General features: G+C 45.9%; 31 protein-coding genes. 12 read left to right on the top strand and 19 right to left on the bottom strand.

The window, feature by feature from the left end:
• Window positions 1-239 precede the first annotated feature (239 nt).
• From QUA56_RS28835 to QUA56_RS28820, 4 genes are all read left to right on the top strand, one after another.
• Entirely contained in the window at window positions 240-497 is a 258-nt protein-coding gene (locus tag QUA56_RS28835) for a hypothetical protein (RefSeq protein ID WP_333365122.1), read from the top strand.
• The gene (locus tag QUA56_RS28830; protein WP_333365119.1) at window positions 490-1,713 is read left to right on the top strand and encodes a murein transglycosylase A; all 1,224 of its coding nucleotides are present in this window, start codon (window positions 490-492) and stop codon (window positions 1,711-1,713) included. Before QUA56_RS28835 ends, QUA56_RS28830 begins: the two co-directional genes overlap by 8 nt.
• Window positions 1,714-1,863: 150 nt before the next feature.
• Window positions 1,864-2,571, top strand: coding sequence for a tetratricopeptide repeat protein (locus tag QUA56_RS28825; protein WP_333365116.1), 708 nt, complete (start codon window positions 1,864-1,866; stop codon window positions 2,569-2,571).
• 224 nt (window positions 2,572-2,795) lie between these two features.
• The gene (locus QUA56_RS28820; protein WP_333365113.1) at window positions 2,796-3,683 is read left to right on the top strand and encodes an ROK family protein; all 888 of its coding nucleotides are present in this window, start codon (window positions 2,796-2,798) and stop codon (window positions 3,681-3,683) included.
• Between the two features lie 252 nt (window positions 3,684-3,935).
• Here QUA56_RS28820 and QUA56_RS28815 read toward each other — a convergent pair whose 3' ends face one another.
• The 3 genes from QUA56_RS28815 to QUA56_RS28805 all read right to left on the bottom strand — a co-directional run bounded on the left by QUA56_RS28815 (window position 3,936) and on the right by QUA56_RS28805 (window position 7,532).
• Window positions 3,936-4,361 carry a hypothetical protein gene (locus tag QUA56_RS28815; protein WP_333365111.1) on the bottom strand — a complete coding sequence of 142 codons (426 nt, stop codon included), beginning with the start codon at window positions 4,359-4,361 and terminating at the stop codon, window positions 3,936-3,938.
• 462 nt (window positions 4,362-4,823) lie between these two features.
• Entirely contained in the window at window positions 4,824-6,482 is a 1,659-nt protein-coding gene (locus QUA56_RS28810) for a CTP synthase (RefSeq protein ID WP_333365108.1), read from the bottom strand.
• Window positions 6,483-6,587: 105 nt separating this feature from the next.
• Window positions 6,588-7,532 carry an Rpn family recombination-promoting nuclease/putative transposase gene (locus QUA56_RS28805; protein ID WP_333365106.1) on the bottom strand — a complete coding sequence of 315 codons (945 nt, stop codon included), beginning with the start codon at window positions 7,530-7,532 and terminating at the stop codon, window positions 6,588-6,590.
• A 233-nt stretch (window positions 7,533-7,765) separates the two neighbouring features.
• Here QUA56_RS28805 and QUA56_RS28800 point away from each other — a divergent pair, with 233 nt between their 5' ends.
• From QUA56_RS28800 to cutA, 3 genes are all read left to right on the top strand, one after another.
• On the top strand, window positions 7,766-10,264 hold the full coding sequence (locus QUA56_RS28800) for a VIT domain-containing protein (protein WP_333365103.1): 2,499 nt from the start codon (window positions 7,766-7,768) through the stop codon (window positions 10,262-10,264).
• A gap of 248 nt (window positions 10,265-10,512) precedes the next feature.
• Window positions 10,513-11,412: a pentapeptide repeat-containing protein gene (locus QUA56_RS28795; protein ID WP_333365100.1), complete on the top strand. Its 900-nt coding sequence runs from the start codon at window positions 10,513-10,515 to the stop codon at window positions 11,410-11,412.
• A gap of 251 nt (window positions 11,413-11,663) precedes the next feature.
• Complete coding sequence (gene cutA, locus QUA56_RS28790; protein ID WP_333365097.1) at window positions 11,664-11,996, top strand: divalent-cation tolerance protein CutA; 333 nt, start codon at window positions 11,664-11,666, stop codon at window positions 11,994-11,996.
• 311 nt (window positions 11,997-12,307) lie between these two features.
• On the opposite strand, the gene QUA56_RS28785 is transcribed toward cutA, so the two are convergent.
• The gene (locus QUA56_RS28785; protein WP_333365095.1) at window positions 12,308-12,847 is read right to left on the bottom strand and encodes a DUF2231 domain-containing protein; all 540 of its coding nucleotides are present in this window, start codon (window positions 12,845-12,847) and stop codon (window positions 12,308-12,310) included.
• Window positions 12,848-12,900: 53 nt separating this feature from the next.
• A complete protein-coding gene (locus QUA56_RS28780) occupies window positions 12,901-13,179 on the bottom strand; it encodes a hypothetical protein (protein WP_333365092.1) in 279 nt (92 codons plus the stop codon).
• A gap of 211 nt (window positions 13,180-13,390) precedes the next feature.
• Here QUA56_RS28780 and QUA56_RS28775 point away from each other — a divergent pair, with 211 nt between their 5' ends.
• Window positions 13,391-14,635 (top strand): FAD-binding oxidoreductase, encoded by a 1,245-nt coding sequence (locus QUA56_RS28775; RefSeq protein ID WP_333365125.1) that lies wholly within the window; start codon window positions 13,391-13,393, stop codon window positions 14,633-14,635.
• A gap of 116 nt (window positions 14,636-14,751) precedes the next feature.
• Here QUA56_RS28775 and QUA56_RS28770 read toward each other — a convergent pair whose 3' ends face one another.
• From QUA56_RS28770 to QUA56_RS28735, 8 genes are all read right to left on the bottom strand, one after another.
• Window positions 14,752-15,870 (bottom strand): ATP-binding protein, encoded by a 1,119-nt coding sequence (locus QUA56_RS28770; RefSeq protein ID WP_333365089.1) that lies wholly within the window; start codon window positions 15,868-15,870, stop codon window positions 14,752-14,754.
• A 4-nt stretch (window positions 15,871-15,874) separates the two neighbouring features.
• Window positions 15,875-19,264: a PAS domain S-box protein gene (locus QUA56_RS28765; RefSeq protein WP_333365087.1), complete on the bottom strand. Its 3,390-nt coding sequence runs from the start codon at window positions 19,262-19,264 to the stop codon at window positions 15,875-15,877.
• A 51-nt stretch (window positions 19,265-19,315) separates the two neighbouring features.
• The gene (locus QUA56_RS28760) at window positions 19,316-22,126 is read right to left on the bottom strand and encodes an adenylate/guanylate cyclase domain-containing protein (protein ID WP_333365084.1); all 2,811 of its coding nucleotides are present in this window, start codon (window positions 22,124-22,126) and stop codon (window positions 19,316-19,318) included.
• 155 nt (window positions 22,127-22,281) lie between these two features.
• Window positions 22,282-23,835 (bottom strand): PAS domain-containing sensor histidine kinase, encoded by a 1,554-nt coding sequence (locus QUA56_RS28755; protein ID WP_333365081.1) that lies wholly within the window; start codon window positions 23,833-23,835, stop codon window positions 22,282-22,284.
• Window positions 23,832-24,368 (bottom strand): Rab family GTPase, encoded by a 537-nt coding sequence (locus tag QUA56_RS28750; RefSeq protein ID WP_333365078.1) that lies wholly within the window; start codon window positions 24,366-24,368, stop codon window positions 23,832-23,834. Before QUA56_RS28750 ends, QUA56_RS28755 begins: the two co-directional genes overlap by 4 nt.
• Window positions 24,369-24,370: 2 nt before the next feature.
• Window positions 24,371-27,070, bottom strand: a complete 2,700-nt coding sequence (locus QUA56_RS28745; protein ID WP_333365075.1) for an OmpA family protein — start codon at window positions 27,068-27,070, stop codon at window positions 24,371-24,373.
• A 6-nt stretch (window positions 27,071-27,076) separates the two neighbouring features.
• A complete protein-coding gene (locus QUA56_RS28740; protein ID WP_333365073.1) occupies window positions 27,077-27,685 on the bottom strand; it encodes a hypothetical protein in 609 nt (202 codons plus the stop codon).
• 326 nt (window positions 27,686-28,011) lie between these two features.
• Window positions 28,012-28,140 (bottom strand): hypothetical protein, encoded by a 129-nt coding sequence (locus tag QUA56_RS28735; protein ID WP_333365070.1) that lies wholly within the window; start codon window positions 28,138-28,140, stop codon window positions 28,012-28,014.
• Window positions 28,141-28,675: 535 nt separating this feature from the next.
• On the opposite strand from QUA56_RS28735, the gene alaS reads away from it, so the two are divergent.
• The 4 genes from alaS (at window position 28,676) to QUA56_RS28715 (ending at window position 37,393) form a co-directional block, all read left to right on the top strand.
• Window positions 28,676-31,327: an alanine--tRNA ligase gene (gene alaS, locus QUA56_RS28730; RefSeq protein WP_333365067.1), complete on the top strand. Its 2,652-nt coding sequence runs from the start codon at window positions 28,676-28,678 to the stop codon at window positions 31,325-31,327.
• Between the two features lie 166 nt (window positions 31,328-31,493).
• Entirely contained in the window at window positions 31,494-35,228 is a 3,735-nt protein-coding gene (locus QUA56_RS28725) for a CHAT domain-containing tetratricopeptide repeat protein (protein ID WP_333365065.1), read from the top strand.
• A 253-nt stretch (window positions 35,229-35,481) separates the two neighbouring features.
• Entirely contained in the window at window positions 35,482-35,850 is a 369-nt protein-coding gene (locus QUA56_RS28720; RefSeq protein ID WP_333365063.1) for a hypothetical protein, read from the top strand.
• Window positions 35,843-37,393 (top strand): hypothetical protein, encoded by a 1,551-nt coding sequence (locus QUA56_RS28715; RefSeq protein ID WP_333365060.1) that lies wholly within the window; start codon window positions 35,843-35,845, stop codon window positions 37,391-37,393. Before QUA56_RS28720 ends, QUA56_RS28715 begins: the two co-directional genes overlap by 8 nt.
• 47 nt (window positions 37,394-37,440) lie before the next feature.
• Here QUA56_RS28715 and moeB read toward each other — a convergent pair whose 3' ends face one another.
• The 6 genes from moeB to QUA56_RS28685 all read right to left on the bottom strand — a co-directional run bounded on the left by moeB (window position 37,441) and on the right by QUA56_RS28685 (window position 43,737).
• Complete coding sequence (moeB, locus tag QUA56_RS28710; RefSeq protein WP_333365058.1) at window positions 37,441-38,613, bottom strand: molybdopterin-synthase adenylyltransferase MoeB; 1,173 nt, start codon at window positions 38,611-38,613, stop codon at window positions 37,441-37,443.
• Window positions 38,614-38,692: 79 nt separating this feature from the next.
• A complete protein-coding gene (locus QUA56_RS28705; protein WP_333365055.1) occupies window positions 38,693-39,172 on the bottom strand; it encodes a M67 family metallopeptidase in 480 nt (159 codons plus the stop codon).
• A gap of 440 nt (window positions 39,173-39,612) precedes the next feature.
• Window positions 39,613-39,840: an indolepyruvate ferredoxin oxidoreductase subunit alpha gene (locus QUA56_RS28700; protein WP_015174956.1), complete on the bottom strand. Its 228-nt coding sequence runs from the start codon at window positions 39,838-39,840 to the stop codon at window positions 39,613-39,615.
• A gap of 74 nt (window positions 39,841-39,914) precedes the next feature.
• Entirely contained in the window at window positions 39,915-41,150 is a 1,236-nt protein-coding gene (locus QUA56_RS28695; protein WP_333365052.1) for an ATP phosphoribosyltransferase regulatory subunit, read from the bottom strand.
• A gap of 733 nt (window positions 41,151-41,883) precedes the next feature.
• On the bottom strand, window positions 41,884-42,819 hold the full coding sequence (locus QUA56_RS28690; RefSeq protein WP_333365049.1) for a tetratricopeptide repeat protein: 936 nt from the start codon (window positions 42,817-42,819) through the stop codon (window positions 41,884-41,886).
• Window positions 42,820-42,921: 102 nt separating this feature from the next.
• Entirely contained in the window at window positions 42,922-43,737 is an 816-nt protein-coding gene (locus QUA56_RS28685; protein WP_333365046.1) for an inositol monophosphatase family protein, read from the bottom strand.
• Window positions 43,738-43,833: the final 96 nt, after the last annotated feature.

Raw genomic sequence — 43,833 nt, 5'->3', positions numbered from 1 at the left:
CTCCCCCTCTCCCACTCTCTCCCCCTCCCTCAACCCAACCTACTAGATCGGGGAATGCGCCAAGGAAGAGGTAAAATATGGAATCGTTCCAAAAGCTTAAAATCAAAAATCTAAAATACAGATATGCCTAGAACACCAAGCGAATATTCCGTGCACCTGCTGCTTGAAGGCGGCCACATCAATTTTAGATTTTAGATTTTAGATTTTAGATTGTCCTCCAACAAATCTCTCCATCTCCTATGCCTAGAACACCAAGCGAATATTCCGTGCACCTGCTGCTTGAGGGCGGCCACCGCGAAGAAGTGCGTTTCGCAACGCTGCAAGATTTTCAAAAGTGGTACAGCAGTACGCTGGTGCCGAAACAAGATTCACAAGAATTTCTTAACGTCCCGATCAAAAATATTCAAGGCGAATACATGGTAGTTCGGCCTACCAGCGTTCTCGCAATTCGCGTAGAACCGATATTTACTTCTAGCGTCGAACGATACAATGAGTAAGGAAAATCATCAATTGAGTAGGGAAAATTGGAAATTGAGGAAGATTTTTCGCTATCAGCTATTGGCGATCGCCTGTTGCGTTTTGACGATCGCTTTTTCTGTGCCCGCCGTTGCAGTTCCGTCGCTGCAACCAATTAGTGTAAATCAGTTACAAGCGAGTGAATTGGAGTCGATCGGGCTTGACTCTCAAATCTGGGGCGAAAATGGCAAACCCGGAGATAAAGAATTGCTGTTAAAGTCGATCGACAACAGCCTCCGCTATCTCGATACATCAGCCGCCGCCAATGCTTACAGCCGCTATCCAGTAGCAGGAGTTACGCGCGATCGAGTCCGCCGTTCCCTCAATCGATTCCGCCAATTAGTTGTCAGTTCCACAACCCCCGCACAACTTCAGGAATCTGTCAAGCGCGAATTTGTATTTTACAAATCCACGGGCAAAGACGGTCAAGGAACAGTTGCATTTACCGGTTATTTCGAGCCGACTTACGCAGCATCTCGCACGCCGAATTCCGAATACCGTTATCCCCTGTACCGGATGCCGCCAAACATGGCATCTTGGCCGAAACCTCACCCGACAAGATTGCAATTAGAAGGTGAAGATGCTTTGCAGGCAAGCAAAGGATTGCTGCGGGGATTAGAATTAGTTTGGTTGCGCGATCGCTTCCAAGCATTTCTCGTGCACGTCCAAGGTTCTGCAAGATTGCAGCTAACAGATGGTAGCGTGATGACAGTAGGTTTTGCAGGCAAAACCAGTCACAGTTATACAGGTGTCGGGCGAGAATTAGTTAAAGACGGAAAATTTACTTTAGAAGAGTTGAATTTGCCGAAACTAACTGAATATTTCACCAACTTTCCCGCAGATATGAACAAGTATTTGCCGAAAAATCAAAGCTTTGTATTCTTCCGGGAAACCAACGGAGCACCGCCCACTGGCAGCATTGGAGTGCCAGTAACTGCCGAAAGGTCGATCGCCACCGACAAAGCCTTAATGCCACCGGGCGCACTAGCATTAATTAGTACAAAACTCCCTTATCCGAATGCGGCGGGAAAACTCGAACAAAATGCCGTGAATCGGTACGTTTTGGATCAGGATACTGGCGGCGCAATCAAAGGCGCGGGGAGAGTTGACGTATTTATGGGAACGGGGAATTTAGCGGGCGATCGGGCCGGTCATATCAACTCAACAGGAGAACTGTATTATCCGCTTTTAAAGTAGATTAATTCTACTTCATGTGATTGTTTGCTGTGCGTCGCAATCCCGGACACGGCACTGCCGTGTCCCTACAGATATCGCGGACAATCAATATGTAATCTATTTTTGATAATTGCTATAAAATAGAAATACCCCACCCTCCCAATCTCACAAATGCTCGACAAAATTCTGCAATTCTTCAAACGACTAATTCAGCGCCTGTTCGGAACCCCAACCAAACCCTCCCCGCCTTCAGAAAATACCGCCATCCGCCCAACCTTAACTGACGCGGAATACGAATCAAAATTCATGGAAATTCTCGAAGGGGTGAATGCCGGCTGGAGTCGCGGGGATGTAGCGGGATTCTTAATCGCAAAACGCCTTAAAGATGGTGAATTGGCTGCTTGGCTGCGACGGTTCGGGGAAAGATTGTTAGAGGGCGAACATGATGACACCGCTGCTACGGATGCGGTGGCATCGCTTCAGGAATTGGCGCAGCGGCTGGTTTTGTTAGGTAGAATTGGCAGCGGGGAATTTTCAGAGGTTGCGAGGCAAATTGGGCGGGAGATATTGACACGGTTTCCGCTGCCGGAGGTTGAGGAGGAGGATGCAAAGGGGAGGGTGATTGAGGCGGTGTTTGTTGGGGATGGTTTGGGTTTTTCTGGGGAAGTGAACCGCAGAGGCGCTGAGGGTGCGGAGGCAGAATCGGAAGTTAATGTAGATGCTGAAGCGTGGTGCGATCGGGGGAATGAGCAGTATAATTTAGGAAGGTTTGAAGAGGCGATCGCATCTTATAACCAGGCAATTGCTCTCAAACCAGACTACCACGATGCTTTGCACAACCGAGACGTAGCGCAACGTAAGTTAGGACAAATTGAATAGGCGAACTCGTTTTTATCCAGCATTTTGGCTAGGTATTGCGATCGATATGATACTATTAAGAATTAAGCGCAGTTTTTGTCCATAATTATTATACACTAAAATAGGAGTTGGAGGATTTAAATCCTCACTACAAACTTAATTGGTAAGGTGCACAATCCGCACCCTAAAATATATTTATCCTATGAGGATTAATCCGAAATCCTTGCATCCCAAACCCAAATCGAATGACACAAGTAATCGGCATTGACTTAGGCGGCACCGCAATTAAACTCGGCAGATTCAGCGAAGACGGCATTTGTCACCAATCCTTAACTGTCCCAACTCCTCAACCAGCAACGCCAGAAGCCGTTTTAGGCACAATGACCGATGCTATTTTACAATTGAATCCGGTCGAAAATGCTGTAAGTGCGATCGGCATCGGCACTCCAGGCCCCGCAGACGCCGCAGGCCGCATAGCCAGAGTCGCAATTAACCTCAAAAACTGGCATAACGTCCCTCTCGCTGACTGGTTGGAAGCTAAAACCGGACTGCCGACAATATTAGCAAATGATGCCAACTGTGCCGGATTGGGAGAAGCTTGGTTGGGCGCAGGAAAGCACTTTAAAAACCTAATCTTACTAACTTTAGGTACAGGAGTCGGCGGTGCAGTTATCTTAGACGGCCAACTATTTGCAGGCCATCAAGGTGCGGCCGGAGAACTAGGATTGATTGCTATAAATCCCGACGGCCCGGAGTGCAATAGCGGCAATCGCGGTTCTTTAGAACAGTATATTTCGGTGCAGGCAATTCGCCGGCAAACTGGTTTGGAACCTTTAGAATTAGCAGATTTAGCTAAGTCTGGAGATGCCAAAGGTTTAGAATATTGGCAAAATTACGGGCGCTATTTGGGTATCGGTTTGGCAAGTATAATTTATATTTTAACGCCGGAAGCTATTATTATCGGCGGTGGAATTAGTGCAGGTGCAGAATTTTTCTTGCCGACGGTTCGTGAAGAAATTGAGCGCAGGGTGCTGCCGAGTTCTCGTGAAGATTTGCAGTTATTGGTTGCTGAATTGGGCAATCAAGCAGGCATGGTAGGCGCGGCCAAATTAGCTTGGCAGCTTGTTCAATAGTTGAAAATTAAAAAAGCAGCGCATTTTACTGCGCTTTTTTCATATCTAAAATTAGGGTGCAACCTAAGTATTTTAGGTAAAAAAATAAAATGAATGTGAGGAGTTACTAAACATAGTCTCCCTTCATCCTTCATTGTTCGTGCTTCTAACTAAGGACTAATGACTAATGACTGATGACTAATGACTAATGACTAAGGACTAATGACTAATGACTGATGACTGATGACTAATGACTAATGACTAATGACTGCTTCACGGCAAAGATTGTCCAGTCGTATTTTTAATGTATTCCTGAATTTTTTGATAAACGTCCGAATTGCTTTCGCGCATAATAATAATATTAGTTGCGCTGTCAGGCAGGCAAAAGCTGATTAGCCGACCGTTCTGTTCGCAAGCAAAATAGCTAATTCGACTCATATCGATCGCAAATTCTTTGCGGTCATAATTAATGTTAATCCACGAACCTTTAGAATTGCGTTCGAGCGTTTTTTTTAGGTAATCAAGAACTTGTTTGTAAGCCTCATAATTGCCTTGGGGATTGAGGATAATCGGCTGACTGCTATTAGGCAGCCAAAATGTGATACGCTTGTTATCCAGTTCACTAGAAAAAGCACTAATAGTGTCCAGGTCAATTATGTATGTACTTTTCTCATAAGTAAATTTGCTCCAATAAGCCACAAAGCCTCCTCAAACCTATGTTTCCTGGTATTTTAGGATAGTTTGACAACTGATACCATTTTAGATTTTAGATTTTACATTTTAGATTGGGCATCACTGATGACTGTCGGGGTTTGGAGCACGGGCCTACAGTTGCATTCTTTTTTGAAACTGGTATCACCCTTGAAATCCAAGCTAAAAAGTTAAGCAAAAATATCAGCATTTTTACCTTCTGCCTTCTGCCTTCTCCCTTCGGGTACTAGCCCCCCCAACTCCTATGCTAGGGCTGGGGGGTGAAGTTTTTCACTCGTTGAGAATGCTGCCCGATATCATGTCTGGTAAGCGCGACCCCAATCAAATCTTATTGGTCGGTTGGGCGGGTTTTGTAGTCTCGATTGTCTGGCCTATTTGAATATTGTGTACTCTCACCCCCCCTACAGACATCTAATATATCAAAACTAATCGATCGCACATGATATCAGATCAGTTTGCGACAACTGTCCCAGCCACCAAGTCGAAAGCCTCAGCTTCTAAAACATCCTGCTTTCCCTGGCTGCTAGCGGCCTGGATAAACCCCTGAAACAAGGGGTGGGGCGCGCTAGGTCGAGATTGGAATTCGGGGTGAAATTGACTGGCTATGAAAAAGGGATGGTTGGGCAATTCGATCATTTCTACCAATCGGCCGTCGGGAGATGTGCCGGAGACTGCATAACCCGATTCTAAGAAAAGATTGCGGTAGGCGTTGTTAAATTCGTACCGGTGGCGGTGCCGCTCGTAAATCACTTCTTTCTGATAAAGTTTGAAAGCTAGGGTGTCTGGGTTGACGCGGCACGGATACAAACCCAGTCGCATTGTACCGCCCAAATCGACTACATCTTGCTGTTCTGGCAATAAATTAATTACCGGATTTGCTGTATCCGGGTCAAATTCAGCGCTGTTGGCATCCTCTAGTTGGGCGGTGTGGCGCGCCCATTCAATCACAGCACACTGCATCCCCAAACACAATCCCAAAAAGGGAATTTTGTGATGTTTAGCATATTCGATCGCCGCTATTTTACCGTCAACTCCCCGAATCCCAAAACCTCCGGGTACAACAATGCCGTTGATATCTTTGAGATAATTTTCGAGGTTTCCCGATTCTAAATCTTCTGAGTTGATCCAGTGCAAATTCAGGTCGCCACCGATCGCAATTGCCGCGTGCCGCAAAGCTTCTACCACCGAAAGATAAGCATCGTTCAACCGCACGTATTTGCCAACTAAAGCAATATCAATTTTGTGGTTGGGACTGTAAAGCCGCTTGACTAAGGTTTGCCACTGAGTCAAATCGGGTTGCCGCGGTTCGAGTTGCAGCAAATTGATGGTTTGTTCGGCCAAACCTTCCTGTTCCATCATCAGAGGTACTTCGTAGATACTTTTAGCATCTTGAGCGGTGATGACGCATTCTTCGGGGACGTTGCAGAATTCCGACAATTTCTGTTTCATGCCCAAAGACAGCGGGCGATCGCACCGACAGACTAAAATATCTGGTTGAATGCCGATCGACCGCAATTCCTTCACCGAATGCTGAGTCGGTTTAGTTTTCATCTCCCCAGCCGAAGGAATCCAAGGTATCAGCGTGACGTGCATATACACAACATTTTGCCGCCCGACATCCTTGCGAAACTGGCGAATTGCCTCCAAAAACGGCAAAGACTCAATATCTCCCACCGTTCCGCCGATTTCCGTAATCACGACATCGGGATTGGTATTTTTTGCTACTCGGTGAATTCGCTCTTTAATCTCGTTAGTGATGTGCGGAATCACCTGCACCGTACTCCCCTGATACTCGCCGCGGCGTTCTTTGTTAATCACCGCTTGATAAATGGAACCCGTGGTGACGCTGTTGAGGCGAGACATGGAAGTATCGGTAAAACGCTCGTAATGCCCCAAATCCAAATCGGTTTCTGCACCGTCTTGAGTCACGAACACTTCCCCGTGCTGAAACGGGCTGAGAGTGCCGGGGTCAACGTTAATATAGGGGTCTAGCTTCAAAATCGAGACAGAATAGTCCCGCGACTTCAACAAGCGCCCGAGGGAGGAAGCGACAATCCCCTTGCCGATACTGGAAACGACGCCGCCGGTCACAAACACAAATTTGCTCATAGAATTTTCGACTTTAGATTTTTCAATGTCAGGTCAGACTCAAATGTGACATACGTAATCCATAAGGGCAACCACGGGGGATTGCCCCTACACCCATTTGACCTATCATTGAGGATTGTTGTGTGCTTGCAACCAAGTTGTCAAATCTGACAAAGTGGTAAAGTCTAATAGCGCCTCTCCTAAACTCTCTAATTGCTCAGTGGATAACTGAGCGATGCGGGTTTCGGTATCGGAAGACAGCGCGCCGAGACTGCGCTCCAACAGACGAACAATTAATCGCAATTTTCCTTGTTTGATACCTTGCTCGATACCTTGTTCGATACCTTCTGCGAGGGCTATTTTGGTAGCTAGACTAATGGAGCCACGCTGGTCTTGAATCCACATTTCTCGCTTATCTAAATCATCTAATTCCTGAGCATTTAAATTCGCTGTACTGGCAATATTAAAAGCCTGTTTCAGTTCCTGTACATTTCCCAATTCTTCCGGAACAGACTGTAAAGCTTGAGCTGTTTTCATGAAATATATCCACTTATCTGTCAAGGTTTCTAATTCATCTAGTTCCTTGTTGAATTTTGGCAACTCCACAAACACCAACTCAAACTGATCCGCTAGATAATCTACTAAAAATGTCTTTTCTTTGAATGTAAAGTGCGAAATCACTGTATCCATGTTCTCAAACATTTTAAAATCTGTAATTGTCAGAGCAATCACAGGGTTTAACTTGCTGTAGCCACTTCCTGTGCTTAGCTGCATTGAATAAGTTTTAGTTGCATTATACAAAACCCGCTGCTGAAAGTATTCTACATTTAAAACCTGCATTTCAATAATCACAGTTTTGTCACCAGTAATCTTGGCTTTAACATCCAAGTAAGTATCTTTGATCCCTTTAATGTTTGGAGCTAAATAGGGGTCGATAATTTCTAAATCTTCGATAACTGGCTGTGCTTCGTAGAGGAGCGCATTCAAGAAACTAATTAAAATGTCTTTACTGTCCGTCGAGCCGAAGATTTTTTTAAAGGCAAAGTCGGTCTTGGGGTTGATAAAATTCATGGTAATTACAATTTATTAGGATTTCAGGGGTTTCGGTTAGAGCTATTTAACTGTCGTCTAAGTTAATTATACAATCTTGCAGGTTGGGGCCGATCGCCCGTTGGCGAAGCTTGCAGAAGAGGATCGACGAGCCCTTGTAAGTAATTTTTTCCAAAAAGCTAACTCAGGAACGTTTCGCCAATGGTAAGGTCATGGTAGACAAAGCATCTCAAATCTGAAGAGAAAAAACAGCTATGAAGTTTGTCTGCGTTATATCCCCCCAACGGTTGCTTTCTGCTGGTATCGCATTGCTCGCAGCGATCCTCTTCGAGGGCTTCGCTAACGAGTGCGGCGCGTGGCTCGCTCCCAATGCGGCCCGGGCACAAGCTCCTGGGGAAAATTATTCGTCTCTGTCGCCGAAAATCCTTGCTAGTAACGATGTGAATTGCAGTGGCGGACGATCGCCCCAAAGTCGCTGTCGAGTCGGCGGTTTGTTCGTCACAACTCAAAATACCGCCCGAGAACAAGTCTTTCCTCTCAAGCAGACTGAAGTTAAAGCCAAAATTGCTGGCAATATCTCCCGCGTCGAAGTTGTTCAGAAGTTTGAAAATCCTTTTCCCGAATCTTTAGAAGCTGTTTATGTATTTCCTTTGCCCGACGAAGCGGCGGTGGATGATATGGAAATAAAAATAGGCGATCGAACTATTAAAGCTGATATCAAACGCCGCGAGGAAGCTTTGGAAATTTACGAACAAGCCAGAAAGCAAGGTCGGACTGCGGGTTTGTTGGAACAAGAACGCGATAATATTTTTACTCAGTCTCTCGCTAATATCAAACCGGGAGAAAAAATTGAAGTTACGATTCGCTACACGGAAAGTCTCAAATTTGCTGGCGGCGATTACGAATTTGTGTTTCCAATGGTGGTAGGGCCGCGCTATATTTCGGGAAATTCAACAGGTGCCGATCGCATTAACCCGCCTGTCTTGCCTCCCGGAACGCGATCGGGCCACAATATCGCTGTTTCAGTAGAAATAGATGCCGGTGTTGCGATCGGCGATGTCCGCTCTACTTCCCATCAAATTACAACTGACCGCAGCGGCAATATTGTGCGCGTCCAATTAGCCAATTCTGACACAATTCCCAATAAAGATTTAATTCTGCGCTATCGAGTAGCGGGGGAAAATACTCAGGCAACAGTCCTGACGGAATCCGACAAACGGGGCGGCCATTTTGCTACTTATCTAATTCCGGCATTAAACTACAAAACTAATGAAATTGTACCGAAAGATGTCGTATTTCTGATGGATACTTCCGGTTCTCAACAGGGCGAACCGCTGGCAAAATCTAAGGAGTTGATGCGCCGCTTCATTCAAGGGCTGAATCCCAACGATACTTTTACTATTATTGATTTTGCCAACACTGCAAAAGCGCTTTCAACAACTCCTTTAGCAAATACGGCGGCTAACCGACAAAGCGCCATTAATTATATCGAAAATTTGCAAGCTAACGGCGGCACAGAACTGCTTAACGGCATTCAAACAGTGATGAATTTTCCGACAACAAAAACAGGAAGGCTGCGGAGTATTGTACTAATTACTGACGGTTACATTGGCAATGAAAATGAAGTGCTAGCTCTGGTTCAGCGGAGTTTGAAACCGGGAAATCGACTTTATAGTTTTGGTGTCGGCAGTTCGGTGAATCGGTTTTTGCTCAACCGTTTGGCGGAAGTGGGAAGAGGCACGTCTCAAGTGATTCGTCAAGATGAACCGTCAGCAGAAGCGGCAGAAAAGTTTTTTCGTCAAATTAATAGTCCGGTATTGACTAATATTCAAATTAGTTGGGAAGGAATGGGGGAAAAACCGGAGATTTATCCGATCGCGCCACCGGATTTGTTTGCGAGTCAGCCGCTGGTTTTGTTTGGGAAAAAGACCGATCGAGCTAACGGCCAACTTCGCATCCGCGGCACTATGGCGGGCGGCAAAGCTTACGAGCAAGTTTTGCCTGTTAATTTTGCTCAATCCGGCGGGCGGCAGCGGGAGTCAACTTCAGTCGCAGCAACCGCTACGGATTTTGGCAATCCGGCGGTAGCTCAACTTTGGGGTCGATCGCGCATTAAAGATTTAATGAATCAAATGTTTGGTGGGGAGACTAAATCTCTGGTGGAAGCTGTAACTAATACTGCTCTGACTTATCGGTTGCTGTCGGAATACACGGCTTTTGTGGCTGTGAGCGAAGAAGTGCGAGTCGAACCAGATGGAACTCGCCGCCGCGTGCAAGTGCCTGTGGAATTGCCACAGGGTGTCAGCTATGAGGGTATTTTCGATTCGGGAGGAGCCGAGTCAACTAGGGGCGGCATTAGGAACGCTACCCCGACTCGCAGCCAGGCACCGGTGATGCCAGCTCCTGTTATGCCGCCGCCGCGGCAGCGAGATAACGGTGAGTCGCAACGCTTGCAGCCAAAGGCTTCTCGCTGGGAAGTAGTCAGTGCCGAAGGGTTGGATGCCGGGGCGATCGCCGCTTTGACTCAATACCTGCAATCTGTTAATCTCCCGGCGGGGGTTAGCGGTGAAACGGTGTGGGAGTTATCGGTACAAGACGGCCGCGTTGCCCGAGTGGCGATAGACACTCAAACATCGACGCTGCAAGCAACAGACGCCGTAGAGACTCTCAAGAGCGCCTTGAGTTCCTGGCAACCTCCCGCAGGATTCAAAGGCACGCTGCGCCTGAAGTTGCGAATAACGGTCGATCGTTAAGGAATGACTATCTATGTCAAAAAACATTAACTTTTAATTCAAAAATACCGAAAGGGCGATCGCTACCGCGAGGAAGATATAAAATCTTTATTAAGAGATCGCCTTTAAACAAAAAGTGATGTTAATGGGAGTCATACAGTTTTATCGGACGCTGAAACAGTCTAATTGCTGAAACAGTTTAATTGCTGAAACCTTAAGAGTAAAGATTTCTCGATCGAACCCCCCAATCATAGAAGGTATCAAGCCCTATGGAAGTTAGCGAACTGCTCAACAATTACGAAAAAGGAGAAAGAGACTTTGCTGGAGCCGACCTCAGCGGGGCGAACCTCAGCGGAGCCATCTTAATCGGAGTCAACCTTTCCCGAGCCAATCTTTCCGGGGCGAACCTCAGCAGGACATTTCTCACCAAAGCAACACTCAAAGGCGCACAGATGCAAAGAACAAATCTGACTTTTGCCAAAATGGGAGAAACCAAACTCTCAGGCGCAGATTTGACAAAAGCTAATTTGAGCGGAGCTTTTTTTGTAAAAGCAAAATTGCCCAAAGTAAAGTTAAGCGGCGCAACTTTAACCGGCGCCAACCTGCGGGGTGCTGTGTTGTGGAATGCCAATTTGTGCAGCGCCGAGTTGCAATTAGTTAACTTGTTAGGCGCAAATCTGACGGGAGCTAATTTTAAATGGGCAAACCTTTACGGTGCAAAGCTCAACTGTGCAAAACTTTTTGGTGCTCAATTAACAGGAGTCAGTCTGCGGCGAGCGCAGTTGACAGGGGTGAATCTCTGCGGTGCAGATTTGAGCGGCGTTAACGTGAGCGAAGCTAAACTGATGGGAGCTAATTTGGAAGGCTCGAATTTGGCGGGGGCTAATTTCAGCGCGGCTCAGTTGCGGGGGGTGAAGTTGGCGGGAGCGAACTTAACCGGGGCTAAGTTGAGGGGAAGTTGTTTGAGAGGGGCAAATCTGAATTGGGCAAAGCTGTGTCAAGCAGATTTGATGGCAGCAGATTTGAGCGAGGCGACGTTAATAGGAGCTAATTTTGATAATGCTTTGTTGGCGGGAGCTATTTTGCCGGAATCTACAAGGCGCTATTTTTCCTTGGCTGCGGCGGGCAAAGTCAATTCTTGGGAAGTTGCAGAAATTAAGAATAGGTAATTGGGAATTGGGAATTGGGAATTGGGAATTGGGAGGCTCGCAGTGCTTTAAAATCAATGGACGCAATCGCCCACAAAGAAATCGGTTTTTTTTAGCGAGATTTAGGGTTTAAATCAAGTATGTTGGTTGAAAAACCCGGTTTCTAATACCAATTATCAAAAGCATCCGTAGGGAAACGGCAATGCCGTGTCCCGACGAGGGAATGCGCTCATTGTTTTCTGTTCAAATCAATTCTTTAATCTCAAATCGTTATGACAGTTAATTTCGGGGTGGTGCTGGTAACTGCGGGTTCGGAGGCAGAGGCGGAGAATCTCGCGAAATCTTTAGTTGAACACAAGCTGGCTGCTTGTGTGAGTTTGTCACCAATTCGCTCTATTTATACTTGGCAAGGGAAGATTCATTCCGAGTCAGAGTGGCAATTGCTGATTAAAACAGATTTGGCTAAATTTGAAGCTTTAAAAACAAAAGTACAGGAACTCCATTCCTATGAAGTTCCCGAAATTATTGCTATTCCTATTATCGCTGGCAGCGATGCCTATCTCGATTGGATCGGCAAATCTTTAAGTTTGCAGTCAGAAGTTTAGGGAGCATCCCAATTTGGTAAAAAGCGTTTTTTAGGAGTGCGATCGTCCCGCTCGCTTGCGTATCTCTAGCGAGCGGGACGATCGCACTCGTGTGAAAGCAAAAACGGGATACTCCCGGACTTTAGTCCTAAATTATCCAATGATATCGTTTCCGGTTGGATCGGAATTATATATTTGGATGATCGGTGCGAGCGTCCATAGCGAACGATCCATGCCGCGAGCGAGACGCTCGCACTACTACTGTATGATTCCGACGTAACCGGATTTGATATGAAGAGGGACTGGAATCCCTACTACAAACGATCGGAAACCTACGAATTATGACTGGTAGGGCCGATGACGCCGACTTTGTGGCGAAAACTTAGTTCGCCGCCGAACCAGCCTGTAACGCCCAGCAAGGTTGCCACGACGATCGATATTGCTAAACCTGTATATACGATCGGCTCAGCCGGATTTCCTTGTCGCAAAACCAGGTTAATCAGGGAAAGTACCAAAGCCGCCACATTGCCGCCCATGTGCAACCAACCGGCACTGCGCTCGCGCACTCTTTTAATTTTGAAAAAATCTAAAAAGCCCGTGATTCCCGCCAAAACCCCCGCACCAAAACCGGCACCGATCAGCCAAACCGAAGCTCTCGCCCAAAACGGATCGCTGGTCAGCCAATAACCGATATCCGTGCCGGCGGCTCCTACTAAAAAGGCTACCGGAAACACGATCAGGACTGGGTGGAGGGGATGACCTGCAACTGAAACTGTACTTGTAATCCCAGCGTCGCGATACTCTGTATCGTCACTTTCGAGAATCGGCGGAATATTGGGATAGGGTGTATTATTTATTTGATTTGTTTCCATGATTTCTAGCGATCGGTGTTCTACCTACAAAGCCCGTTTTTATTGAATTGAAGTTAATCCCAAATCCGCTCGCCATTTTCGTCAACGCGGGCCTGCCGAATTACGTCGGAAATTTCGTCGGCGTCTTTGACGTGGTGCAAAGCTTTCTTTTCCCCATCCGGTTCTTCTACGACCACATAAGTTGGAACTGTAACAACATCTCCCGTGATGTCGGGCACGTGGTCAACTGCCAGTTGCTGGGCTTTTTCTTCGATGGTTTGCGGTTCGTCGGAAATGCGATCGCCCGGATTGACAGTGCGCTCCATATCTTTGCCTGGTTTGTCGGTACTCATAAAAACCTCTCTGGTATTTCTAATTTTTTGCTTACTCTAATTGCTACTATTGAACGAAAAATCTCCCTGCACAAACATCTCCCGAGGGGTGGAAGTTTCAGTTAGGGCGATCGCAGGCAGCATCTACCTACAGGAAGAGGCTTTGCGGCTTGTTCCAAAAAAACCTAAGCTAAAATCGAAGCACGATATTTTCCTTCCCTTTGAATTGCCCATGAAAAGTTACGATTGGATTGTTGTCGGCGGCGGCATTACGGGTGCGGCACTGAGTTATGAACTAGCAAAAAAAGGTTTTGCTGTGCTGCTTTTGGAACGAGATGCTACCATGCAAAATGCGACTCGTTTTAGTTACGGCGGCTTGGCTTATTGGTCGGGGACGACTGATTTAACTCGTCAATTGTGTCGGGAAGGTATCGAACGCCACCGCAATTTATCGGCGGAATTAGATGCTGATACTGAGTTTCGCGAGTTGGATTTGTTGCTGACAATTGATTCGGGTATTGATGCCGAAACAGTAGCGGCTAATTACGCGGATTTTGCGATTGTTCCGCAGCTTTTGAGCGTTGCAGAAGCTGGCGAGTTGGAACCTTTGCTGAATAAAAGTGCGATCGCCGGAGCTCTGACTGTGCGTCACGGTCACATTTCGCCTACAGCCACAAATAAAGCTTATTGTCAAGGGTTTGTGCGGTTGGGAGGAACTATAGAATTTGCTGAAGTAGTTGGGTTGATCGAAGAGGGAAATCGGATTTCGGGAGTCAAGACAGCACAGGAAATTTATTGTTGTGAAAATGCTGTTGTTTGTGCTGGAGGTTGGAGTCGGAGTTTGCTGAAGGCGGCTGGTGTTTCTGTGGAAGTTTATTTTACTCGCGCGGAGATTTTGTCAACTGCACCTGTGGATTTGAAACTCAGGACTTTGGTGATGCCTGCGCTATTAAAACGTTTTGAATTGGAAGCTGAATCGAGTAAAAGTGAGGTAAATTTTCTTTGGGATGAACCGGGTAAAGAGTTACAGCCGCCGGTGTTAGATGCTGGTGCAATTCAGTTTAATGATGGGAGTTTGCGGATCGGGCAATTGTCTCGCACTTTGAGCGATTTGAATGCTAAAGTCGATCGCCAAACTAGCGAAAAGGCAATTCGTGCAGGTATCGGCAAGGTTTTGCCTGCTTTGGAAAATTTACCGGCAACTTGGCACGATTGTATTGTGGCATTTAGCGCGGATAATTTGCCCGTAGTGGGGGAAATTGGATCTCGCCCTGGATTGCACGTTTTTTCTGGTCTCAGCAATGCTTTGACTATTGTACCTGCTTTGGCTGAGCGATTTGCTAAGGCAGCGGGGGGAGAAGAAGATAGGGCGATCGAGCTTTTGTCTCCCAGTCGATTTATCGCAGAAGAAAGAAGGCAGAAGGCAGAAGGCAGAAGGCAGAAGGCAGAAGGCAGAAGGAAGAAGGCAGAAGGATAGATGACTAATGACTACTAACTAATGACTAATGACTAATGACTACTAACTAATGACTACTAACTAATGACTACTAACTAATGACTAATGACTAATGACTACTGACTACTGACTACTGACTACTGACTACTGACTAAAAAAGGCAGCGCGACAATAAATGTAGTACCTTTATCGAGTTCACTTTCCACACTTATTGTACCCCCGTGCAGGTCAACTATGTGTTTGACAATGCAAAGTCCCAACCCTGAGCCTTTAATCTTGCCTACATTAGCACCCCGTTCAAACTGCTGAAATAATCTCTCCTGATATTCCGGTGTCATGCCAATTCCTTCATCTTGAACGCAAAAAATTACTTGTTTACCCTCACACCTTAATTCTAGACTGACAGTCCCACCATTTGGAGAATATTTTATAGAGTTTGACAGCAAATTAGTGAGGAGGTGTTGCACCAGTTTTGCATCCACATCAGCTTGGATTTTTTTTGCTTGAGTGTGGAAAGTTACTAAGTGTTTTTGAGTAGCGATGGGTTGTATTTCTTCTAAAATAGATTTGCACAAATCAATCATATTTACCTGGTTTAAATTCAAGGAAAGTTTGCCAGATTCTGCTTTGCTGAGCATTAAAATTTCCTCCAGCAATTCACTCATATTACTGACGGCTTTTTTAATGCGATCGAGATTTTTATTGCTAATTCCTGGCGTCCTCTGCAATTCGCTATCTTCCAGCATTTCAGCCGATAGCTGTATGGTAGTTAAAGGAGTGTTTAAATCGTGGTAAGCCATTGAAATAAAGCGCGATCTGTTTTCGCTTTTCGCTGCTGCTAATGCAATTAATGTTTTCATACTAACTGCTTCTTGATGTTTGCTCAGCGCTATCTTGATGGTCGCGTGCAGTTCTCTTTCTTTAAAAGGTTTGAGGAGGTAGCCGTAAGAACCAGTATTTTCGGCTCGCTGCAAAGTTTCGTCGTCGGCATAGGCAGTTGTATAGATAATTGGGATATCTAATTCTTGATTAATTATTGCTGCTGTTTCTATGCCGTCAATGTCGCCTTTGATGACTATATCCATTAAGATTAAATCTGGTTTTAGTTCGCCGGCGCGCTGGATGGCATCGGCTCCTGAAGAAACGATATCGGCGATTTGATATCCCAATTTTTCTAATTTTGGAGATAAATTCTTAGCAATTAACAGTTCGTCTTCGACTATCAAAATACTAATGGATTTTTCTGGGATATTCATAGTTTTACAACCTTTGAGAGTAGTTTAATTCGTGAAATTTTAAGTAAAATGTTGTACCAATTTGTGTTGAAAGTTCGATGGTTCCTTCTAATTGCTCGGTTAAAGTGCAGACGACTTGAAACCCCATCGAGTTAGTTTTCCGAAAATCTAAGTTTTGAGGAAAGCCAATGCCGTTGTCCTTAACGAAAAGGTGGATTTCCCGATCGCTCGTTTGATAGCATTCTACACTAACTGTACCAGTTGCGCCATCAGGAAAAGCGTGTTTTAGGGTATTTGAAACCAATTCATTAGCAATTAAACCGCAGGGAGTAGCCGTTTCAAGATTTAAGGAAATTGGTTCAGCTAATACCTGCAACAGAATGCGGTTGTCGCTAATATTGTAAGAGTGAAACAAGTTACTTACCAAATCTTCGAGATATTCGCCAAAATTAATTTGCGCCAGGTTGGTCGAGCGGTACAGTTTCTCGTGAATCAGAGCCATAGAATTAAGGCGATTCTGACTTTCTTCAAACATTTTGCTTAATTGCGGGTCGGCAACTGTGTTCGATTGCAATTCTAACAGACTGGCAACTACGCAGAGGTTGTTTTTGACGCGGTGGTGAATTTCTTTGAGCAAAATTTCTTTTTCTTTCAGGGAGTTTTTCAAATTTGCTTCCGCTTGTTTGCGCTCGCTCAGTTCAGCTTGCAGTTGCTGGTAAAGTAGAGATTGCTGAATGGCGATCGCCAATTGATTCACTAACTGCTGAAATAAATTGATTTCCCATTCTTGCCACTTACGAGGGCGATCGCATTGGTGGGCAATCAGCAATCCCCAAAGTTGGCTGTGCTGAATAATCGGCACTACTAACTTTGCCCTAACTTCAATCAGTTTCATAAACTCTACCACACAAGGTGTAATGCAGGGGTCATATAGTTCGGAGATCGCACAAATTCGCCCTTGCATATAAAGCTGATAACTTTCAATCGGAAAAACCTCTTCGCCAAAATATCTATTCACGAGTTGGCTGCATCCTTCTGCCACGGCTTCAGCAATGACTAGCCCGCCCTTTTTGGGTAAAATTTGATAAACCAAAACTCGATCGGCTAACAATACTTGCTGGAGTTCCGCAACCGTGGTGTTGAGAATTTCTTCTAATTGCAAAGACTGGCGGACGCGGCGGGCGATCGCCTCCACGAGCCGTTCTTGCTCGAACTGCTGCCCCCTAGCGATTTCGGCGTATTTAGAATTGCTGATATCGGCGGCATAACCAATAATTTCGATCGGAATGCCCCTGCTGTCAACCAATAGTTTTAGTTCCGTCCGCAGCCAGCGGTAAAGTCCGTCTCGGTGCAGAAAGCGGTACTCGCTAATGCAATTTTTACCTTCGGACAATTCAGAAAATTTAACTGTAAATTGTCGCCGATCTTCACGGTGAATGCGGCTCGCCCAAAACTTAGGATTTGCTAACAGCTCTTGGGGGTCGTAGCCAACCATTGTCTTAACGTTGTCGCTGATGTAAGTAGTACAAAAATCCCCCGCCGGTGCGGCTGTAAAAATTACCGCCGGATTAGAAGCGAGCAAAAATTGCAGCCGTTCTTTTAACTGTTGCAATTCCATTTCTGCTCGCTTGCGATCGCTGATATCTTCGATCGCCCCCATGCTGTAGAGAGGAATGCCCTCGCGATCGCGGATCAGTGTCACCGTCAAGTTGGCCCACATCAACTCGCCATTTTTCTTAATCAAGCGTTTTTCCATTTGGAAGCGAGGAATATTGCCCTCCACCAACTGCTTAATTTGCTCCACATCTGCTTGTAAATCTTCTGGATGCGTGAGGTCAGTAAAGGTCATGGTAGCCAAATCCGCATCGCTGTAGCCCAACATCTGGCGGTGAGCTTCATTCACTTCGATCGTGCGGTAGTCGCGCACGCTTGTCAAAGCGATCGCGATCGGAGCATCGTCAAATAAGTTGCGAAACTTTTCCTCGCTCTTTTGCAGCGCAGCTTCTGCGTGTTTGCGAGCGGTAATGTCTCGGGCCACCCAGATCACCCGATCGACCGCCAGCGGCGAAATACTGCCATCAAACCAGATTAACTTGCCACCAATTTCCATGCTGTATTCAACTCTGTGGGTTTTCTGAGTTGCCAAGGTTTGGCGAATGTGCCCCAGGAAAAAATTAGCTTCCGCTTCTGGGAAGATTTCGGCGAGGGTTTTGCCTAGCATTTCAGGAACCCCTCTGTACAGCAGTTCGGGAGCCGTAGGGGCGACTTTGAGATAGCGGCCGCTTGCATCGAAAACCAGCACGACATCCGTCATGGCATTAAAGTGCGCCAGCAGTTCGGCTTCGGAGTTTTGCAGTTTTTCTGCGGTCAATTTACCTGCTAATACGGCTTGTTTGTAGCGTTCAGTGCGTTGCTGGACTCGCTGTTCTAACTCTGCGTTGAGTTTTTGCAAAGCGGTTTCTGCAAGCGTGCGATCGCTCACATCTCGACCCACAGCTTGATACTCAACGATTTTTCCTGTCTCGTCAAAGATTGCCCGATCGATCCACTGGTGAGTGCGAATTTCGCCACTTGGCAAAATTACTTGGTGTTCGGAAGTAAAAAAAGGCTTGTCGGGAGATAATAAATTATATTGCTCCAGAAAAGATTCTCGGTCTTTTTCTAAAATCAGCGGCAGGAAGCTGTTACCGAGCAAGTCTTCTGGTTGCACGCCGAAATAACGGCAGTAAGCTTGATTGACAAATGTCCTTCTGCCGTCGGGGAGGTAGCGGCAAATCAGTTCGGTTTGGTCTTCCACAATAGCCCGGTAGCGGGCTTCGCTCTCCCCCAGGGCATTTTCGGCATTTTGGCGATCGCTGACTTGTTTGGCGATTTCTGACTGGTTTTCTAAGATTTCACACTGTTTTTGCTGAAGTTTGACAACTTTTTGCTGCAACTTTTTAACTCGCCTGTAAATTTCTCGGCGTATCCTGTTTTCGCTGACTAAACCTACGGGCTGACCGCGTTCGTCCACAATTGGCAAGCAATCGATCGAGTGTTGACAAAACAGCTTAAATGCGGTAAAAACATTTGTAAATTCAGATTCTTTTAAGATAATTAAATTTCGCGTCATTGCGTCGGCGACTTTCATTGTTTGCCATCCAGATTCGGTGGCGACTAAGTTCAGCACATCTCGGGGGCTTAGCAGTCCGATTAGCTGATTTTCATCGACAACTAAGACGCAACTAATCGATGCTTTTACCGTTTCGTTTGAGTCGGGAAGCGCAGGTGAATTAGGCAGCGGACAAGGGTCGATCGCCCGACGCATCAGGGCGATCGCATCTTCGAGGGAAGTGGAGGGAGCAACCGTCACAGGGTGGCGATCGACAAATTCTAAAGGCGATCGTAAATTTGCCGGCAAACTAGCAAGTTCCATCAGTCTTGGCCAAAAAGTATTGCTAGTTAACTTTAGCAACACTTTTTGTCATCAGCCAGATGACTGATGACCGACCTTATTTTGTCCGATGAGAATATAAGTTTTCATTCCCCCTTTCCCTTTAACTTCAATAGTTCCCCGCTCCTGAAACAAATATTTGTGTTCTACTAACTTATAAGTAGTTTCGCTGACTTGAATTCGCCAAGGCAAACCGTGAGATTCCATGCGGGAAGCAATATTTACCGTGTCGCCCCACAAATCGTAAATAAACTTCTTGATGCCAATTACTCCGGCAACAACCGGGCCGCTGTGAATGCCGATGCGGATGCTAAAATATTTATTATTGTTAGCATTAAATCTGGCTATTTCTGCTTGCATATCTAGCGCCATTTGGGCGATCGCCTCTGCGTGGTCTGTCCTGGGTTCAGGCAGTCCTCCTACTGCCATGTATGCGTCGCCGATGGTCTTGATTTTTTCTAACCCGTGCCGTTCGCACAAAAGGTCGAATCCTGAGAAAATCTGATTGAGGAGCTCCACGAGTTCGATCGGATTCATGACGGCAGACAAAGCAGTAAACCCCACAATGTCGGCGAACAAAACAGTCACTTCCGGAAAGTATTCGGCAATAGTAGTTTCGTTTTGCTTGAGGCGTTCTGCTATTGCCTTGGGTAAGATATTTAACAGCAGGTTTTCTGATTTTTCTTGTTCTTCCCGCAGGGCATCTTCTACTTGCTTGCGTTCCGTAATGTCGTGGTAACTCCAGACTCTGCCGATAATTTTCTCTCCGAGCCGCTGCGGTTGCGAATAGCGTTCAAAACATCTGCCATCTTGAAATTCCAACAAGTCGTAACTTTCGGCTTCAGGCTGTTCGTAAAGCGATTCTATTCTCTCTTGAAATGCTTGGGGATCTTTGAGTTGGTTCAGGACAAAGGCGATCGTTGCGGCGTCGTCTCGGAGTGCCATCACTTCATTAGGTATGCCCCACATTTCCACAAATTCTCGATTGAAAGTGACTATTTTTCCTCTGCTGTCAATAGCTAAAATACCGTCCCCCGTAGAATCAAAAGTTGCTTGCAGCAGGGACACAGATTTTGCTAGGGCGTCTTCTGCCATCTTTCGAGCAGTAATGTCTCGCAAAATAGCGCGAACCGCTACTAGCGAACCTTCCGCAAATTTACAGCTTATGCTACCTTCCAACAAAATTTGTTCGTGATGTTTAGTAATAAATATTGCTTGAATTGAGTCTGGATAAAGTGTATTTTCATTGACGTTTTTATTGATAATAGCTTGATACAATATATCCAGAGACTCTTGGGAACTGTTGGGATGAATAATATCAAACACAGTCATTTGAGCAATTTCTGCTTCGCTGTAGCCCAGAGTTTCCCGCCAAGCCCGATTTACATACAAAAAATGACCGTCGGCTCCAATACTTTGAATTAAGTCAGTAGCATTTTCAAATAAGTCTCGCAGTTGTTCTTCGCTTTCCCGCAAAGCTATTTCCGCTTGCTTGCGCTTGATAAATTGACTCAGTTGGCTGCCGATGGTTGCCATTGTCTGGAGCAATTCTTCATCAAAACACTGCACTTCCCGGCTGAAGAAAGTCATTACCCCCAACACAGACCTGGCAGAATTTTCCTGCTCGCAGTCGCCCAAAATTGGGAAGCCAAAAGCTCCGTGCAGTCCTTCTTGGGCGGCGATTTCTCGGCGCAGACAACAGTCGCTTTCTGTGACATCTGCAATCCACTGAGAGGAACCGCTGGCCCAAATGAGACCGGGCAATCCTTCACCAAACGCACAGGTCATTTGTTCGGTAAATTCGGCAAATTTGGGGATAGAAACAGAGCGTTTTGTCCAACTGGCGACGCACCGAAGCAAATTGGGGTCGGAAACCGCAGTTATTCTCTTAGTTTCTGACAGCAGTTTTTCCCCAGCTTCTGGCATCCAAAGTTCGGCGGTATCCCATCCCAAGCTGTCGCAAATTACGGGGAGAATTGCTGCTAGACCTTTTTTGATTGTTTCGGATGCCGACAGGATGCGGGTGGTTGCGTACTGAACTATTTGTCGCTGGCGGGCGCGCTGTCTATCTGTCACATCGCGGCCGATGTACACGAAATCTTGAACGGCGGCTCTTGCTTGAAAAATGCCTTTAATGTCAGTCGAAATCGCCGTACAGGAAAACGAAACTGTTAGTTTTTGTCCGTTTTTGGCCCGGCAAATTACTTCGGTGTTAGTTTGAGATTGTTGAGGCATATCTTGGCTGACTGCTTGCAAAGATCCGCCAAAAGCAGCAAGAGCGTCTATTTGCTGGCCTACTAATTCTGATTCGCTGTAACCGAACAAATCTTGAGCCGCTTGATTGACTTTTTTAATTTTTCCCGAGGCTGTTGTTACCAATAAAACTTCGACCATTGAACTAATAATTTTTTCAACATAATTATTAGTAGCGGCTAAGGTACTCAACAAAATATTCATTTCATTGGTAGCTTGGACTAGAGTTTGTTCCAAACCCATTCTGTCGGTTACGTCTTCAAAAAATACAATTAATCTCTGATAATTATCGTCATTGTTGAACTCGACTATATACATATCAAAATAAAGCTGCAAACCATTTCCTAATACCCGCGCGATCGCTTTTAATTCAAAATTGGGCAAACGTCTTTCAAAAATATCGATTAAAATTTCTTCAGTTCCCACCAATTCTGGAAAGGGAATGCGGACATCGTTGCCGGCGACTACTTCCTCGGGACTATCGGCAAACCGCTGCACTTTGAGAGAGATTTCTTGGATTAAAAAGTCTTTATCGAGTGCTAGGTACTCCAAGTGGTGGGGAACTAACAGTTTTTTTAATAAGGTTTTCATGTGAGATTTGTAGTAGTGAATGCGCCCTTTGTACCGAATTATCTGAAATTAATCTATAGCGGTTCTCAAGCGTGGTGAGGTATGCCCTATGCCCTATTCCCTATGCCCTATTCCCTATGCCCAATATTACCTCATGTTACTGAGAAACGCTATATTTATCTCTGTTTGTAAAATGGAATTTTGACGATAAAGGTAGTGCCTAACCCTGTGTCGCTGGAAAATTCGATTTTACCTCCGTGCAAGTCTACACACAGCTTCACTATGGATAAACCCAGTCCTGTACCTGGTATTTTTCCGACATTTTGGGCTCGGTAATAAGATTCAAACAGTTGTTCTTGGTCTTCGATAGGAATGCCAATGCCTGCGTCTTTAATTTGAAATTTAGCTTCTTCATTGTCACAATTTAATTCAAAATAAATATTGCTGTCGATCGGCGAATATTTGACAGCATTTGACAGCAAATTTGTCAAGATGTGCCGCAGCAATTTTGCATCGAGTGCGGGCCAGTGTTCCGTTTCCTCCGACTCGTTCTCTATTTTTTTTACGGGCGCAACTAATTCGGGACAAATAAAATTAATTGTATGATTTTTTGCGTAACTAATTTTAATTGATTCTACTAACTCGCTGCAAAATTTTTGTAAGTCAACTGGTGCGGGATTGAATTCGAGTTTTCCGGCTTCGGCGCTGCTGAGCAGCCGCACGTCATCTAATAGCTGAGCCATGTGTTTAGATGCTGATTTAACGTGTTGGAGGTATTCTTGTTTTTCCGCGTCGGTGATTTCGTCGCCGTAGTCTTGGAGGATTTTAGTAGCAAATAATATTGTATTTAAAGGATTGCCGAATTCGTGAGCGAGCATCGAAAAAAAACGAGATTTTACCTGTCTGAGTTCTTGCTCTTTTGCCAAAGAGCGGCGAATTTCTATTTCTTGTTGCTTGCGTTCTGTGATGTCTCTGCCAATATAGATGAAATCGTAAAGTTCCTGTAATTCTGTCTGAATTGCCGAACAGGAAAATTCTACCCAAATTTCTTCTCCTGCTTTAGTAGTGCAGATTACTTCCAGTTCTTTGAGCAGCTCTTGATGAGACAAAATATAGCGGTGGCGAGCTTGGTAAAGCAATTTTTCTTCGACTACTATTGTGGAGAGGGGGTGGCCGATCAATTCTGCTTCGCTGTACCCAAATAACCATTGTGCCGATTGATTGACTGTTTTGATAGTTCCTAATGTTGTTGTCACCAACAAAGCATCGCCCATCGAGCGAATAACTTTATCTATATAATCGTTAGAAGCGGCTAAGGCGCTCACCAAAAGATTAGCTTCATTCGCCCTCTGAATCAACGATTGCTTCATCACCATCTTTTCGGTGGCATCTTCAATCAAAATTAGCAATTTACTGGGCACATTTTCTTGTTCGTCTTCATGTTTGATAGCCAACAGATCAAAGTATAAAGGGCGGTTGTGGTCGGTAAACCGAGCGATACCTTTGAGTTCAAAACTCGGCCGCCGTCCCGTAATGATAGACATGAGGATATTTTCAATGCCAATCAGTTCGGGAAAACTCATGCGAGCATCTGCACCGGGTATCGCGTCGCCCGGAGTATCGGCATAATGCTGCACTTTGGCGGAGGTTTCCTGAATGATGAAATGGTGATTTACTACAAAATACTCGGTTTTTCGCGGCTCCAACAGCTTTTTCAAAAGGGGGTTCATACTTGTTCTACCATTGTGTAAGCTAGTTTATAGAAGATTTCGTCAACGTCTTTGCCTGTTTTAGCAGATGTCGCGTAAACTGCTATTACTTTGTCTTGACCTATCGAATGGGATATTTCCACTAGCAGCGCCAATTTTTCCTCGTCAATCAAGTCTACTTTGTTCAAAGCGACGATTATTGACCCTTTAGGATTGACTGAAGAAAAAAGCTGAATGTGTTCGGAGATTCGCTCAACTGTTTCGGATCGGCTGACATCGGCAACGATTAAAACACCGCTAGCTCCCTGCAAGTAAGTCGGTGCTATGCCTTTGAATTTTGTATGCCCTTCTAAGTCCCAAATTAGCAACTGTGCTGTGACGATTTCCTGCCGTTTTGTGTTTTCTAAGATGATGCTTTTGCGAGAAATTTTTACTCCCACAGTGGAGAGATACTGGTCGCTGAATTGCCGATCGACAAAACGGCGGATCAGGCTGGTTTTACCGACGCCAAAATCGCCGATCATGCACATTTTTTTAGATATAGTAACTGACATAATTATTTGCTGTTTATAGTCTTAGTTATTGGTTCAAATAGCACGCATCTGCTTAAAAGTCGCGGTTGATTGGGTTCCACGTCGGCAGGAGGATTGGGGTTGCCGACGGTTTGGAGGCGCTTCGGGTCAGCACCTTGTCGCACTAAAGCATCTCGCACTGCTGCGGCACGCTTGAGCGACAACTGTTGATTTGTAGCAAGTTCCCCAGTTCGATCGCTGTGCCCAATTATCTTAATATGTTTTTGAGGATATTGATCCATGAAATTTTTGACACTGGCGATGATTTCTCCATATGTAGAGTCTAATTTTGTGGTTCCTGGCTCGAAGTAGATGCGGGTTGTAATTTTCAGGGGATCTAATTTAACCGTACTGATGACCGACTGAACACCGGGAATTTGCTTCAAGGACTGAGCTATTTTCTGTGTGTCTGCTAGGTCTATAACTGTGCCATATACTGTAACTTTGCGATCGCCATACCGACTAGAAATAGAAACGCCCGACAAGCGGTTCAAAACAGCGGTGATCCGCTGCACTTCAGCCGCTGCCAAAACAGGATCTGGGGGAACATCTACAGCAACAATTTTATTTTCTAATTTCAGATTGGGTGCAGTTGATGCAGCTATTTTTGCAGCTTTTGCCCGCAATTGTGCATTTGGCAACTGTCCGGTTAACTTGAGAGTGTTGCCCTCAACGCCGGCATTTAAGCGGTAAACCGCTAATTCTGGGGTCGATGCTAAAGCTAAAGCGGCATTTGCTTCGAGGCGGCGGTCAATGCTGCGGTGGTACTGATAAATTCCCCAAGGTACTAAGATTAAGCTCAGGGCGGCTAAACTGATAGCCGCTAGGGCGATCGGGGGTTTTGTTGATTTTTCCGTTTGCAGCGGGTCGAATAAACTTTTTATGTACGGGTGCAGGGACTCAGGTATAGTACCGGGATCGCCGTTAAACTCGTGAATTACTTTAGCATAATTAAGGATGAGATTAGTAACGGTTTGCCGCAGTTTGTTGATGAACGAGTGTGGCGGTTCTCCTTTGATAGCGACTGCCATGTAGCAATATCCCGCTACTTCTAGCAGAATTTTTGAGTCACCGTATTCAATTTGATTTAGTTCGGAAGATTCTCCCGGCTGCACGATGCACTCGTTAACAAAGCTGCGAATAGCTGTCAGCATTCCTGCTACCATTTCTGATTCTAACTGGTAGCTTTCTGAGTTTTGAAATTCGGAAATTATCAAGCCTGATGCTTTGTGAATTAAGAATGCTGCTTGGACGGTAAAGGGTACTGATTCTTTGAGGATTAATTCAGCTTCGGAGACTCCTTGTACTTTGGAGCGAATTTTGCGCTGAACTCCTTCGACGCTGAGGGCATTTGACACTTTTTCATTGATTGTCTTGATAGCTTCTGCCATGTATCGGGAAATTGTACTGCCAATTACGGGATAGAGGGCATCCACCATAGAGTCGCGTTCGAGTTTTATTTGGGCTGTAATCGCTTTGCCCATTTCCGGGGCGAGGGCTTGAGCGATCGACTCTTGGTCGAGGCGAATTTGCTCTTTAATTGCCAGACCGATTTCTGGGGCGATCGCGCGAGCAATATCCGCTGGCGAATTGACTATTTGTTGAGCAAGTGCGTCGGGCAGCAGCTCAGCTATTGCCGCACTCATTGCCGACTTGTTTTCCTGAGTTTTTGCCCTAATTACTTCGTCAATAATTGGCCCGATCGCCTTGACAACTTCTTCTCTGGAATCGGCAATTTTGCGGCTGAGAATTTCTGCGATCCAAGGCAGCATCAACTCAATCAACTCTTGGGGCTCGTAGATTTGGTGCTCCAATTTTCCTAATTTATCGTCGATTTTTGCCATCAGGTGGCGCACCCCCGGCAAGTCGTTTTCTGCCAGCAGATTTTTGACTTGTTCGATATCCGACATTTTTGAGCCGAACATCAGATTTTGCAGCCTTTCCATCGCGCTGTCGGCTTCATTTAAATCTTGTTTAATTTGGCCTAATATTTCTGTCGGCTGTTCTAGTAAGTTTGGGATTTCTATAGCTGAAGCCATCGCAGCATCTAAATATCCAGTTTCTGGTGGATTTGAGACTGGGGAAACTATGGGGTTATGGGGAATTACCGAGAATTTTGAATCGGTTTCGGGAGGGGAAACATCCTGTAAATGCCGATCGAACCCGTGGGATTTTTGAGCCTGTACTTCCTGTAGAGAATCTTTCATTGTCAAGTTAGACAACTCTGGGAGTGGCTCTGATTTCTCCTCCAAATCCGGCTGGGCGATCGCTGAAACATCTATAGTTTTAGCGGAGAAATAGTCTTTTTCCAGTTCTGAAGTGTTGAGTTTGTGAGTAGCGAACAGCAAACTTTTGAACTCATCTTTAACATCCCACAAATCGCCAGACTCGGGTTCGCGATCGCCAGTTTCGGGCAGACTCGCTGCAACTTCCTCTTGCTTTTCTGAAGAAATACCTAACAAATCCATCAACCCGCCGAGATCCCCAGCTCGATCGTTTTCGCCGCTGCTGTCACCTTCGGGCTCTGCATTTTGCTGGTTTGAACCAGCAATAATTTTGAGATCGACTAACAGATTCAGCAAGGGTTCTAGCTGGGTTGCTGTACCGGCAGCAGACTCGTCAGGTTGAGAAACAAAACCCTCTAACTCATTTTCTTCAGCCGGATTTTCTTTCGGTGAAGCCATGCGTTATTATCCGTGATGGTGGCGCTCCGGCAACAGAAATTCGTTATTTAACTTATTATCAGCAACGCCTTTAAGTTCGGGAACAAATTCTGTTCCTTTGAGCCTCATGCCGAGTTCAAACAGAATTTCTGCCATGTCGTCTCTGGAAACTTTAACATCTCTGAGCATGGAAAAGCGCCGGTCGAGTTCTTCAAAAACCTGTGTTTTTAATGTGCGAGTTTCTTCGGAGAGTCGCTCTCTGTTTTGGGATAGTTCGTCGCGAAGCGAACTGGTTTGATTGTCGATCGCCTCGTCGAGGGCTTCAATGCTGCTGGAGAATTTCCGGTTAACGCGATCGACTTGCTGACGGATGTCTGCGCTTTCTTCTTGGGTGTTTGAGGTGAGCGATTTAACTTTCTTTTCTAACGAATCAACTGCCGCCTTCATTTCTGCGGACAGAACTGTTTTCACCTGTTCGATGCGAGCTTGCATATCTTGCTGCATCATCGACAAGTCGGAATCTATTTTATCGAAGCGGTTATCGTATTCTCTAAGCTGCGCTCCAAAAATTATATCGCGAATCTGGTCGATATTTCCCAGCCGTTCCCGCATTTCTTCTTTAGTTATTTCGGCCATACTTGTACCTGGAATCTCCGGAGATTGTGAGTTTAAGAACTGTGCTAGTGATTTACGAAAGTTGTTGGCGGCACTAGCTTTTTTGAATTGGGTGGCATTTTATTGTTTGAACTCTCACCCCTGCGTCGGGGAGGGGATTTTTTAGTGTTTTGACTCTAAATATCCTGAGATTCAAATTCTTGAGCCGGGTATTGTCACCCAAAATGGGGGTTTGCTATCCTTGCCTTGCAGCAAGCTCAGAGGAGCGTAGACTTCCCTGCTATACAGGGGGTGGGTTTTAATGTCTTGTAACCGACATCTTCAATGATATCGCATCTTGAGAGTGCCTAATAGCACAGCGCTTGGGCTGCGGGCGCGATCGCACAGGTCTTATGTATAAAATATAACTCAAAAGCTGCACCGATCGATCGATCGCCGATCGGCTCCGAGGGAAGTTTCCTTTCAGCAGAAAGCACTTATGCCGTCGAACTCTGCCCTCTCTCCCTCTCTAACCCTCTCCTCTTGCGATCGTCCTATAACAATTCATAGGGCCCGATCGACAGCGACCAGACCCAATAATAGGAGAGCTTTGTTTTTTCTAACAAACGAGATGTGTTTCCGATTGAGTGTTACTTACTAGGGTTTACAACTTGTGCAGCTTTACTTTTAATCCGCAACTACAACTAAGTCTGACTCGACTGCTGTTTGGCTTGACTGCTCGATCGGCAGTTCGCCACTATTCCAAGTTGTGTTCGGTTAATTTCTGCTGCGCTTGGGAATCTAGACCGGAGACACCATGCCTATATCCTCGAACTTTCTTTCTAAATATAGCGACCTCCTTTCTCTTTCTGTCCGGGTGTCTATTATTAAGTTAGCACGAGCTTTCCGAGCAGTAAAGCACAATTTGCAAAACTTGATAGGTCTTTACATTACTAAGTATAATGATATAAATATCCACATAGATGTAAGTTCTATTGCTGCTACATCTTTACATACTTAACTGTTTTTGTCATGTCTATTTCTCCTAAGTTTCTCAGTGGCAGCCAAATCCGCCAAACATTCCTCGACTTTTATGCTCAGCGGGGACATAAAATCTTGCCGAGTGCTTCTTTGGTGCCCGAAGATCCGACAGTGTTGCTGACGATCGCCGGAATGCTGCAATTTAAACCGATATTTCTCGGCCAACGGGCGGCAGAATCACCGCGCGCTACCACTTCGCAAAAGTGCATCCGCACCAACGACATCGAAAACGTCGGCCGTACCGCCCGCCACCACACGTTTTTTGAGATGTTGGGCAATTTCAGTTTTGGGGATTATTTCAAGAGACAGGCGATCGCCTGGGCTTGGGAACTTTCCACCGAAGTTTTCGGTTTACCAGCGTCCAATTTGGTTGTTAGCGTTTTCCGAGAAGATGACGAAGCTTTTGCAATTTGGCGCGATGAAATTGGCATTCCGGGCGATCGCATTCAGCGCATGGGAGAAGATGACAATTTCTGGCAATCCGGCCCGACTGGCCCCTGCGGCCCGTGTTCCGAGATTTACTACGATTTCCATCCAGAAAGAGGCGACAATATTGACCTCGAAGATGATAGCAGGTTTATTGAATTCTACAACCTGGTTTTCATGCAGTACAATAAAGATGCAGAGGGCAATTTAACACCGCTGCAAAATCAAAATATTGATACTGGCATGGGACTGGAACGGATGGCGCAAATCCTCCAGAAAGTCCCCAATAATTACGAAACAGATTTGATTTTTCCGATCATTCAATCGGCAGCGGAACTTGCCGGGATTGATTACCACAATAGCGATGAAAAAGTCAAGGTTTCGCTGAAAGTAATTGGCGACCACATTCGGGCTGTGGTGCACATGATTGCGGACGAAATTCGCGCGTCGAATGTGGGTCGGGGTTACATTTTGCGCCGGTTGATTCGCCGGGTGGTGCGCCACGGGCGACTGATTGGAATTCAGGGCGAATTTACGGTGCGGGTGGCTGAAAGTGCGATCGGCCTTTCGGAAGCAGCTTATCCGAACGTGCGGCAGCGGGAAGCTCAAATTAAGGCGGAATTGGCAAGGGAAGAGGCGCAGTTTCTCAAGACTTTGGAACGCGGAGAGAAGCTGCTGGAGGAAATTGTCGATCGCACAAAACAGCAAACCAACCAACAAATCAGCGGTAAAGATGCTTTCACTCTTTACGATACCTACGGTTTCCCCTTAGAACTGACTCAAGAAATTGCTGAGGAACAGGGAATTACTGTGGATTTGGACGGCTTTGAAGCCGCGATGAAGGAACAGCAAATTCGCGCTAAAGATGCTCGCCAAACAATCGATTTGACGGTGCAGGGTTCTTTGGATAAGTTGGCTGAAACAATCCAAGGAACTGAGTTTGTTGGTTATGCTGAATTGTCGAGTTTAGCTGAGGTGGAAGTTATCTTGATTGACGGCAAATCTGTGGATGAAGCAGCCGCCGGCACTGAGGTACAAGTTGTGTTGAACCAAACGCCGTTTTATGCAGAATCCGGCGGACAAATTGGGGATAAAGGCTATTTAAAAAGCGGAGATAATGGTGATGGTTTGTTAGTAAGAGTTGATGATGTGAAGAAGGAATCGGATTTCTTCGTGCATTTCGGCTTGGTGGAACGGGGAACCCTGAGAGTTGGCGATAGTATTACTGCGAAGATTGACAATAGCGGTCGCCGCCGAATTCAGGCTAACCACACAGCAACTCACTTATTACAATCAGCTTTGCGGAAAATTGTGGACGATTCGATTTCGCAAGCTGGTTCGCTGGTATCGTCAGAAAGATTGCGGTTTGATTTCAATTCTCCGCGCGCTGTCACAGCAGAAGAGTTGCAGAAAATTGAGGATTTAGTTAATAGTTGGATTGCTGAAGCCCACGCTGCGGTCGTTGCAGAAATGCCGATCGCCATTGCGAGGGAAAAAGGCGCGACTGCGATGTTTGGCGAGAAGTACGGCGATGTGGTGCGGGTGATCGATTTTCCCGGCGTTTCGATGGAATTGTGCGGCGGGACTCACGTCAGCAATACCGCAGAAATCGGGCTGTTTAAGATTGTTTCCGAAGCGGGGGTAGCGGCGGGAACTCGCAGGATTGAAGCGGTTTCGGGACAAGCTGTTTTGGACTATTTGAACGTGCGGGATAAGGTGGTGCGCGATTTGGGCGATCGATTTAAGGCCAAGCCTGAAGAATTGCCGAACCGGATTACTAATTTGCAGAATGAGTTGAAGGATACTCAGAAACATTTGGCTGCTGTCAAGTCGGAATTGGCGATCGCGAAATCCGACCAGTTGCTGAGTGCGGCTGAGGCGATCGGCGAATTCAAAATCATTGTAGCTCAATTGGGTGATGTGGATACAGAAGCGCTGAAAACTGCGGCGGAAAGATTGCAGCAAAAGTTAGGAAATGCTGCGGTTGTTTTGGCATCAATTCCTGAACCGGACAAGGTAAGTTTGGTGGCTGCTTTTAGTCCTGAAGTCAATAAGAAAGGATTGCAAGCTGGCAAGTTTATCGGGGGAATTGCTCAAATTTGCGGCGGAAAAGGCGGCGGGCGGCCGAATTTGGCGCAAGCTGGGGGACGCGATGCAAGTAAGTTGCAGGAAGCGTTGGAAAGTGCTCGCAATCTGTTAGTTGAAGGGTTGGGTTAATTAGGAAGAAACTCGGCCGTTGAGGAACCCGGCGGTTGAAAATCGCCGATTTCCTAATCAATTAATCCCTAATCCATCGGTGTATCCGTGTCAAAATCCGTGTCGTGCCATAGCTTGTTTTTCTCCCAGAATCAATGTAAAATATCTCAAACATGGGTAGTAAAAAATGAACGAAGAACGCCACCAAGCCTATCTCACCCTGATCCAATCCCTCCTCATCTGGAACAGCGACGAACAAACCGCCATCCTGCAAGCCAATCTCGAATTATTAGACGATGATTTTGCCCGATATCTGCGAGAGTGGGCAACTCAAACTCTGGGAAACTTGGATGCAGACCAAGCATACAATCGTGCTAATATTTTATACAATTTAAATTTTAGATTTTCAAGTCTTCAGCAAGGCAGTCGGGCAAGCAACATAGAGATTGCGATTGCTTGTTTGGATATAGGATTAACTATTTTTACTCGCGAAGTTGACTCAGCAAAATGGGCAATCTTTCAAAATAATCTGGCTAATAAATACAGTTACAGAATCAAAGGAGAACGGGGTGAGAATATCGAAAGGGCGATCGCATTTTATGAAGCAGTTTTAGAAGTTCGTACTCGCGATGCTTTTCCCCAAGATTGGGCAGCTACTCAAAATAATTTGGCACTTGCTTACACAGATAGAATCAAAGGTGAACGGGGTGAAAATATCGAAAGGGCGATCGCATTTTATGAAGCAGCTTTACAAGTTCTCACCCGCGATGCTTTTCCCCAAGATTGGGCAGCTACTCAAAATAATTTGGCAATTGCTTACTATAGCAGAATCAAGGGAGAATGGGGTGAGAATATCGAAAGGGCGATCGCATTTTATCAAGCAGCTTTACAAGTTTACACCCGCGATGCTTTTCCTCAATATTGGGCGATGACTCAAAATAATTTGGCAACTGCTTACAGAGATAGAATCAAAGGAGAACGGGGTGAGAATATCGAAAAGGCTATCGCATTTTATGAAGCTGCTTTACAAGTTCGTACTCGCGATGCTTTTCCCCAAAATTGGGCAGCTACTCAAAATAATTTGGCAACTGCTTACAGAGATAGAATCAAAGGAGAACGGGGTGAGAATATCGAAAAGGCTATCGCATTTTATGAAGCTACTTTAGAAGTTCGCACCCGCGATGCTTTTCCCCAAGATTGGGCACAGACTCAAAATAATTTGGCAATTGCTTACTATAGCAGAATCAAGGGAGAACGGGGTGAGAATATCGAAAGGGCGATCGCATTTTATCAAGCAGCTTTACAAGTTTACACCCGCGATGCTTTTCCTCAATATTGGGCGATGACTCAAAATAATTTGGCAACTGCTTACAGAGATAGAATCAAAGGAGAACGGGGTGAGAATATCGAAAAGGCTATCGCATTTTATGAAGCTGCTTTACAAGTTCGCACCCGCGATGCTTTTCCCCAAGATTGGGCAGCTACTCAACATAATTTGGCACTTGCTTACAGAGATAGAATCAAAGGAGAACGGGGTGAGAATATCGAAAAGGCTATCGCATTTTATGAAGCTGCTTTACAAGTTCGCACCCGCGATGCTTTTCCCCAAGATTGGGCAGCTACTCAAAATAATTTGGCAATTGCTTACTATAGCAGAATCAAGGGAGAACAGGGTGAGAATATCGAAAGGGCGATCGCATTTTATCAAGCAGCTTTACAAGTTTACACCCGCGATGCTTTTCCCCAATATTGGGCGATGACTCAAAATAATTTGGCAATTGCTTACTATTGCAGAATCAAAGGAGAACGGGGTGAGAATATCGAAAATGCGATCGCATTTTATGAAGCTGCTTTACAAGTTCGCACCCGCGATGCTTTTCCCCAAGATTGGGCTCAGACTCAAAATAATTTGGCACTTGCTTACAGTGACCGAATCAAGGGAGAACGGGGTGAGAATCTCGGAAAGGCGATCGCATTTTATGAAGCAGCTTTACAAGTTCGCACTCCCACCGCTTTGCCAATTGACTGTCTGCAAACAGGCAGAAATCTAGGCAATTTAGGATTTGCAGAAAATTTGTGGGAAACAGCCATATTCGGCTACGAAAAAGCCATCGAAGCAGTCGAACAAAGCCGCGAGTGGATAACCTCCGACAACCGCAAACGAGAAATCATCGAAGAAAACCTCGATGTCTACGAAAAAATGATGCAATCCTGCATCAATCACCAAGAATATGACAAAGCCCTGCAAACAATCGAACGCAGCAAATCCCGCTACCTAGTCGAACTCTTCACCAACAGCGAAATCTACCCCAAAACAGCCACCGAAACCGAGAAACAGCAACTCCAAAACCTGCGCCGCCAAATCGCCGCCTCCCAACAATTCCTAGAAACAGAAACCCCATCTCCTCCCCCTCTTTCTCCCCCCCTTACCAAGGGGGGGCCGGGGGGGGTTCCAGATGACTCTCCCTCACAACGCACAACCCAAACCCGCAGTCTCAGCCCCGAATATTTCCAACAACAAAAAGCCAAATTAGAAACAACCTTACAGCAACTAGCACAACTGCTGGAACAGATAAAACAGCGAGAACCAGAATTCTCGCTAACTCAAAAAGTCGAACCCATCGACATCACCGAATTCCAACAAACCTTAGACACCGAAACAGCAATCATAGAATGGTACATCGGCAATAACTCCAACTCCGAGGATAGCTGGGGAGGATCGGCCTTCATCATCACCCGCGACAGCATAAAACCAGTCACATATACCACAACCGAAATAGCCGAATTAGAAACCTGGAAAAACAACTATCTCGACGAATACCGCAACAAAAATACCAACACAACCTGGCAAAAAACCCTATCCCAAAAACTCGAAAAACTCTCAGAAATCCTGCGACTAAACGAGATAATCGCCCACATCCCCCCCAACTGCCAACAACTAATCCTAGTACCCCACCGCTACCTGCACCTATTCCCCCTCCACGCCCTACAATTCACCTCAGAAACCCGATTTCAAGAAAAAACCAACTTTCGCGGATACCTCCTCGACAGCTTCCCCGCAGGCGTGAAATACGCCCCCAGCTTGCAACTGCTGGAAATCGTAAAAAATCGCATCACCGCCAGAAACTCCCCCCGACCAAATCAGCAACAACTATTCGCCCTCCAGAATCCCACCGAAGACTTATTCAACGCCGACATGGAAGTAGAAACCATCAAAACCCGATTCAATCCGCATCAAATTTTACTCAAAAAACAAGCCACAAAAACCGCCCTCAACGAAAACAGAGAAAACCTCTCAAACGCCAACTACCTGCACTTTTCCTGTCACGGCGTCTTCAACTTTGACTATCCGCTGCTGTCATCCCTAGTCTTAGCCGATTCCCTGGAACCGCAAACCTCACCCCCGCCCCCAGAGTCAAATCAGCCCGCTGAAAAACAGCCCTATGTCACCCTACGCAGCGGCAGACAAGCCATCCCAGAAAAATGCCTCACCCTGCGAGAAATCTTTGCCGAATTGCAGTTACCGCAGTGCAATCTCGTCACACTTTCCGCCTGCGAAACCGGGTTAACCGACTCAACCACAATGACGGATGAATACATTGGTTTACCCAGCGGTTTCTTGTATGCGGGTAGCATGAATGTTGTCAGCAGTCTGTGGGCTGTCGATGATTTTGCCACCGCAATTTTGATGATTAAATTTTATCAGGAATTGCCGGATGCCGATTCCGTAGCCCTCGCTTTGAATGCGGCGCAAAACTGGATGCGCGGTGTTAGTAAGGAGGATGTTAGAGTTTGGGTAAAATTGTTAAATTTAGATGAAAAATGGCAACAAGGTACGGAATTGTGGTTAATTAACTCGAATGAAGAACAGCCTTTCAGCGATCCGAAATATTGGGCGGCCTTCTGTGCAACGGGGTATTAAGTTAGATGTGCCATCAGGATTTTGTAGGGGCGGGTTTTACAAACAATATATAACGATGATCAACAATCTAGATAAACCCGCCCCGCACCACCAATAACCCAAATCAACCTGAAATTTGCATCGAATGTTAAAATGTAGATGATGATTTTTCGTTTGGTGGGGGCGGGTTTTTGAGATTGTTTGTTTCAGGCAATTATGGTTGGTGAAACCCGCCCCTACAAATCTATATTTTTTAATCACGGGAGTAATTACAATGGAACCTGACAAAATTATCAATGTTTTTCTCCAATGGCTGCACGAAAATCCGAGTATTTTCATGCCGACAGCATGGCAAGATTTACCCGAATTAAAAACAGAAATGGGAGAATTCGCAGACGATCAATTGTTTCCTATTGCTATGGCTATCAGCAAGTGGTGCGCCCGTCATCAATTGGGAGAAGAATTAAAAATTGCGGCCGGCCAAAACAAAAAAGAAATCGACGATCCGGGCGAATCCACCCCACCTACCCCTGACCCACTAACTAACATCACTCAAACTCTGCGTCAAAGCATTGAAGATAGCTACAAAAAAATTCAAAAAGAACTCAATGCAGAGAATCAATCAAATACAGACAATGACTGAAAACAGTAAAATCTATGCCCCCAACGTCTATTTATTTGCCTTTCACCTCTGCCAACCCTTAGAATCAGAGTCGATTTCCCCTGGAGAATTCACCAAGTTGTGGCAGAAGTGCGATGAGATTTTGCAAACTAAATTAGCAGTCGGTAAAGCATTCAACGGCAGCTACGTGTCCAAAAAAGACGAACCTGCCGGATGGCGAGTCAACCTGATTAAAAAAGAAGTTGTTGGTCAGCGAAATTCTCTGGCTTTTGATAAGAATATTTCCCACGAAAACCAACAAATTAGCCTCAAAGGTTTCGCCCAACCGCTGCGGATTGATGACAGCTACGCTTTGGGTTTACAAATTCGCGTTCCCGAAAAAGTTGACGGCAATAAAACACCTGCTGTCGATGTTAGCATCTTCAAGGAATTTAATCCCGATAACTGCTTGCTGCCGGATTTTGTGCAGAGTTATTTCGGTCAAACTCTGCTGCTTACGGCTTGGCTGAGTGTTGAACAAAATCAGGCGGCGCGGGCAGATTCGCAGTTTCTCCAAGCTTTAGGCAAACAGTGTCTGGAAAAGTTGATTTCTGGTCAAAATCAGCCGGATTTTTACCGTCAAGGCGAGTTATTCGGCAGTCCGATTTTGGAGTACGGCAATCCGAGTCAGCCCGATAGTTACTGTCACATTATTATCTGGTTTTTCAACAGTCCCGCAACTGATGAAATCTGGGATGAGACGCGGTACAGCGATTTTATGGATTTGTTTTTGTACCGAAATAAGATTCTTCGCGCTTATCACGATAGCCGCAAACTTTACCTGGTGACTCGCGACGAATACAAACAAATTGAACTCAATATTGACGCGACTTTCAAGTATTTGCAGCAAGACGAAGCCCACCAGCGACAATTGAAAGGTGCGGGTTTAAAGCAAGAGGAACTAGAACATCTGGAACGTCAGACAATCGAGATGCCGCCGCGCGCTGTGAAGTATGCCCGGTTGCTGATGGATTTGGAGTTTCGCCAAAATACGATCGCCATTAACGCCCAAAATTACCAGGATAAATTAAATCAAATAAGTGTTGACTTAAAAGCAAGAAACAAGTACAATGATAGTGATATTAATTTAAGTTTCCTCGAAACATTCAGCAAAGAAACTTGCCCGCAGTTTCAAAGGCAGATTCAAGCAGATTTAGGCTATTTCAAACACGGTTCCGGCTTGCTAGACCAAGCAACCGAGGCAATTAGAGCTATTGTGGCGATCGAAGAAGCTTATCGGGATGCGAAACTAGAGGTAACGATTCAAGCTGTCGGCTTTAGTTTGGGAGTAGCCGGGTTAGTGGCTGGCAGTTCTCCTTATTTGATTAAACAAGACCCGCCGAACCAGATGGTTGCTTTGCCTTTGCTGAAGGTGGGAATTAATTCTTTTGCCTTCGTATTGTTGATTAGTATCGGTGCGGGGTTTGGGGTTTGGCTTTTGGTTATGTTGGGGGCAAATTCCAAGAATCTACTAGGTAAGTTCAAGAATCTACTAAATAGAAATAAGCAGTTGCCGCCGCAATAATCCCGCTTCCGGGCGGGCAAATCACCCGCCCCAGAAAAAGATTAGCCTTAATATTGAGGTACAGACGGGTCTACTTCTTCACTCCAAGCAGTAATTCCGCCCTTAACATTAGTCCCCTCAATTCCAGCTTCCTTCAAAATCCCCAAAGCCTTCGCAGAACGCCCGCCCATTTTGCAGTGTGCAATCAAGCGGTGTCCGTTCAACAATTCCTTGACCTTAGCGACACCTTCGCCGTGTTCGATATCCGGCAAAGGAACCAAAACAGACCCAGGAATTTGAGCAATTTGATACTCGTTGGGATTGCGAACATCTAACAATACAAAATCCTTCGCACCGCTGTCGATTAACTCCTTAAGTTCTGCGACAGTCATCTCAGAAATTTGCTGTTGTTCTTGCGCTTCCTGCGCTTTAGCTTGAGGAATGCCGCAGAATTGTTCGTAATCGATTAACTTTTCAATTACCGGACGCACTGGATTAGGCCGCAGTTTCAATTGCCGGAACGTCATATCTAAGGCATTGTAAAGCAACAGTCTGCCGCTCAAAGTAGTGCCTTGACCCAAGATAATCTTGATAGCTTCCGTTGCTTGGATAGAACCGACAACTCCGCACAAAACTCCTAAAACGCCGCCTTCGGCACAAGAAGGAACCATCCCAGGAGGCGGGGGTTCCGGGTACAAATCGCGGTAATTCGGCCCGCCTTCGTAGTTGAAAACTGTTGCTTGCCCTTCAAATCGGAAGATGGAACCGTAGACGTTGGGCTTGTTTAAAAGCACGCAAACGTCGTTCATCAAATAGCGAGTCGGGAAGTTGTCCGTGCCGTCGATAATGATATCGTAAGGAGTGGCAATGTCGATCGCATTTTCCGAACTAACGCGAGTTTCGTACAAATCAACTTGACAAAAAGGATTAATTTCTAAAATCCGATTTTTAGCCGACTCAATCTTCGGTTTCCCAACCCAAGAAGTGCCGTGAATTACCTGCCGCTGCAAATTGGAATGGTCAACAATATCAAAGTCTACAATCCCAATGCGACCAACACCGGCGGCTGCTAAATACAGCAGCAGCGGCGAACCGAGGCCTCCCGTACCGATGCAGAGCACGCTGGCAGCTTTGAGACGCTTCTGCCCTTCCAATCCAACTTCTGGCAGGATCAGGTGGCGAGAGTAGCGTTCGTATTCTTGTTTGTTGAGCTGGATCTCGTCCAGATTAGGATTTAGCATGATATTGTGTGTAGCGCCGATTTAGAATTATATCCTATCTGAATCTTTCGCATTTTTACGTGTTTGTTATTTTTACTAATTATTTCTTAATCTCAGTCGGTTCGGCTGCGAGAATTTCCTCTGCTTGAAAGTTCCCCTCTCCGTCAAGACTCCAACTGCGGAGGTCTTCCGAACAGCCTTGTCGGACGGACACAATGATGTAAGAGTATTGGGCCCAGGCTAATGTCCGATCGCACTCTGAGGGCACTGCGGGACAATCCGTGTGAGAATGATATATACCGATAATATCCAGAGTGCGATCGCGCCCGTGTTTCATCGCCCGCAACATATCTTCGGGCTTGATAGCATATCTGCGTCTTTCTGTCAATTCTTTTTGTTCCGGCCAATTCTCTTCAGCCTCAGCACTCCAAGCATTTTCAGTCGGCCAAACTTCTACTAAAGTTTTAACACCAGCAGTAACTCGACCGAGCAACAAACCGCAGCATTCTTCTGGATAAGCGCTTTCGGCGTGGGTGCGGATGGATAAAATGTGAGAGTCGGAAAGTGCGATCGGCTGCATAGGATTTTATTGTAGATTTGATTGTTAGGACTAAGGCCAACTTTCACAAATAGGGGTGAAATTTTAGGTATGTAGTTGCGCTTTAGCGCTCTTTCATATCCTAAGAGCGCTAAAGCGCAACTACATACCTTTGTTAAATGCGAGAGTCGGAAAGTGCGATCGGCTGCATGGGATTTTATTGTATATTTTCTTATTGTAAAGTGCGATCGGGCTTTTTTTCAAACGAACCGCGAAGACGCGAAGGACACGAAGCAAGACAAGAGAAGAGAAGAGAAAGAATTCAAAAAAGTAGCATAATTAATTACCTGCACTTAATCTAAACGTTAGATTTTTCGGCTCTTTCTCATTCTTTTTCTCTGTGTCCTCTGCGCCCTCTGCGGTTCATAAAAAAAATGTAGGGTGCGAAATACGCACCTTACGGATGAATTTAATTAATTCAATTAAGAGGGAGTTTGCTGCAACTCAGGCCGTTCATCTGGAACGATCGCACCTTCGACAGGACACACCTGCAAACAAATGCCGCAGTCAATACAGGTATCAAAATCAATCCAAAACCAATCAGTACCCTTGACATTTTTGCCTGGGCCGGGGTGAATGCAAGCAACCGGACAAGCGCCGACGCAATCAGCAACTCCCTCGCAAATATTCGTAACAATAGTGTGTGCCATATTTCAATTTTGGATGTTAGATTTTGGATGAGAAATTAGCAATTGGTAATTAGGAATTACGTTTCAAACAGACCCTAATTTACCGTTTCAATAGTTGGCAATCCTTCGGCATTTACCCAAGCAATTTGAGCAATTCGTCGATCGCGCGCGTATTCCCGGGCCGCCTCCGCAGTCTCCCGACTCTCCAAATCTATTTCTACCCGAACTAGGTGAGCAGACTCTCGGAGTTTGCGAGCGTAAGCAAACGCGGCGGCCCCAGCTTCTGGAGTTTGAGCCACAACCAACCAGTCGCTGGCTGGCGTCTCGCTGGGCAATTTCCCCTCTGTCAGCAAAACTTGGTGCAAATCTTCAATATTCAGGCAAAACCCGATGCCGGGGGAATTTTGTCCTTGGGGATCGAACAGTCCTAAAAGTTGGTCGTAGCGTCCCCCTTGTCCTAAAACTCGCTGTCCTGTCTTGCTGCTGCTGACAACTTCAAACACAATTCCAGTGTAGTAGTCAAATGTTTGAATTAAACTCAAATCGAGGTGAATGTGGGATTTGAGATTGGGGATTTTTGACTGGCATTTGTGCAGCAATTCGATCGCAGATTTGAGATTGTTTAACGCGGATTGCTGCGGCAAATCTAAATCCAGCTTGGCAACAATTGGCAACACCTCTTCTGGGCGGCCGCGCAAGTCAAATAACAGCAGAGCTCTTTCTCGCAATTCGGCTGACAGCGGCAAAGTTTCCAAGGCAATTCGATCGAGATTGGCGATCGCCCCCCGAACTTTTTGGCGCACGTTTGGCGGAAACGGTTCCAGCAATCTTGCAGTCAAGCCCGCTTCTCCCAAAACCAAATGCCAGTCATCAATTCCCAAGCTCTGCAAGCACTCAGAGAGCAGCAGCAGCACTTCCGCATCCGCAACCGTCCCGCCCGCGCCGAGCAGCTCTACCCCAGCTTGATAGAACTCCTGTTGCCCGCCTGAGCCAGTATCTGGGCCTTTGCGGAACACGTTAGCGTTGTAGTAGAGGCGCTGAGGCTGCCAGCGAGTCCCGGCCATCCGCATTGCAGCCGCGCGGGCGATGGATGCTGTCAATTCCGGCCGCAAACCGAGTTCTCCATCCTCGGCGTCTTGCAGTTGAATTAAGGTCGATCGGTCGATCGCGCCCCCAGCCATCAATGTCTCCAGCCTTTCTAGGGTAGAGGTAATAATCCGGTGATAGCCCCAGCGGTGAAAAACCTGCTGCAAGCGCCGTTCGATCGAAATTTTTTGAGCAACGTCAAGGGGCAATAAATCTCTTGCACCGGATGGGGGTTGGTGAACCATATCAATTTTAGATTTTAGACTTTAGATTTTAGATGGGGCTTAGAAGCTTAGGTTTATGGACGGTGTTAAAGTCGAACCAGGCTAGCTTAACATTCGACTTTAACAAATTAACTACCAGCCGGGAAGTCCCTCGTTATATTTAGAGGGGATTAATCTGAGCGCTGCGCGAAGTACCCCGAATAAATTACCGCAGGGATGTCCAGAAGCGTCGGATGTCGCGGACGGAAGCCGACAATTATTTCTTTATACCCATTGATAGTCTGGAAATACTCTGGTACTGTATTAGTAAGTGGGGGTGGAACTACCTCACTATAAAAAGCCTTTGCAAAAAAGGAAATACGAAGCCTGCGTACTAACGGTACTCCGTTGAACGCCTGGTTTGTTCACGGTGTCATATCAATTTTAGATTTTAGATTTTAGATTTTAGATTGGGCTTAGAAGCTTAGCTTTAGGGGACGGTGTTAAAGTCGAAGAAGGCAAGCTTAACATTCGACTTTAACAAATTAAGGCGTCATATCGTTTTCGTTGGCATCGGAATTATCATTTTCCCCGTCAGTGCGATCGTCCCGTTCTTTCTGGAGCATCCGCGATCGCGGGACGCTCATACTGACGGTATAATTCCGACTGCGATCGGATGTGATATCACCCAGTCTTGATTCTTGTGAGCGATCTCACTCCACTGCTGAGCAGTTCGCCAATTTCTAAATATTCAAGACTCACAATTCACAACTTCTCACTTCTTCTTCCCGCCAAACAAACTTGCAAAAAATCCCGGTTTTTCGTCACCTTTTTTGCCCTTTGCAGAAGCTTGTTCCAGCTTTTTCTTAACCTCCAAAGCCGTCGGTTCTTCAGGATTTGATGCCAAAGCTTTTTGCACCTCAAGTTTTGCCATTGTGGCTTGATCTTGTTGAAGGTAACACATTGCTAACATAGCGTGGGCCTTGCTGTGTTTCGGCTCGCGCTTCAGGGCTTCCCTCAACTCCAAACTTGCTTTAGCGTAATTTTTGCTGTCCATGAATCCTTGAGCTCGGCGGCAAGAGGCTTCTGCCAGCGAGTCTATTGCCGGAGTTGTGGTTTTAGTTGGGGTTGTGGTTTTAGTTGGGGTTGGGGTTGGGGTTGGGGTTGGGGGGTCTGTTTTTTTTAGCCGTTTATCGTCGGTTGGGGGTGGTGGCGGCGGGTTTGGAATGCCTTGGCGCTCTTTTCGCAGCAGGTAAACCATGTTGAGTTCGCTGATTTGACCGATCGCATCTTCGGTTTCCTTAACTGATTCGTACTGCTTGAGAGCGAGTTTGCTAACTGCTGTTTTGTAAGCTTCTTCCCAATTTTTAGCGGTAACTAACTGTTTGGCTGCTTCGCTTTCAATTTGCATTTTCGCCTGTTCTTTAACGACGCGCTTGGCGATGGCTGCTAATAGCAGGCTGTATTCTTTGCGATCGCTTTCCTTAGAGAATTTGTTGTAGGCCGGATTGACTACTTTTGACAAAAATTGGTTGGCCCAATCTTTATCTGCTTGGTCTTCAAAAGAGCAAGTATCCGAATGCAAGCGGCGGGCGATTTTCATATAGCGCTTGCGGATGTCGTTAAACTCGGCGTCTAAGGGAACTCCCAAAATTGCGTGCTGATCGATAAAGTCATACTTGAACAGCCCTTTTGTCATTTCAAAAGACATAACTTTTACTCTTCCTTTCCTGGCTTTTCACTATTCTTTAATGTAGCTTGAGTCAAGGGGTTGTGACCCCCGTACTACCCCCGATCCCTGGCTGCGGGGGCGCTACTTCCACGAATATAAGGGAGGAACTGCTAGCAGTGCGCTGCTGAGTTCGGCGTGTATTTTGCCGTTTGTGGCCAAAACCCGACCCGAGTCGATCTCAAAGGCACTGCCGTCATAAGCTGTAATTTGACCTCCGGCTTCGGAGACGATGAGTACACCCGCTGCTACGTCCCAAGGGGAGAGTCCCCGTTCCCAGTATCCGTCCGATCGCCCCATCGCGAGGTGTGCGAGGTCTAGGGATGCCGAACCGCTGCGCCGCACGCCTTGGGTGAGGTGGGTGAGGTGACAGAATTCGGCATAGTTATTGTCTGCTGTTTCGCGCCGATCGTATGCAAAGCCAGTGACTAACAAGCTGGTTCTCAATTCTGAGATTTGGGAAACTTGGATGGGCTTCCGGTTGCAGGTTGCTCCCAATCCTTTGCCTGCCCGAAACAATTCGTTATGAAAAGGGTCAAAAATTACTCCAATTTGTGGTACGCCGTCAATTAACAGTCCGATCGACACGGCCCAAAAAGGATATTGGTGAGCATAATTGGTTGTGCCGTCCAAAGGGTCGATCGCCCACAGGTATTTGCTGCTGGCATCCCCTAATTTGCCGGATTCTTCGGCAAGGATGCCGTGGTCGGGTACGTGGCGGCCCAGAATTTCTAAGATAACGGCTTCTGAGGCTTTGTCGGCTTCTGTGACTAAATCGCCCGATCGGCCTTTTTCTTGAATGTTTTCTAATTTTCCGCAGAAAGATTTCAGGACGGAACCGGCGGCTAGGGCTGCTTCGGTGGCTATTTCTAAGAAGTTTTGCAGTTGATTGTCAGTCATTTGTTAGTTGTTAGTTGTCAGTTGTTAGTTGTCAGTTGTTAGTTGTTAGTTGTTAGTTGTTAGTTGTTAGTTGTTAGTTGTTAGTTGTTAGTTGTT

Origin of the sequence: Microcoleus sp. N3A4, from assembly GCF_036701805.1 — a bacterium.
Lineage (GTDB): Bacteria > Cyanobacteriota > Cyanobacteriia > Cyanobacteriales > Microcoleaceae > Microcoleus.
This window is presented reverse-complemented; position numbering and strand designations above follow the sequence as displayed.

Coding starts and splice junctions, on each gene's coding strand:
- QUA56_RS28835 (WP_333365122.1), top strand. CDS start 240: ATGCCTAGAACACCAAGCGAATATTCCGTGCACCTGCTGCTTGAGGGC.
- QUA56_RS28830 (WP_333365119.1), top strand. CDS start 490: ATGAGTAAGGAAAATCATCAATTGAGTAGGGAAAATTGGAAATTGAGG.
- QUA56_RS28825 (WP_333365116.1), top strand. CDS start 1,864: ATGCTCGACAAAATTCTGCAATTCTTCAAACGACTAATTCAGCGCCTG.
- QUA56_RS28820 (WP_333365113.1), top strand. CDS start 2,796: ATGACACAAGTAATCGGCATTGACTTAGGCGGCACCGCAATTAAACTC.
- QUA56_RS28810 (WP_333365108.1), bottom strand. CDS start 6,482: ATGAGCAAATTTGTGTTTGTGACCGGCGGCGTCGTTTCCAGTATCGGC.
- QUA56_RS28805 (WP_333365106.1), bottom strand. CDS start 7,532: ATGAATTTTATCAACCCCAAGACCGACTTTGCCTTTAAAAAAATCTTC.
- QUA56_RS28800 (WP_333365103.1), top strand. CDS start 7,766: ATGAAGTTTGTCTGCGTTATATCCCCCCAACGGTTGCTTTCTGCTGGT.
- QUA56_RS28795 (WP_333365100.1), top strand. CDS start 10,513: ATGGAAGTTAGCGAACTGCTCAACAATTACGAAAAAGGAGAAAGAGAC.
- cutA (WP_333365097.1), top strand. CDS start 11,664: ATGACAGTTAATTTCGGGGTGGTGCTGGTAACTGCGGGTTCGGAGGCA.
- QUA56_RS28785 (WP_333365095.1), bottom strand. CDS start 12,847: ATGGAAACAAATCAAATAAATAATACACCCTATCCCAATATTCCGCCG.
- QUA56_RS28780 (WP_333365092.1), bottom strand. CDS start 13,179: ATGAGTACCGACAAACCAGGCAAAGATATGGAGCGCACTGTCAATCCG.
- QUA56_RS28775 (WP_333365125.1), top strand. CDS start 13,391: ATGAAAAGTTACGATTGGATTGTTGTCGGCGGCGGCATTACGGGTGCG.
- QUA56_RS28770 (WP_333365089.1), bottom strand. CDS start 15,870: ATGAATATCCCAGAAAAATCCATTAGTATTTTGATAGTCGAAGACGAA.
- QUA56_RS28765 (WP_333365087.1), bottom strand. CDS start 19,264: ATGGAACTTGCTAGTTTGCCGGCAAATTTACGATCGCCTTTAGAATTT.
- QUA56_RS28760 (WP_333365084.1), bottom strand. CDS start 22,126: ATGAAAACCTTATTAAAAAAACTGTTAGTTCCCCACCACTTGGAGTAC.
- QUA56_RS28755 (WP_333365081.1), bottom strand. CDS start 23,835: ATGAACCCCCTTTTGAAAAAGCTGTTGGAGCCGCGAAAAACCGAGTAT.
- QUA56_RS28750 (WP_333365078.1), bottom strand. CDS start 24,368: ATGTCAGTTACTATATCTAAAAAAATGTGCATGATCGGCGATTTTGGC.
- QUA56_RS28745 (WP_333365075.1), bottom strand. CDS start 27,070: ATGGCTTCACCGAAAGAAAATCCGGCTGAAGAAAATGAGTTAGAGGGT.
- QUA56_RS28740 (WP_333365073.1), bottom strand. CDS start 27,685: ATGGCCGAAATAACTAAAGAAGAAATGCGGGAACGGCTGGGAAATATC.
- alaS (WP_333365067.1), top strand. CDS start 28,676: ATGTCTATTTCTCCTAAGTTTCTCAGTGGCAGCCAAATCCGCCAAACA.
- QUA56_RS28725 (WP_333365065.1), top strand. CDS start 31,494: ATGAACGAAGAACGCCACCAAGCCTATCTCACCCTGATCCAATCCCTC.
- QUA56_RS28720 (WP_333365063.1), top strand. CDS start 35,482: ATGGAACCTGACAAAATTATCAATGTTTTTCTCCAATGGCTGCACGAA.
- QUA56_RS28715 (WP_333365060.1), top strand. CDS start 35,843: ATGACTGAAAACAGTAAAATCTATGCCCCCAACGTCTATTTATTTGCC.
- moeB (WP_333365058.1), bottom strand. CDS start 38,613: ATGCTAAATCCTAATCTGGACGAGATCCAGCTCAACAAACAAGAATAC.
- QUA56_RS28705 (WP_333365055.1), bottom strand. CDS start 39,172: ATGCAGCCGATCGCACTTTCCGACTCTCACATTTTATCCATCCGCACC.
- QUA56_RS28700 (WP_015174956.1), bottom strand. CDS start 39,840: ATGGCACACACTATTGTTACGAATATTTGCGAGGGAGTTGCTGATTGC.
- QUA56_RS28695 (WP_333365052.1), bottom strand. CDS start 41,150: ATGGTTCACCAACCCCCATCCGGTGCAAGAGATTTATTGCCCCTTGAC.
- QUA56_RS28690 (WP_333365049.1), bottom strand. CDS start 42,819: ATGTCTTTTGAAATGACAAAAGGGCTGTTCAAGTATGACTTTATCGAT.
- QUA56_RS28685 (WP_333365046.1), bottom strand. CDS start 43,737: ATGACTGACAATCAACTGCAAAACTTCTTAGAAATAGCCACCGAAGCA.